The sequence below is a fragment of the Maricaulis sp. genome (assembly GCF_048268525.1).
Lineage (GTDB): Bacteria > Pseudomonadota > Alphaproteobacteria > Caulobacterales > Maricaulaceae > Maricaulis.
On the sequence record NZ_JBLWVH010000004.1, the window covers coordinates 112,524 to 159,948 of the forward strand.

General features: G+C 63.7%; 48 protein-coding genes (1 of these 48 running past the window's edge). 19 read left to right on the forward strand and 29 right to left on the reverse strand.

Annotated elements, in window-relative coordinates:
* On the forward strand, positions 1 to 16 hold the 3' end of the coding sequence (locus ACN0X9_RS03675; RefSeq protein WP_417486283.1) for a COQ9 family protein. The gene continues 698 nt to the left of window position 1, outside the view; 16 of the gene's 714 nt are visible here — the last part of the coding sequence; the start codon falls outside the window, past its left edge; its stop codon occupies positions 14 to 16.
* Here ACN0X9_RS03675 and ACN0X9_RS03680 read toward each other — a convergent pair.
* Genes ACN0X9_RS03680 through purE form a run of 3 tightly spaced genes read right to left on the reverse strand, consistent with a single transcriptional unit; the run spans position 13 to position 2,450 of the window.
* Positions 13 to 792, reverse strand: a complete 780-nt coding sequence (locus ACN0X9_RS03680) for a metallophosphoesterase (protein ID WP_417486284.1) — start codon at positions 790 to 792, stop codon at positions 13 to 15. The genes ACN0X9_RS03675 and ACN0X9_RS03680 overlap by 4 nt on opposite strands.
* A 40-nt stretch (positions 793 to 832) precedes the next feature.
* Complete coding sequence (locus ACN0X9_RS03685; protein WP_417486285.1) at positions 833 to 1,912, reverse strand: 5-(carboxyamino)imidazole ribonucleotide synthase; 1,080 nt, start codon at positions 1,910 to 1,912, stop codon at positions 833 to 835.
* 4 nt (positions 1,913 to 1,916) lie between these two features.
* The gene (gene purE, locus ACN0X9_RS03690) at positions 1,917 to 2,450 is read right to left on the reverse strand and encodes a 5-(carboxyamino)imidazole ribonucleotide mutase (RefSeq protein WP_417486286.1); all 534 of its coding nucleotides are present in this window, start codon (positions 2,448 to 2,450) and stop codon (positions 1,917 to 1,919) included.
* 143 nt (positions 2,451 to 2,593) lie between these two features.
* Between purE and ACN0X9_RS03695 the strand changes: the two genes are divergently transcribed.
* The gene (locus tag ACN0X9_RS03695; RefSeq protein ID WP_417486287.1) at positions 2,594 to 3,358 is read left to right on the forward strand and encodes a GGDEF domain-containing protein; all 765 of its coding nucleotides are present in this window, start codon (positions 2,594 to 2,596) and stop codon (positions 3,356 to 3,358) included.
* 27 nt (positions 3,359 to 3,385) lie between these two features.
* Here the strand turns inward: ACN0X9_RS03695 and ACN0X9_RS03700 are convergent, their stop codons facing one another.
* Positions 3,386 to 3,598: a YdcH family protein gene (locus ACN0X9_RS03700; RefSeq protein WP_417486288.1), complete on the reverse strand. Its 213-nt coding sequence runs from the start codon at positions 3,596 to 3,598 to the stop codon at positions 3,386 to 3,388.
* A gap of 354 nt (positions 3,599 to 3,952) precedes the next feature.
* Here ACN0X9_RS03700 and ACN0X9_RS03705 point away from each other — a divergent pair, with 354 nt between their 5' ends.
* The 4 genes from ACN0X9_RS03705 to ACN0X9_RS03720 are packed head-to-tail and all read left to right on the forward strand — an operon-like array spanning position 3,953 to position 7,740.
* The gene (locus tag ACN0X9_RS03705; protein ID WP_417486289.1) at positions 3,953 to 4,441 is read left to right on the forward strand and encodes a hypothetical protein; all 489 of its coding nucleotides are present in this window, start codon (positions 3,953 to 3,955) and stop codon (positions 4,439 to 4,441) included.
* 9 nt (positions 4,442 to 4,450) lie between these two features.
* Positions 4,451 to 4,849: a hypothetical protein gene (locus ACN0X9_RS03710; protein ID WP_417486290.1), complete on the forward strand. Its 399-nt coding sequence runs from the start codon at positions 4,451 to 4,453 to the stop codon at positions 4,847 to 4,849.
* Positions 4,846 to 5,850, forward strand: a complete 1,005-nt coding sequence (locus ACN0X9_RS03715; RefSeq protein ID WP_417486291.1) for a hypothetical protein — start codon at positions 4,846 to 4,848, stop codon at positions 5,848 to 5,850. Before ACN0X9_RS03710 ends, ACN0X9_RS03715 begins: the two co-directional genes overlap by 4 nt.
* Positions 5,851 to 5,859: 9 nt before the next feature.
* Complete coding sequence (locus ACN0X9_RS03720; protein ID WP_417486292.1) at positions 5,860 to 7,740, forward strand: vWA domain-containing protein; 1,881 nt, start codon at positions 5,860 to 5,862, stop codon at positions 7,738 to 7,740.
* A gap of 6 nt (positions 7,741 to 7,746) precedes the next feature.
* On the opposite strand, the gene ACN0X9_RS03725 is transcribed toward ACN0X9_RS03720, so the two are convergent.
* Entirely contained in the window at positions 7,747 to 8,334 is a 588-nt protein-coding gene (locus ACN0X9_RS03725) for a UbiX family flavin prenyltransferase (RefSeq protein ID WP_417486293.1), read from the reverse strand.
* A gap of 88 nt (positions 8,335 to 8,422) precedes the next feature.
* On the opposite strand from ACN0X9_RS03725, the gene ACN0X9_RS03730 reads away from it, so the two are divergent.
* The 3 genes from ACN0X9_RS03730 to ACN0X9_RS03740 all read left to right on the forward strand — a co-directional run bounded on the left by ACN0X9_RS03730 (position 8,423) and on the right by ACN0X9_RS03740 (position 10,508).
* On the forward strand, positions 8,423 to 8,611 hold the full coding sequence (locus ACN0X9_RS03730; RefSeq protein WP_011644501.1) for a YdcH family protein: 189 nt from the start codon (positions 8,423 to 8,425) through the stop codon (positions 8,609 to 8,611).
* Between the two features lie 118 nt (positions 8,612 to 8,729).
* Positions 8,730 to 9,596 carry a tetratricopeptide repeat protein gene (locus ACN0X9_RS03735; RefSeq protein WP_417486294.1) on the forward strand — a complete coding sequence of 289 codons (867 nt, stop codon included), beginning with the start codon at positions 8,730 to 8,732 and terminating at the stop codon, positions 9,594 to 9,596.
* Between the two features lie 108 nt (positions 9,597 to 9,704).
* Positions 9,705 to 10,508: an SDR family NAD(P)-dependent oxidoreductase gene (locus ACN0X9_RS03740; RefSeq protein ID WP_417486295.1), complete on the forward strand. Its 804-nt coding sequence runs from the start codon at positions 9,705 to 9,707 to the stop codon at positions 10,506 to 10,508.
* 79 nt (positions 10,509 to 10,587) lie between these two features.
* Here the strand turns inward: ACN0X9_RS03740 and ACN0X9_RS03745 are convergent, their stop codons facing one another.
* Complete coding sequence (locus ACN0X9_RS03745) at positions 10,588 to 11,256, reverse strand: DUF1013 domain-containing protein (protein ID WP_417486296.1); 669 nt, start codon at positions 11,254 to 11,256, stop codon at positions 10,588 to 10,590.
* Positions 11,257 to 11,423: 167 nt separating this feature from the next.
* The gene (locus tag ACN0X9_RS03750) at positions 11,424 to 12,422 is read right to left on the reverse strand and encodes an NAD(P)H-quinone oxidoreductase (protein ID WP_417486297.1); all 999 of its coding nucleotides are present in this window, start codon (positions 12,420 to 12,422) and stop codon (positions 11,424 to 11,426) included.
* 61 nt (positions 12,423 to 12,483) lie between these two features.
* Between ACN0X9_RS03750 and ACN0X9_RS03755 the strand changes: the two genes are divergently transcribed.
* Together ACN0X9_RS03755 and ACN0X9_RS03760 are read left to right on the forward strand one after the other, a co-directional pair.
* On the forward strand, positions 12,484 to 12,681 hold the full coding sequence (locus ACN0X9_RS03755; protein WP_011644506.1) for a DUF1192 domain-containing protein: 198 nt from the start codon (positions 12,484 to 12,486) through the stop codon (positions 12,679 to 12,681).
* A gap of 81 nt (positions 12,682 to 12,762) precedes the next feature.
* Positions 12,763 to 13,290 carry a DUF1465 family protein gene (locus ACN0X9_RS03760; RefSeq protein WP_417486298.1) on the forward strand — a complete coding sequence of 176 codons (528 nt, stop codon included), beginning with the start codon at positions 12,763 to 12,765 and terminating at the stop codon, positions 13,288 to 13,290.
* 95 nt (positions 13,291 to 13,385) lie between these two features.
* Here ACN0X9_RS03760 and rpmE read toward each other — a convergent pair whose 3' ends face one another.
* Complete coding sequence (gene rpmE / locus ACN0X9_RS03765) at positions 13,386 to 13,604, reverse strand: 50S ribosomal protein L31 (RefSeq protein ID WP_011644511.1); 219 nt, start codon at positions 13,602 to 13,604, stop codon at positions 13,386 to 13,388.
* A 196-nt stretch (positions 13,605 to 13,800) separates the two neighbouring features.
* Here rpmE and ACN0X9_RS03770 point away from each other — a divergent pair, with 196 nt between their 5' ends.
* Positions 13,801 to 14,064, forward strand: coding sequence for a type II toxin-antitoxin system CcdA family antitoxin (locus ACN0X9_RS03770; protein WP_417486299.1), 264 nt, complete (start codon positions 13,801 to 13,803; stop codon positions 14,062 to 14,064).
* Positions 14,065 to 14,370, forward strand: coding sequence for a CcdB family protein (locus ACN0X9_RS03775; protein ID WP_417486300.1), 306 nt, complete (start codon positions 14,065 to 14,067; stop codon positions 14,368 to 14,370).
* Positions 14,371 to 14,571: 201 nt separating this feature from the next.
* Here the strand turns inward: ACN0X9_RS03775 and ACN0X9_RS03780 are convergent, their stop codons facing one another.
* The 3 genes from ACN0X9_RS03780 to ACN0X9_RS03790 are packed head-to-tail and all read right to left on the reverse strand — an operon-like array spanning position 14,572 to position 17,179.
* Complete coding sequence (locus ACN0X9_RS03780) at positions 14,572 to 15,183, reverse strand: hypothetical protein (RefSeq protein ID WP_417486301.1); 612 nt, start codon at positions 15,181 to 15,183, stop codon at positions 14,572 to 14,574.
* Between the two features lie 10 nt (positions 15,184 to 15,193).
* The gene (locus tag ACN0X9_RS03785; protein ID WP_417486302.1) at positions 15,194 to 16,183 is read right to left on the reverse strand and encodes a peptidoglycan -binding protein; all 990 of its coding nucleotides are present in this window, start codon (positions 16,181 to 16,183) and stop codon (positions 15,194 to 15,196) included.
* 3 nt (positions 16,184 to 16,186) lie between these two features.
* Positions 16,187 to 17,179, reverse strand: coding sequence for a hypothetical protein (locus tag ACN0X9_RS03790; protein WP_417486303.1), 993 nt, complete (start codon positions 17,177 to 17,179; stop codon positions 16,187 to 16,189).
* A 250-nt stretch (positions 17,180 to 17,429) separates the two neighbouring features.
* Here ACN0X9_RS03790 and ACN0X9_RS03795 point away from each other — a divergent pair, with 250 nt between their 5' ends.
* A complete protein-coding gene (locus ACN0X9_RS03795) occupies positions 17,430 to 18,038 on the forward strand; it encodes an FMN-dependent NADH-azoreductase (RefSeq protein ID WP_417486304.1) in 609 nt (202 codons plus the stop codon).
* Positions 18,039 to 18,053: 15 nt separating this feature from the next.
* On the opposite strand, the gene mddA is transcribed toward ACN0X9_RS03795, so the two are convergent.
* The 5 genes from mddA to thiE all read right to left on the reverse strand — a co-directional run bounded on the left by mddA (position 18,054) and on the right by thiE (position 22,390).
* On the reverse strand, positions 18,054 to 18,812 hold the full coding sequence (gene mddA, locus ACN0X9_RS03800; RefSeq protein ID WP_417486305.1) for a methanethiol S-methyltransferase: 759 nt from the start codon (positions 18,810 to 18,812) through the stop codon (positions 18,054 to 18,056).
* Positions 18,813 to 19,008: 196 nt separating this feature from the next.
* Complete coding sequence (locus ACN0X9_RS03805) at positions 19,009 to 19,806, reverse strand: inositol monophosphatase family protein (protein WP_417486306.1); 798 nt, start codon at positions 19,804 to 19,806, stop codon at positions 19,009 to 19,011.
* Between the two features lie 4 nt (positions 19,807 to 19,810).
* Positions 19,811 to 20,377, reverse strand: a complete 567-nt coding sequence (gene efp, locus ACN0X9_RS03810) for an elongation factor P (RefSeq protein ID WP_417486307.1) — start codon at positions 20,375 to 20,377, stop codon at positions 19,811 to 19,813.
* 117 nt (positions 20,378 to 20,494) lie between these two features.
* Complete coding sequence (locus ACN0X9_RS03815; protein ID WP_417486308.1) at positions 20,495 to 21,700, reverse strand: tetratricopeptide repeat protein; 1,206 nt, start codon at positions 21,698 to 21,700, stop codon at positions 20,495 to 20,497.
* A gap of 72 nt (positions 21,701 to 21,772) precedes the next feature.
* Complete coding sequence (gene thiE / locus ACN0X9_RS03820; RefSeq protein ID WP_417486309.1) at positions 21,773 to 22,390, reverse strand: thiamine phosphate synthase; 618 nt, start codon at positions 22,388 to 22,390, stop codon at positions 21,773 to 21,775.
* A gap of 168 nt (positions 22,391 to 22,558) precedes the next feature.
* Between thiE and ACN0X9_RS03825 the strand changes: the two genes are divergently transcribed.
* On the forward strand, positions 22,559 to 23,023 hold the full coding sequence (locus ACN0X9_RS03825) for a peptidase S1 (protein WP_417486310.1): 465 nt from the start codon (positions 22,559 to 22,561) through the stop codon (positions 23,021 to 23,023).
* Between the two features lie 79 nt (positions 23,024 to 23,102).
* On the opposite strand, the gene ACN0X9_RS03830 is transcribed toward ACN0X9_RS03825, so the two are convergent.
* The 5 genes from ACN0X9_RS03830 to gap all read right to left on the reverse strand — a co-directional run bounded on the left by ACN0X9_RS03830 (position 23,103) and on the right by gap (position 28,144).
* Positions 23,103 to 23,933 (reverse strand): AAA family ATPase, encoded by an 831-nt coding sequence (locus ACN0X9_RS03830; protein ID WP_417486311.1) that lies wholly within the window; start codon positions 23,931 to 23,933, stop codon positions 23,103 to 23,105.
* 152 nt (positions 23,934 to 24,085) lie between these two features.
* Positions 24,086 to 24,667 (reverse strand): nicotinamide riboside transporter PnuC, encoded by a 582-nt coding sequence (gene pnuC / locus ACN0X9_RS03835; RefSeq protein WP_417486312.1) that lies wholly within the window; start codon positions 24,665 to 24,667, stop codon positions 24,086 to 24,088.
* 14 nt (positions 24,668 to 24,681) lie between these two features.
* Positions 24,682 to 25,719: a class I fructose-bisphosphate aldolase gene (locus tag ACN0X9_RS03840; protein WP_417486313.1), complete on the reverse strand. Its 1,038-nt coding sequence runs from the start codon at positions 25,717 to 25,719 to the stop codon at positions 24,682 to 24,684.
* A gap of 177 nt (positions 25,720 to 25,896) precedes the next feature.
* Positions 25,897 to 27,108: a phosphoglycerate kinase gene (locus ACN0X9_RS03845; RefSeq protein WP_417486314.1), complete on the reverse strand. Its 1,212-nt coding sequence runs from the start codon at positions 27,106 to 27,108 to the stop codon at positions 25,897 to 25,899.
* 25 nt (positions 27,109 to 27,133) lie between these two features.
* The gene (gene gap, locus ACN0X9_RS03850; RefSeq protein WP_417486327.1) at positions 27,134 to 28,144 is read right to left on the reverse strand and encodes a type I glyceraldehyde-3-phosphate dehydrogenase; all 1,011 of its coding nucleotides are present in this window, start codon (positions 28,142 to 28,144) and stop codon (positions 27,134 to 27,136) included.
* A 384-nt stretch (positions 28,145 to 28,528) separates the two neighbouring features.
* Here gap and ACN0X9_RS03855 point away from each other — a divergent pair, with 384 nt between their 5' ends.
* Entirely contained in the window at positions 28,529 to 29,737 is a 1,209-nt protein-coding gene (locus tag ACN0X9_RS03855; protein ID WP_417486315.1) for an NAD-dependent epimerase/dehydratase family protein, read from the forward strand.
* Positions 29,738 to 29,899: 162 nt separating this feature from the next.
* On the opposite strand, the gene ACN0X9_RS03860 is transcribed toward ACN0X9_RS03855, so the two are convergent.
* Positions 29,900 to 30,304: a hypothetical protein gene (locus tag ACN0X9_RS03860; protein ID WP_417486316.1), complete on the reverse strand. Its 405-nt coding sequence runs from the start codon at positions 30,302 to 30,304 to the stop codon at positions 29,900 to 29,902.
* A gap of 20 nt (positions 30,305 to 30,324) precedes the next feature.
* Positions 30,325 to 31,494, reverse strand: coding sequence for an acetylornithine deacetylase (gene argE / locus ACN0X9_RS03865; protein WP_417486317.1), 1,170 nt, complete (start codon positions 31,492 to 31,494; stop codon positions 30,325 to 30,327).
* 126 nt (positions 31,495 to 31,620) lie between these two features.
* Here argE and ACN0X9_RS03870 point away from each other — a divergent pair, with 126 nt between their 5' ends.
* Both ACN0X9_RS03870 and ACN0X9_RS03875 read left to right on the forward strand, forming a co-directional pair.
* Positions 31,621 to 33,123, forward strand: a complete 1,503-nt coding sequence (locus tag ACN0X9_RS03870; protein WP_417486318.1) for a pilus assembly protein TadG-related protein — start codon at positions 31,621 to 31,623, stop codon at positions 33,121 to 33,123.
* A 91-nt stretch (positions 33,124 to 33,214) separates the two neighbouring features.
* Entirely contained in the window at positions 33,215 to 34,774 is a 1,560-nt protein-coding gene (locus ACN0X9_RS03875) for a pilus assembly protein TadG-related protein (RefSeq protein ID WP_417486319.1), read from the forward strand.
* 42 nt (positions 34,775 to 34,816) lie between these two features.
* On the opposite strand, the gene ACN0X9_RS03880 is transcribed toward ACN0X9_RS03875, so the two are convergent.
* The 3 genes from ACN0X9_RS03880 to ACN0X9_RS03890 form a co-directional block, all read right to left on the reverse strand.
* Positions 34,817 to 35,521 (reverse strand): FKBP-type peptidyl-prolyl cis-trans isomerase, encoded by a 705-nt coding sequence (locus ACN0X9_RS03880; RefSeq protein WP_417486320.1) that lies wholly within the window; start codon positions 35,519 to 35,521, stop codon positions 34,817 to 34,819.
* A gap of 23 nt (positions 35,522 to 35,544) precedes the next feature.
* Positions 35,545 to 38,421 (reverse strand): M16 family metallopeptidase, encoded by a 2,877-nt coding sequence (locus ACN0X9_RS03885; protein WP_417486321.1) that lies wholly within the window; start codon positions 38,419 to 38,421, stop codon positions 35,545 to 35,547.
* Positions 38,422 to 38,505: 84 nt separating this feature from the next.
* A complete protein-coding gene (locus tag ACN0X9_RS03890) occupies positions 38,506 to 40,365 on the reverse strand; it encodes a dipeptide ABC transporter ATP-binding protein (protein WP_417486322.1) in 1,860 nt (619 codons plus the stop codon).
* Between the two features lie 240 nt (positions 40,366 to 40,605).
* On the opposite strand from ACN0X9_RS03890, the gene ACN0X9_RS03895 reads away from it, so the two are divergent.
* The gene (locus ACN0X9_RS03895; RefSeq protein ID WP_417486323.1) at positions 40,606 to 44,040 is read left to right on the forward strand and encodes a PAS domain-containing protein; all 3,435 of its coding nucleotides are present in this window, start codon (positions 40,606 to 40,608) and stop codon (positions 44,038 to 44,040) included.
* Between the two features lie 18 nt (positions 44,041 to 44,058).
* Here ACN0X9_RS03895 and ACN0X9_RS03900 read toward each other — a convergent pair whose 3' ends face one another.
* The 3 genes from ACN0X9_RS03900 to ACN0X9_RS03910 all read right to left on the reverse strand — a co-directional run.
* Positions 44,059 to 45,294: an ABC transporter permease gene (locus ACN0X9_RS03900; protein WP_417486324.1), complete on the reverse strand. Its 1,236-nt coding sequence runs from the start codon at positions 45,292 to 45,294 to the stop codon at positions 44,059 to 44,061.
* A complete protein-coding gene (locus ACN0X9_RS03905) occupies positions 45,291 to 45,971 on the reverse strand; it encodes an ABC transporter ATP-binding protein (RefSeq protein WP_417486325.1) in 681 nt (226 codons plus the stop codon). The genes ACN0X9_RS03900 and ACN0X9_RS03905 overlap by 4 nt, the downstream gene beginning before the upstream one ends.
* A partial coding sequence (locus tag ACN0X9_RS03910) for an efflux RND transporter periplasmic adaptor subunit (RefSeq protein ID WP_417486326.1) occupies positions 45,971 to 47,425 on the reverse strand: 1,455 nt, incomplete at its 5' end. The genes ACN0X9_RS03910 and ACN0X9_RS03905, both read right to left, overlap by 1 nt.

Genomic DNA, 47,425 nt, shown 5'->3' on the forward strand with positions numbered 1-47,425 from the left:
GGGCCCGCGGGTCTAGCGATCGTCCTGCGACCAGCGCGGTGAGTGGAACCAGGTGTCGTGTGCCGGGACCTGGACATAGTCCCGCTCGGGCCAGCGCAGGGCTGTGAGGTGGCCGCCAAAGACACAGCCGGTATCGATGCAGAGCACATTGTTTCGCTCGCGCACCTGCGGCTCGGCGACATGGCCATGCACGACCGTCGGCTCACCGGCATAATTGCGCGCCCAGTCACGGCGGATCGGCAGGCCATGCTCGTCACGATCACCCGTCACCTCGCCATACATGGCAAAGGCGCGCACGCGGCGACTGTCCTCGCCATGCATGTCCGAGGGAACACCGGCATGGGCGACTATCAGAGCACCACCATCGAGGATCAGATGATGCGGTAATGACTCGATGAAACCCGCCATCTCACGGTGAAACGCGTCCGGCTCGGCAGACATCTGTTCGATGGTCTCTTCGATCCCGTGCGTGATCTTCACATCACGGCCCGCCAGCCAGCGCCGGAATTTGTCGTCATGATTGCCGACCACGCAATAACCGCGACCGCCAGTGACGGTCGCGTGCACGGTCCGCAGCACGCCGGGACTGTCGGGCCCGCGATCAACGAGATCACCGAGAAAGACCGGCCGGCGGCCTTCGGGATGGTGCCAGTCATGCACATCGCGCCGGTCATAGCCCAGCTGTTCGAGCAAGCTCACCAGCTCGCCGAAACAACCATGAACATCGCCAATCAGGTCGAACGGGCCGCGGTCATGGATAAAGGCGCGCGGGTCGGGGGGCGTCCGGATCATGCCCTTAACATAAGGGGTCCGTCGGCCATTGGAAGCGCGCTCAGAGCGGGGAGAGCCGGTTTACATGCCCCATCTTGCGACCGGCGCGGGTCTCGCGCTTGCCATAGAGATGAAGGCGCGCCTGCGGATCAGCCGCGAGATCAGCCCAGACATCGGCGTCATGGCCGATCAGATTGGTCATCACGCAGGCCGAGTGGGCCGACGGGTCGCCCAGCGGCCAACCGGCGACGGCGCGCATGTGCTGTTCGAACTGGTCGCAGCCACAGCCATCCATGGTCCAGTGACCGGTATTGTGCACGCGCGGGGCGATCTCATTGACGATCAGCTCGCCCTCGCCAAGGTCGAACAGCTCGACTGCAAATACGCCGACATGATCCAGCCCGTCACCCAGGGCGCGGGCAATCTGCAGGGCGCGGTCCTGGGTGGCGCTGTCGAGCCGTGGAGCCGGGGCGGTGGTGGTCTTGAGGATGCCGTCTCCATGGACATTCTCGGTCAGCGGATAGGCCAGAACCTCGCCGCTCACCGAGCGGGCGGCCACGACCGAGAGTTCACGCCGGAACGCCGCCGCGCCCTCGAGGATGGCCGGCTGCTGGCCGATCGCCTCCCAGGCGATGCGGGCATCGCTCTCGCTGCGGATCCAGGCCTGGCCCTTGCCGTCATACCCAAAGCGCCGCGTCTTCAGCAGGGCGGGCAGGCCGATATCCTCGATCGCCGCTTCGAGGCCGTCGATATCGTCAACCTGGGCGAAGGGGACCGTCTTCACGCCCTGCTGGTTGATGAAATGCTTCTCGATGAAACGGTCCTGGGTCAGCTCCAGAGACCTGGCGCCCGGACGCAGGGGGGCGGCCGCCGCAGCGATGGCCACGGTTTCGACCGGGACATTCTCGAACTCATAGGTGATCGCGTCGCAGCGATTGGCGAAATTCGCCACCGCACCGGCATCATCCCAGGGCGCACAATAGCTGCGCGCGGCGACACGGCTGGCCGGGCAATCGGGCTCGGGATCATAGATATGGACGTCAAAGCCCAGCGCCGCGCCGGCCGTGGCCAGCATGCGGCCCAGCTGACCGCCGCCGAGGATTCCGATCACACTGCCCAGGGCCAGTGGCGCATCGCTCATGATGTCAGTCCTCGACCGTCACCGGAACGCTGTCGGTCTGGGCCTGGCGCCAGGCGTCGAGACGTTCGGCGACACCGGCATCCATCAGCGACAGGATGGAGGCGGCCAGAAGTCCGGCATTCTTGGCACCGGCATCGCCGATGGCCAGCGTGCCGACCGGCACGCCGCCCGGCATCTGCACGATGGAAAGCAGGCTGTCCTGACCGTTCAGGGTCTTGGATTTCACCGGCACACCGAGCACCGGCAGGCTGGTCATCGAGGCAACCATGCCCGGCAGGTGCGCCGCACCGCCGGCACCGGCGATCACCACCTTGATGCCACGACCACGCGCGGCCTTGGAAAACTCGACCAGACGGTCCGGCGTCCGGTGAGCGGATACGACCTGTGTCTCGTAAGCGATCCCCAGATCATCCAGAACATGGGCCGCCTTCTTCATCGTCGGCCAGTCCGAGCGCGAGCCCATGATGATGGCGACGTCGACGATGGCTGCGGACGGGGCTGCGGGAGAATTCGGGGACTGGGGCGATACTTCGCTCATGACGCTTCCTGCGCGGGAATAAGGAAGCGCGCGACCATAACTCTGACCGCGTGAAGGTCAAGATGATCCCGCAAAACCGGGGCAATCGGGCGCAAATCGGGACCTGTTTGACCGTTTCTTAACCACACTTGGCGAGCCTGAGCGTGAACAGAATCGAATTGGAACGTGCCATGCGCATCGGACCGACCTCCCCGACCGGGAACATTTCCCGCCCCGGCAAGACCGACAAAGCCCGCCGTGGCAGCGAGACGAGCGCGACCGCCGCGCCGTCGGATGCCGCCTCCATCATGGGCGTGCCGGAAGCCGAACTGACCCCGAATGTCCAGCGCGCCCTGTTATCGCTGATGGGTGAAGTCGATCAGCTCCGCAAGGAAACCGAACGCCTGCGCGGACGGGTCCGTGAACTGGAATCCCTGGCCGATCACGATGTCATGTTGCCGGTCCTGAACCGCCGCGCCTTCCTGCGCGAAGTCAGCCGCGCCCTGGCCCTGGCCGAGCGCCACAATGCGCCATCTGCCCTGGTCTATTTCGACCTCAACGGCTTCAAGGCGATCAACGACCAGTACGGGCACGCTGCCGGTGACGCCGCCCTGCACCATGTCTCCAACCTCCTCACCGCCCACATTCGCGAAACCGACGCTGTCGGCCGGCTCGGCGGCGATGAATTTGCGGTGGTGCTGACGCTGACCGGCGCCGAGGGCGCACAAGTAAAGGCCCAGGAATTGGCCGACCGGATATCGACAACGCCGTTCGATTATGCCGGACGGAAACTGACCGTCGGCACGGCCTGGGGCTGTCAGCCCCTGCAGGCCGGCAGCAAGGCCGAAGAGGTCATGGCCAGCGCCGATGCGGCAATGTATGCCTGCAAGCAAGCGCAGAAGTCCGACGCCGAGCGCAAACAGGCCTGACGGCAGTCAGGGCCGAGCCGTCGCCGGTCAGGCGATGATGTCGGGTGTCAGCTGGTCTTCCAGGTGCGAGATCGCATCCTTGATCCGCAGCTTTTCCTTTTTCAGACGCGCGTATTTGAGCTGGTCGATCACCCCGTTTTCGGTCAGCGCGTCAACCTCGTGATTGAGGGCGATGTGCTGTTCACGCAAACCCTCGATCTTCTCGGTCAGCGTCTGCTGGTCCAGGAATTCTCCGTCCATTCCTCAGCCGTCTCTTTCTGATCTGGTCCTGATCCGGTCGCAGCCCTCGTCGAACCGGCATCCCGTGGATTGTCATGCCGCGGACTGTCACCCCGCACGAAACCGGTTCGGCATCACGAGCCGTTTGTGCGCGCACATCTGCGTGGCGCTGCGCATAGGGTACCGGCATTCGTCGGTCAAATAAATTGCCGATCACGCTGCACATGCGAATAGCGGTCCTCGATCGCGCCTCCACCCACCCTGTGATCACGCGCGCCGCGAAACCGGTTTCATCAAAATACTGTCCATTTCCCTCCAGAGGTGTAGCGTGGAGCCCGACACGTCAGCCGACCTGGCACGAAGGGGGACCCTGCCATGACACGATCCTTGAAATCCGCGCTTGTCCTGATGACCGCAATGCTACCTCTGGCGGCCTGCGGTGGCGGTACAAACGAAGCCGGGACAGACGGCATCGGCAACGACAGCCCGGGCGGTTCTGAATCCGGGGAAACCATTGTGGCGATGGAACAGGACCTGGGCGGCATCCAGTCCCAGACCGGTGCCAATCTCGACCTGCCGGACGGCTTTCCCGACGATGTGGCGCATTATCCGGGCCTCAACATCTACGGGGCCAATGCGATTGCGGGCATGGGATTTTCTCTCGCTGCCCTGGCCGACGGCACGCCGGACGAAGTCGCGAACTTCTATTCCCGCGAGATGGTGGCATTGGGATGGACCGAAGCCGCCAACGCGCCCAGCGGCCCCGGCCATATGTTGCGGTTCGAGAAGGGTAGTCGCACCTTCACTGTCAATCTCATTCCCAATGGCGACACCACAACGCTGTCGGCAACAGCGCTCAACTAGGGTGCCGCCATGTCGCGACCCTTGGCCCGTTTCGGACTGAGCCTGCCCGTCATCCTCGCGGCCGTGCTCCTCGCTTTCGCCCTTGGCACCTATCTGGGCGGCCGATTTCTTGTGCCGCCCGGGCAGGGGCTGGCCGCGCCGGCCGAGGCGATGGGCTATGGCCTGCTCGCCGCCCTGATCGGCCTCGCGATCTCGGTTTTGGCGGCGATCAGGCTGCCGTTGAAAGCGCTTGGTATCTGCGCCCTGGCCGGGATTGTGGGCCTTGCCGGACTGGCAGCGTTCGTCGCCATCAAACTGATGGCGACCGAGCCGGCAGACCAGGACGGGACCAACGAGCTGCCTCCTCCCCGCACGACGGCCGTGCCGGAAGCAGCACCTGACACCCCCGGCGACGGGAGGCGGCCATGAGTATTGCGACAATCGCCGAACGTGCCCTCATACTGCTCGCCATCGGCATGCTCGCCCTGACCGGGGCGAATGCCGACGCCGACAACTGCCAGTCGGGCCCGATGCATCATGCCGTCCCGGTCAGCGGCGAGGTGTCCGGAGCGCGCCAGTTTGCCAGCGACCTTGGTTTTGGCTGGACCTTCCAGCTCGCGCCCGCACCGCATGGCTGGGACATCAATGTGCTGGATGAAAGCGGCTATAATCTCGCGCTTGCCACCTTGCCCGTCCATGGCGATACCAATCCGCGCTTCCTGTATGGCTGGCATTTCCGCAATTCAGCCAATACCGGCCCCAATGAGGGCGACGTCAACGCGCCCCAGCGCGAGCGTCGGTTCACCCTCAATGATCCGCGCGGCGGCGCATTCCGCGAGAACGGGCTGGGCTGGCTGGACATTGTCGATTTCGGACTGGCCGACCTCCAGCCCGGCGAGCGGGCCCGCATGGTCTACCTCCGGTTCAACGCCTGTGTGGTTGTCCCCAAGACCGACGAGGAGCGTGCCCGTGAACTGGACGCGCTCAGCCCGGTCTATATCGACGACGAGTTGGAGCTGATCCGCACCTGCGGCCTGGATCTCGCCTATCGTCCTGAGGCCTGGGTGATGCCGCGCCTGCTGAATGGTGATTTCGACGCCGATGGCGCCCATGATTTCGCCGTGCCGATCGTGCGCGAGGCGGATGGCCAGCACGGCATCGCGATCTGCCGCGCCGGAACATGGACTTCCATTCACGGCATCGACGACGCCCCGCCCGGCAGCGATCTTGTCCCCGGCTACTTCAACCAGGTCGAGGCTTGGAGCCTCGGCCCGCGCGACGCTTTGCCCGCATATGTCGGTGATCCGGGACTACCCGCCGGGGCCGGTGACGCCCTCACGATCGAGCGGATCGAGAAGTCCGCCTACAGCCTTTATTGGGACGGCACCGCCTTTCGCAGCCATCACCATTACACACTGGTTGAACCCTAGGAGACCGCCATGCGCTTTCTGATCGGGCTAAGCGCCCTCATCCTGCTGGCGATCAGCCCGGCATTCGCCCAGGACTGGCAGATCAGTGCACCTTCACAGGCGCATATCCGGCAGGATATCGAGGTCGACTGGATCGCCCCTGAAGCTCGTGGAGACATCCTCGAAATTCGCCCCGCCGACGGGGAAGGGCGCCGGCTCTCCTACGCCTACACCCAGAACAATCCCCAAGTGATCATGGCACCGGAGCCACCGGGTGAGTATTTGCTCGTCTATGTGTCCGGCGGCGAGGTCCGCGCCAGCCAGCCGCTGAGCGTGACCTTGCCCGATGCGTCAATCTCGGCGCCCGCAGCGGTCAGCGCCGGTGAAGCGGTCAGTGTCGACTGGACCGGGCCGGTGAGCCGCAGTGACCGGCTGACCTTCGCCGAACGCGATGGCGAACCGATACGCGGCACCAGCTATGCCTATGTCGGCAATCTGCGCGGCGGGCCGGCCTCGATGCGCGCACCGGCAGACGCGGGACGCTACGACCTTGTCTATGTAAGTGGTTCGACCATCCTCGCGCGCACCCCGATCGAGGTCGGCGGTATCGAGGCGACCCTGTCCGCCCCGGCGGAAGTTTTCCAGGGCGGCGCGGTCCGGGTGAGCTGGATCGGACCGGAAAACAGCCAGGACCGCATCACCTTTGCCGAGCGCGACGGCGAACCCCTGCCCGCTGCCAGCTATACCTATGTCGGCAATGCCGGCGCCGATGACAGCGCCATCCTGACCGCCTCGGAGACGCTGGGCGCCTATGACATCGTCTATGTCTCCAGCGGCCGGGTCATCGGTCGCACGCCCATCGATGTGGTCGCCGCCCATATCGATCTCGAAGCCCCTGACCAGACCCGGGCCTATGTGCTGTTCACCGCCACATGGACTGGAGCCGGCAATCAGGGCGACCGGGTCGATATGCGCGATGCCGACGGCGCGCTGGCCAGCTTTCGCTATATCGATCCCAATTCTCCGGACGTGCTGATTGGCGCGCCGGCCGAGCCGGGCGATTACACGCTCATCTATCTCAGCCGGGGCGGTCGCGAGATGGCGCGGCGGGCGATCTCCATCCTGCCCCCACCGGCGGAGCCGGGACAATTGCTGGTCGAACATGGCCGCGCCGCGCTCGGTCCCGAGGATGCAGTCGGCGTGATCCTCGATGCGTCCGGATCAATGCTCCAACGGGTCGGTCCGGAACGCCGCATCGCCATCGCGCGCGACACGCTGACCGGTCTGGTCAATGAGGCGATCCCCGCCGGGACCGGCTTTGCCCTTCGGGTCTTCGGCCATCGCGAAGCCGACAGCTGCCGCACCGATCTGGAACTCCCCCTAGCGCCGCTCGACCCGGCAGCTGCCAGCGGTGTGATCGCCGGTATCAACGCCATGAATCTCGCCCGCACACCGCTGGGTCGTTCAATCGAGTTGACCGCCAGTGACCTCGCCGACGTGACCGGTAAACGCGTGCTGATCGTGCTGACCGATGGCGAGGAAACCTGCGACGGTGACGCCGCGGCAGCGATCCAGGGCCTGCGCGATCGCGGCTGGGACATTCGCGTCAACATCGTCGGCTTCGCCATTGATGACGACACGCTGGAAGCCGAATTCGGCGCCTGGGCCGCCAGTGGCGGCGGCGAGTATTTCGGCGCTGCTGACGGCGCCGAACTGGCCGACGCGCTGACCCGCGCTGTCACCGGTCCTTATGAAGTGGTTGATCCGGAGAGCGGTGAAGCCATTGCCACAGGTCGCTCCGGCGAGCTGCTGACGCTGGCCGCCGGCAGCTATGTCATCCGATGGGGCAATGATGGCGAAACCCGGATTGAAGTCGTGGCCGGTGATGTCACCCGCATCACGCTGGAATAGCCGGCGTCAGCGCCGTCCGCCTTCCAGGTCCTCGCCCCAGCGGCGGGTGCCGTCCCAGTCCAGGCCGAACAGGTCGAGCGCCCGCCCGACCGACTGGTCAACCAGGTCGTCAATGGATTTCGGCTTGGCGTAGAAGGCCGGCAGGGGCGGACAGATGACCGCGCCCATTTCGGTCAGGGCTTCCATGGTTCGCAGATGGCCCAGGTGGAACGGTGTCTCGCGCACCATCAGCACCAGCCGACGGCGCTCCTTGAGCACCACATCCGCGGCCCGGGTAAGGAGGCTGGAAGTCACACCGGTGGCGATTTCAGACATCGTCTTCACCGAGCACGGCGCGATCAGCATGCCGCGGGTGGCAAAGGAGCCGGACGCGATCGGGGCGCCGACATCGGGCATTTTGTAGACATGGTCGGCCCGGGCCCGGAAATCCCTGATCGAGACGTCGGTTTCATATCCCAGCGTCATCTCCGCCGCCTTCGAGGCGACCAGATGGGTCTCGATGCCAAGCGCCTTCAGCGCCTCCATCGCCCGTATCCCGTAGATGATCCCGGAAGCGCCCGAAACACCGACAATCATCCGGTCCGGTTTCATCATATCTTATCCTCGAAACGTTTCGTGAGTAGACATAATGCGGGAACCTGTTTCAATCGAGTGTTCCACTTCACAAGAGGGAGACGTCTCCATGCCCATCGAAGCCCGCATCCGTGAGCTCGACGCCAAACATACGCGTCTGGATACACAAATCGACGAGGTCAAGAAGCACCCGTCGGCGGATTCCCTGGAACTGGCGCGCCTCAAAAAGCAGAAACTCCGAATCAAGGAACAGATAGAGGATCTGCGACTATCGGCGCACGTCACACTCACGGGTTAGCTGGTTACAACAGCGCAATCATCATCGGGGCGGCTTTCGGGCCGCCCTTTTTGCGCGCTACACTAGGCCCTGCGTTCAATAGACCCCATATTGAAGACGAGACCTTCCGGAGTACCTGATGCGTTTATCTGCCCTGCTTGCCGCCAGCCTCCTGCTCCTGCCCGCCGCACCCGCCTTCGGCCAGGCCGCGGCGACCAGCGAGCCCTCCGAATGCGCCGCCGGGCGGGCCGCGCTGGAACTTGGCAATACGTCGGAGGCGATCGATTTTTTCCGGACCTGTCTCGACCGGGCCGAACTCGACATGAATGCCGAGATCGGCATCTACGCGGCCATGGGAGCGGCGCACCTGTCGGAACAGGACTTCCAGGCCGCCCTGGACGCCTACAATTTTGCCTTCGCCATCGTTGAAACCAATGGTGGACGCGTCGTCGAGCCGACCCTGTACCGCAATCGCGGCATCGCGCGGTCGGAACTGGGCCAGCTGGATGGCGCGCTCGAGGACCTGCTGCAGGCTGCCGCCGCGGCTCCCGACGACACACTGACCCAGATCAATCTGGGTGTGGTCTATCAAGGGCTGGGACGCGAAGCCGAGGCCGTGGTCGCCTTTGATACAGTGGTCCGCCTCGAACCGGACTGGATCGGCGCCTGGATCAATCGCGCCGGCGCCCTGCTGGATGTCGGCATGACCGGTGCTGCCGTCGAGGACGCCCGCCGCGCTGTCGAACTGGCTCCGGAGGACGGTTCGGCCCTGAACATGTTGTGCTGGACCCTGATCCAGGATGATCGTGCTGAAACCGCCCTGCCCCTGTGCGAGATGGCGGTAGCGGCGGAGCCGGATGTCGGCGCCATCGTGCACTCGCACGCCGCCGCACTGGAGGCCGTCGGCCGCGCCGATGAGGCCCGCTCCCTGTATCGACGCGCCTGGCGCCTGTCCCCGGAAGACCCGGAAATCACCCAGGATTACGAGCGCACGCACAATCCCTGATCCGGCAGCCCCGTGTCGGGGAGGTGGCGATGGATTGCCAGCGCGCTCTGCCTGTGCAAGGTCAGCGGACTTGGAAAACGCCATTGGCGTTGGCTGTGAGGACTGAATATGGGTGACCGTGTCGCAATCATCACCGGTGGTGCCAATGGCATCGGCAAGGCCTGTGCCCGTCGCCTGTCCGAAGACGGCTGCCATGTCGTGATCGCGGATGTCGACGTTTCGGCCGGCCAGGCGCTGGCCGAGGAGCTTGGGGGCGACAAGGGCAAGGCATTGTTCGTGTCCTGCAATGTCGCTGACCGCCTTGCGGTCAACAATCTCCTGTCCGAAACCCGCTCGACCTTCGAGCGCCTGGACGTGCTCGTCAACAATGCCGGCATCGTCGCGGGCGGCGATATTCTCAGCCTGTCTGAATCCGATTTCGACAAGGTGATGGGCGTCAATCTGCGCGGCGCATTCCTGGTCGCCCGTGAGGCCGCCCGGCAGATGGTTGAACAGATCGAGGAAGATGGCGAACGGGCCGAGGATGTCCGCCGCCGATACGCCATCATCAACATGTCCTCGGTCAATGGCGTCATGGCGATCCCCGATCAGCTGGCCTACTGCGCCACCAAGGGCGCGATCAACCAGATGACCAAGTCGATGGCCCTGTCGCTGGCCAAATACGGCATCCGCGTCAACGCGATCGGACCGGGCAGCATCAATACCGACGTGCTCAAGGCGGTAAACGACAATCCAGAAGCGATGGACAAGATCATGTCACGCACCCCGCTGCAGCGGATCGGAGACCCCGATGAGATCGCCTCGGTCGCGTCCTTCCTGGCCTCAAGGGACGCCAGCTACATCACCGGCACCACCATCTACGCCGACGGGGGCCGCATGGCGATGAACTACACGGTCCCCAAGGGCGGTTAGCCCCGTCCGGGCAAACTGACAAAAAAGGCCTGGAACCGGCGGGTTCCAGGCCTTTTGTCTTTATCGGGAGTAGCCCGGCCTATTCGGCCTTGGGACCACCGAACAGGGTTTCCAGGTCGATCTCCGCCTCCTCGGCCGGCTTTTCTTCCGACTGGTGCAGGTCTTCCTGGGCTTTCAGCGTGTCGGTCAGCAGCTCGGGATTTTCTTCCTCGAGCTTGCGGCGACGGGCCGAGGCCTTCTTGACCTGCTCGTCGAGATCGATCTGCGTACACAGACCCAGCGAAACCGGGTCGGTCGGCTTGATGTTGGACGAGTTCCAGTGACTGCGCTCGCGCACGGCCTGGATCGTCGTCTTGGTCGTGCCGATCAGCTTGGAGATCTGGGCATCGGCCAGTTCCGGGTGATTGCGGACCAGCCAGGCAATGGCGTCCGGGCGGTTCTGGCGGCGCGACAGCGGCGTATAGCGCGGGCCACGACGCTTGGCCGGCTGGTGGAGGCCGGAGTATTTCGGCTTCACCACCGTCATCCGGTACTTGTCGCTGTTCTCGGCTTTCTCGATCTCTTCACGCGTCAGCTGACCGTTGGAGATCGGGTCGGCGCCGCGGACACCGACAGCAACGTCGCCATCAGCAATGCCCTTCACTTCGAGCGGATGCAGGCCGCAGAAATCGGCGATCTGGTCGAAGGTCAGCGAGGTGTTGTCGACGAGCCAGACGGCCGTCGCTTTCGGCATCAGGATCTCGGTCATGATCTCAGCTCCCAAGGGAAAAATTTTAAGGGCACAAAAACAAGAAAAGCCCGACGCGGCGGCCGGGCTTGGGCTTCCGACGCTGGAGGCAGGTCTGCACCATCCAGCGATTTGATGCATTTATAACGCAGACCGGGGCCGCTGCAAAGCCGGGCCGCCTGCACAATTCAGCAAAGCAGAAGTATTTTTCCAGCATGCTCGCCGGAATCGAGCCGTTCGTGTGCGGAGCGTACATCGTCAAGATCAAAGCGGCTGTCGATGAGCGGCCGCATCTTCCCGTCCGCGATCCAGGGCCAGACCGTCTCGCGAACAGCGGCGGCCAGACGGGCCTTCTCCTCGACCGGGCGGGCCCGCAGGGTCGAGCCGGTCAGGGTGATCCGCTTGAGCATGACCCGCATCAGGTCGACCTCGACCCGGCTGCCGGCCAGAAAGGCGATCGAGACGATCCGCGCCCCGACCCGGGCGCAATTGATATTCTTCTGGACATAGCCGCCACCGACCATGTCGAGAATGACATCGGCCCCGCCCGCTTCGGTCACCACCGTCTCGAAATCGGTGTCGCGGTAGTTGATGGCGATATCGGCGCCAAGCTGACGGCATTGCGTGACCTTCTCGGGGGTACCAGCTGTCGCGATCACCCGCGCCCCGGCCGCCTTGGCCAGCTGGATCGCGGTCGAGCCGATGCCGCTTGTGCCGCCATGGACCAGAAGTGTTTCGTCTCGCGACAAGGCGCCAGTCTCAAACACATTCGTCCAGACCGTGAAGACCGTTTCCGGCAAACCGGCCGCATCCTCCACCGGCAGCCCGTCCGGCACAGGCAGCACCGACCCGGCAGGCGCCACGGAATACGCCGCATATCCGCCGCCGGCGACCAGGGCACAGACAGCCTCACCGACCTTGTACCCGGTCACGCCCTCACCCAGCGCCTCGACATGGCCGGCGACTTCCAGGCCCAGCCCCTCCGGCGCGCCGGGCGGGGCTGGATAGAAGCCCAGACGTTCGACCTGGTCGGGCCGGTTGACCCCGCAGGCGGTGTTGCGGATCAGGATTTCACCGGCAGTTGGCGTCGGCACGGGGCGCGCGACCACGTCCAGCACGTCAGGCCCGCCGGGCTCGCGCGCGATTACGATACGGTTCACTTCGGGCTTCATCTCAGTCTCGGTCATGGGACTTTGGCCTCCATCGCGCTATTATCTACCTGCACAAAGCTCATGTGGAGGCCAGACCATGTTTCACGACGAGGAAAGCATCGCAAGCCAGCGCGCCAAACAAGGCATCATTCCGGGCGAGGATCTGAGCGCCCTGTCGCTGGACGATCTGGCCGAACGGCGCACCGTGCTGGAGGCCGAAATCGCACGGATCGACGAGATCACTGACAAAAAGAAGGCCGGTTTGAACGCAGCCGACGCCGTGTTTAAGTTTTGATCAAACTCTTTGGGCACTGTGTGGCCCAAGCCTTGCTACGATTCGCCCATCATCCGTGATCGACGCACAAATGGACTCGCAATGACCGATAGTCAGACACCGACCCTCTTCCCCGCCGGCGGCGCGCCTGCCGCCCGGGCCCAGGACTTCGCCGCTTCGGAAATGTTCCAGAAGCTGTTCCGCGAAGGCATGGACATGGTGGAAGAGACGGCCAGCTATCTGGACGGGCCAGGGCGCGATGATTCCAAGTCGCTGGATCGCGCCGGGGCGCTCTCCTATGCGACCGAGAGCATGAAGCTGACCACGCGCCTGATGCAGGCTGCCTCCTGGCTGCTGGCCCAGCGGGCTGTCGCCGAAGGCGAAATGTCGGCCGAGGCGGCAACGGATGGCAAATACCGGCTCACCGCCGATCGTCCGGGCGAAAACCTGTGGCCGGAAGGCGAAACCCCGCCGGCCGTGCTGGGCGACCTGGTACGCCGCTCACGCTCGCTCTATGCCCGCCTCAAGCGGATTGATGACAATCTCTATGTCGATGGCGTGATCGAAGCGGAAGCCAATCCGGTCGCCGACCAGATGGCCATGCTGCGCGGGGCCTTCGGCCAGCGCTGACGATTGCAGCGACGCCCAAGCGTCACAGCGAACAGAAAAAAGGCCCGCTCCAATTGGAACGGGCCTTTTTCTTGTCGCGAAGGACGTCGATAAGCTTACGCGAAGCCCTTGAACTTGTCCTTGAAGCGCGAAACGCGGCCGCCACGGTCCAGCAGGTGCTGGTTGCCGCCGGTCCAGGCCGGGTGCGACGTCGGATCGATGTCGAGATTGATCGTGTCGCCTTCCTTGCCCCAGGTGGATTTGGTCTGGAAGGTGGTCCCGTTGGTCATCACGACATTGATGACGTGATAATCGGGATGAAGGTCCTTTTTCATCGGTCCGGCTCTCTCTTGTCCGCCGCGCCACGGGATTACGTTGCCCCGTACGCAGCTTATAAACTCAGGAGCGGGGCTAGTACCCGATGATCACCGCCAAGGCAAGCGGGCTCTGGAGTCGCGCGCCCGGCTCACAATTCGTGACTTGGGGATAATGCCTGGGTGTGTATGTTTAAACACACATCGGAGCACCGACATGACCGAGCGCAAATACCCATCAGCCGAACGCCGCAAGCGCACCAACCTCACCGTCCGCGAAGACGTGATGGCCGAAGCCAAGGCCCTTGGCCTCAACACCTCCCGCGCTGCCGAGGCCGGCATCGAGGCCGCCATCCGCGAGGAGAAGGGACGCCGCTGGCTGGAAGAGAACCGTGAGGGGATCAAGGCGCATAACGAGCGGATCGCGCGGGACGGCATGCTGCTGCCGCCACCGTGGTGGGCCCAGCCGGAAGAGGACTGAGTGGCCCGCTTCGACCTCTACCGGATCAAGGCCTGGCGCATCCCCTTGGTGGTCTCCGTGCAATCCGATCTGCTCGACGAGATAGACAGCCGCGTGGTCATTCCGCTCCGCGCGGCCGGGCCAACAGAAATGCCAGCCCTGCCGCGCCTCAACCCGGTTCTCGATATCGATGGCCATCGACATGTGCTGGAAACCACCGACCTCGGCGCGCAACCGCTATATTGGCTGGGCGCACCCATCGGCAATATCAAGGAACATCGCGACACCATCACGGCAGCAATGGATTTTCTGTTTCAGGGGTATTGAGGGAGCGGCGCGGTCGGGCTTTTGAATAGCTGCGCGCCGGCGCACTCTTGGCCATACATCCCTTGCCGAGAAAAAAGCCGTATCCGGTTCTTGAGCTCAAGGGTGAAACCGCGAAGCGGCGCTGCGCGCCCTTGACCTCAAGAACCGGATACGGCCCGCTGGCTGACAAGGGCTGTGTGGAGGAGTATGCGCCTGGCTCGATCACCGTGGCAAAATAAGGCGTTGCGCCTCGTTGACCACCCCCATGTTCCCGCCCCCTATCTTGAAATCCATCATTAGCAACAAGGCCGTCAGGTCCGCATATTCGATGTGCTGCGCGTTCTGCCGAAACGCCACATCACATGATTGACGCGCCTGGACGCCAATGCCCCAGTTTTCACTCAGCGCGCTGCTGGAATTGCTCGCTCGGGATGCCGGCGTGATCCGGACGAACTCGAAGCCGCGCATGATAGCGAGGCGTCGATTCATCGCATGGCTCAGTACCAAACCGTCGAACCTGTCTTCGGGGAATGCGCGTTTGTAAGCAGCGCGGTACGCCGAGTATCTGACATGAACCCAGACCTGATGCGGTTGGTGCAGTATCGCCGATGCCGGATTGTCCCAAATAGGCAGATCCCTGTCCGGCCGGACCTCACATTCCCGAGCGACAAGGAATGCCTTGAACGGTGTTCTGCCACTCAATCGCGTCACGATCCGTCCGACATGCGTTGAAATCGCGGTCTCATCCCGCGCTGCGATCGGCACATGCAGACACTCGGGTATAACATACTTTTTCAGGGCCTTCTCACGCGCGACGAGGTCGATCTCAAGCACGAGCCAGCCCCTACCGAGCCGTCAGCTTCAGCTCGATCCGCCTGTTCCGCGCATTCGCTTCCGCGCTGCGACCCTCAACCATCGGATAGTGCTCGCCGAAGCCGGCGGCCACCAGGCGATCCGACGGGACACCGAGATCTTCCATCCAGTTGACCACCGAGATGGCACGGGCCGCCGAGAGGTGCCAGTTGGAAGGGTAGGTGGTGCGGATCGGGACCGGGTCTGTGTGACCGTCAATGCGGATCACCCATTCCAGGTCGGAGGGGATTTCGTCGGTCAGCTGGATGATCGCATCTGCAATCGGGCGCAGGCTTTCACGGCCCTCGTTTGACAGGGCAGCCGATCCAGACGGGAAAAGCACATCCGTTTCGAACACGAAACGATCGCCGACAATGCGTACACCGGTGCGGTTTCCGAGGATGGCGCGCAGGCGGCCAAAGAAGGCGGAGCGGTAGACGGCCAGCTCGGCGGCGCGCTCGGCCAGGGCCGCATTGAGGCGTTCGCCGAGATTGATGACCTGGGCCTCGGCCTCCTCGGCGCGCTGTTCGGCAGCATCGAGGGCGGCGTTCAAGGTGGCGATCTGGTCGCGCAGGGCCTGGATCTGCAGATTGAGCATCATCAGGGCGCGCTGGCTCTCCTCGGACAGTTCACGCTCGGCATCGAGCTCGGCCTGCAGGGCAGCGGTTTGTGTGCCGGCCATCACCAATGCATCGCTCAGCGCATCGCGTTCAGTCTCCAGTCCGGAGACGCGTAGTTCGAGCTCGGAGTTTTCCGCCTGGGTCAGGGCCAGCTCGTCGGCCAGCTGGGCGAGCTGGGCATTGAGCGCAGCGAGCTGCTCGTCACGTCCGGTGAGGGCACGCGACAGGGCGAACTGGCCGGCCACAAAGATCGACAACAGAAAGACAATGACCAGCAACAACGTGGCCAGGGCGTCGACAAAGCCCGGCCAGTGATCGCCATTATCGGCTTCCTGGAAACGCGCGAAACGCGGCGAGGCCATGGCCTATTCCCCTCCCCGCTCCCGCGATTGCAGGGCCCGGATCAGCACCCGGATCTCGTCACGCAGCGCGCGCATGGCTTCTTCCTGGGTCGCCCGACTGTCCTCGGCGAAGCGCTGCAGCGTGGTGTCCATCTGCCGCGAATTGCGTTCGAGCGTGTGTGAGAGCCGATCCAGTGTCTCAGCCGTCTGCTGCAGCAGGGCACCGACATAGGCGGTCGACACCTCGCCATCATCGCCGGTCGTGGGACCGGCGGCGGCAAGGCGCGAGATCGAGGACAGCCATTCCTCGATCTCGTTGTAGAAACGGTTTTGCGCCCGGCTGGCCTGCAGGTCGAGAAAACCGATGACCAGCGACCCGGCCAGACCAAAGAGCGAGGAAGCAAAGGCGGTGCCCATGCCCTGGATCGGCTCTTCAATGGCCGACATAAGCCGCATCACATCTGCCTCGCCACCAGTCGAGCTTTCGGTGACGGCGCTGACGGCTGCGCCCACGGCGCCCACCACATCGAGCAGTCCCCAGAAAGTGCCGAGCAGGCCGAGGAAGATCAAAAGGCGGCCGAAATAGCGGGTGAAGGCACCGGCTTCCGACATCCGCGCGCCGACCGAGTCGAGCACGGTGCGGACCGAGCCGGCCGACAGCGAGACCCGTCCATCGGCGGAGGAGATCATCGAGGCCATCGGCGCGATCAGGGCCGGCGGCTTGGGCAGGGAGGCGCGTTCCTCGGCCGAGCGGAAGCGGACCAGCCAGCGGGCTGCCGGGCCGATCCCCAGCGCCTGAGCATAGGTGTAAAGCACGCCGATCACCAGCACGCCCAGAATGAGACCATTGATCGCCGGATTGGCCAGGAAGGCGGCTTCCAGTGGTTCGAACAGGAATAGCCCCAAGGCCGCCACCACAGCCGTGAACAGCGCCATCCAGATGATGTAGCGCCACGGACCGGTGAAACTCACGCTCGGTGCCTGTGTCATGTCCTGACCGGAGTTGAGAACGGGCATGCTGACCCCTCGTTAAAGCCGCCGTCTTTCCTACCCTCCCGATTGGGACAATTTGGAGGCGAGGTCAAAGGGTGGCTGCGAACTATATACGCCCGAGCACGGGAAAGCGTTCAGGCCGGACAGCGATTTATATCCAATTCGGAAACAATGAGCCGCCATTTCTCCGGTTACTCCCGCGGACCGCCATAGCCATCTTCCCCCCATCAGATTCAGGGCCAGAGCGCCCCATAGCCCGATGATGGAGACCGTCATGACCCAATCCGCCCCCCGCCATATCCTGCGTGTCGATGCCAGCATGCGCCGCGACGGTTCGGTGACCCGCCGACTGGCCGACGCCCTCACCGAGCGCCTGACCACCAGCCAGCCGGATGCGACGCACACCCGTCGCGACCTCGCCGACAATGCGCCCGCCTTCATCGACGAGAGCTGGATAGGGGCCAATTTTACCCCGGCAGACGCCCGCAGCGACGACCAGCGCGCCGCCCTGGCCCGCTCCGACGCCCTGGTCGCCGAACTGCAGGCCGCCGATATGCTGGTGATCGCCACACCGATCTATAATTTCGGGATCCCGGCGGCGCTGAAAGCCTGGATCGATCTGATCGCCCGCGCTGGCGTGACCTTCAAATACACCGAAAACGGCCCGGTCGGCCTGCTGACAGGCAAGCGCGCCATAATCGTGCTCGCCTCGGGCGGTACCCAGTCCGGCAGCGAGATCGACTTCGCCACGCCCTATCTCAAGCATGTGCTCGGATTTATCGGCATTCACGACGTCGAGGTCATCGCCGCTGACCAGCTCGGCCAGGGCGCTGAGGAAAAGCTCGCTGCCGCGAGCGATGCGATCGAGCGTCTGGCGGCGTGATCCGCGCTGGAACGCCTACTCCCCGGGCTGGCTGGCGGCTTCCCGCCGACGCAGCTTGGGGAGGAAAGCGCCAGCCTCCTTGCGGTATTCCAGATACTCATCGCCGATCTCGGCGATCAGGTCCTTCTCCTCGAAGCGATAGACGGCAATGATCATGTAGGCCGTTGTCACAACCGCAAACAGGAGATGCCCCACCGTCATCACCGGAGCCGCCCAGAAGGCGATCATGAAGCCGGTCATCATCGGATGACGGACCAGGCGATAGAAGAGATGCTTGCGGAACGACGCACCCTTGAAGGGACGCTGGCGCAGATTGGCGAAGATCTGGCTCAGACCGAACAGATCGAAATGGCTGATCAGGAAAGTCGAGACCAGCACGATCAGCCAGCCGGCCCAGAACAGGGCCAGGAGGATATAGGTCGCCAGCCCGTCCGGAACCGACCAGACAACCGTCGGCATGGGCTGCCAGAAGGCATAGATCACGGCCAGCACGGCTGACGACAGCAAGACGTAGATCGTGCGCTCGAGATAGGCCGGAATGAGACGCGTCCAGGCCCGCTTGAAGGCCGGGCGCGCCATGACGCTGTGCTGGACCGCGAACAGGCTCAACAGTGCCAGATTGACGATGATGGCCATCGCGAGCGGCCCGGCCGCGCCGGAATCGATGGTTTTCGGCACCAGTAGATTGCCGACAAACCCGATCGAATAAAGAAAGACGGCGAAGAAAAACGCGTAGACGGCAATGCCGAATACAAACCCGATAGCCCGGCCCATGGCGAGCCCCCCTGCCTTGCTGACGACCGAAGCGGCACGTCGTGATTGCAGGCTAGGCCACATCTCTCAGGAAAGATGCCCCGAAACGCGCGCGATTTTATGACTGGAGATGGGGTCAGGCAGAATTAATGAGTCGGGGCGAGAGCCGACTCTATCGACAAACGCCACGCGTAATGTCTGCCTGCCCCCGAATTCGCTAGGCCGCAGCCTTCTTCAGCCGCTCGACAACCTCGGCCAGCATCGGCTCGTTGCCGGCGGCGATATTGCCGGTTTCCAGCAGGTTCTCGGCGCCATCAGCTTCGGCGACGAAACCGCCGGCTTCGCGGACCAGGATGATGCCGGCAGCGATGTCCCAGGACTTCAGATTGCGTTCCCAGAAGCCGTCATAGCGGCCCGCGGCGACCCAGGCGAGGTCGAGCGCAGCGGAACCCATGCGGCGGATTCCGGCGCAATGTGGCATTATCTGGTGGAGTTCCTTGAGGAAGCGAGCTTGCCCCGGCTTGCCGATATAGGGCGTGCCGGTCGAAATCACGGCTTCGTCGAAATGCTTGCGTTCGGCGACGCGGAGGCGGCGGTCGGCCAGCCAGGCACCACGGCCCTTTTCGGCGTGGAACATCTCGTCGGTGGCCGGGTTGTAGACCACACCGGCGACCAGCTCACCCTCACGCTCGAGCGCGATGGAAACGGCAAAGTGCGGCATGCCGTGCAGGAAGTTCAGCGTGCCGTCGAGCGGATCAACGATCCATCGGTGCGAACGGTCACTGCCCTCGACGATGCCACGTTCCTCCATCAGGAAGCCATAACCCGGACGGGCCTGGCTCAGACGGTCATAGATGATGTCCTCGGCCTTGTGATCGGCCACCGACACGAAGTCGGCCGGCCCTTTGCGCGAAACCTGCAGATGCTCGATGTCGCGGAAATCGCGATTGAGCGAGCGGCCGGCGCGCGCGGCGACATCGGTCATGACGGTGAGGAGCGGAGAGAGCGTACCCATGGTGTCAGTCCGCCCGCTTCACGTAGGAGCCGTCTTCGGTGGCGACGATGACCTTTTCGCCGACGCCGACAAAGGGCGGTACTGATGAGCGGACGCCATTGGACAGGATGGCCGGCTTGTAGGAATTGGCAGCGGTCTGCCCCTTCACCACCGGCTCGGTATCGGCCACTTCCAGGGTCACGTGCTGCGGCAGGGAAATGCCGATCGGACGCTCCTCGTGGAATTCAACCACGACATTCATGCCATCGGTGAGGTAGGCGGCACGCTCTTCGCCGACGAAATCCGCCTGGAGCTCGATCTGCTCATAGCTTTCGGCGTCCATGAAGGTCAGCATGTCATCGCTGGCGAACAGGAAGGTATGGTCCTTCTGCTCCAGGCGGACCTTCTCGACCTTGTCAGCGGCGCGGAAGCGCTCGTTCAGCTTGCGACCGTCGATGAGGTTTTTCAGCTCGACCTGGGCGAAGGCGCCGCCCTTGCCCGGCTTGACGTGGTCCGTCTTGACCGCGACCCACAGCGTGTCCTGGTGCATCAGCACATTGCCGGGGCGGATTTCGTTACCGTTGATTTTCATGCTTCACCTGTTGCCGCACTCAAGCGGATGACCTGTCGCGCCGCCGCGCGCGCGCGGCAAAGTGGCGCTCTCCTATCAGCGGGCATGGCGAACGGCAAGCGGCGCGGCCTTTCCGGCTCAGCGCAGCGCCTCGAACTCGGCCCGGATCCGTTGCCTGACATCCGGCGCCAGGGCGCCTTCCAGGCCCGCTTCGAGACGCTCCCGGTCGCGGTCATGGACCGGCGCGCCCAAGTGGTCGATCGAGGCCAGAAGGGTCCAACGATAGGCCATTTCAAGATCCTGCGGCACACCCTCGCCGCGCGCCAGCATGAAGGCGTAGAGGAACTGGCTCTCGGCATCGCCGCCACGGGCGCCACGGGAGAACCAGTAGGCGGCCATTTCCACGTCCGTGGCGCCGCCGCGGCCCTGATACATCATCAGACCGTACTGACCCTGGGCCGGCGCATAGCCACTCTCGGCGGCGATCCGCAGCCATTCGCGCGCGGTTTCGTCGTCCTGCTCGCCGCCCTCGCCATCGGCCCACATCATGCCCGCCTGAAACGCGGCCTCGGCCAAGCGGTCATTGGCGGCGCGCTCATACCAGACCCTTGCTCCGGCCGCGTCGCGGGGGCCGCCCTGTCCGGCATCGAGCAATTGGGCGAGCTGATACATGCCTTCGGCCGAGCCTTGTTGCGCTGCCCGTCCGGCCCATTCCCGTGCCGTAATCGCATCCTGGGGGACCGGCGAGGCGCGCAGCGTGATCGCGTGTTCGACCATGGCCGGGATATGTCCGGCACGGGCGGCCCGCTCGAACCAGGGCTCGGCCGACCCGAGGCCCAGCGAGGCATCGCCCAGGCGGGCCAGCTGACCCAGATTGTAGAGGGCGACCGGGTCGTCACGATCCGCGGCCCGGTTGAACCAGCGCGCCGCGGCTGACAAGTCGACCGGACCACCGGCGCCATTGCGGGCCATGATGCCCGACAGCAGGGCCGCATCGACGATGCCGCCTACAGCTGCCGTTTCGGCGAAATTGCGAGCCGAGGCCCAGTCCTCACCGACATAGGCGACCTGGGCGCGATACCAGGCTTCATCCGCGCCGCTGACGCCAACAGGCACGTCCGCCGCATCCGCGGCGAGTCCCTCCGCGGCGGCGCTCTGCACGTCTTCCGGCAACAGGATCAGCTCCTGCGGGAAGGCCGGAGCCAGGGTGCCGCTTGTCACATCGCCGGAGGTTTGATCTTCAAGGTCCGACATGACCTGCGCCGAGGCGGGTGGCGTTGGCACAAGAAAGAGGGCAGCGCCGGCGAGGGCGGCGAAAAGGGGAGCAGTCGGTCGCGTGATCATGCCTATCCTAGAGCGTGACGAATGCGGCACCGTCAAGGCCGGACTGCGCAAGCTGGGTGAATTGTAATCCGGTCAGGCTTCGCTGGTCAGCGCCGCAAAAGCCTGCACCGCCGCCGCCGGACCGTCGGCATGCTGCCAGACACCACCACACACGGCGAGGAAGTCAGCGCCGGCCTCGACCAGCGGGGCGGCGTTGCCGGGCGTGATGCCGCCAATGGCGACACACGGCAGCTCGAACAGCTCCACCCACCAGGTCAGAAGATCGGTCGTGGCGACATGATCGGTCGGCTTGGTCTGCGTCGGATGGAAAGCTCCGAAAGCGACATAGTCGGCACCGGCCTCGCCGGCCACCATGGCCAGGTGTCGGCTGGCATGACAGGTGACGCCGATGGTGCACTCCTTGCCCATGATGGCGCGGGCATCCTTCACGCGGCCATCGGACTGGCCGATATGGACGCCATCGCAGCCGAGCCGGTCAGCCAGCTGCGGACTGTCATTGAGGATGGCCGCCACACCGCGCGACTGGGCTGCCTTGATCAGGGCAGGCGCCAGCTCCAGCAGTTCGGCCTCGGTGTGATCCTTCAGGCGGATTTGCAGCGCCGAAACCGGACCGGCGTCCAGAGCGCTCTCCAGCGTGGCGAGGAAATCGGCAGTGATGCGGGGCGGGGTGATCAGGTAAAGCTGGCTCATGCGCCATCTTTTGGCAGGACTGGCCAATTCACACAATGGCGCCGCGTCGCTCGAAGATGAACATCACCCATTCGGGTCATTCATCTTCCTTTCATCCAGTTTATACAAGGGTGTCGCGCAACACGGGTAGGCCTGCTGCCTGCGCGTCTTAAAAAAGGGGAATTCCATATGTCATTCAAAACCATTCTCGCCGCCGGCATTGCAGCCGCTTCCTTCGCCGGCCTCGCCGCCGCCCAGGACTGGTCGCTCCAGCCGACCTTCGGCACCGTCAACCTGAATTCGGGCTTCACGCCGGATCCGTACACCGTCGCCATCACCGCTGGCGGCACGATCGAAGCGTCGAACCTGTCCTCGTCCTGCCGCGGCATGATCGCCAACGCACCGGACTTCCGCCTGAACTTCTCGGCCGGTTCGCTGCCGCTCTACATCAGCGCCTACTCCAATGCCGACACCACCCTCGTGGTCAACGGTCCGGACGGTTCCTGGTACTGCAATGACGACACCAATGGTCTCGACCCGTCGCTCAGCTGGGGAAGCCCGCAATCCGGCCAGTACGACATCTGGATCGGCACCTATGGCTCCAACAGCGACCTGGCCTCCTCGACCCTGCACATCTCCGAGCTGCACGACTAAGCTCCGGCGATCACGCCCAAATGAAGAACCCCCGGCTTTGCGGCCGGGGGTTTTTTGTGGTCGGTCTGGAGAGTGGAATTCAGACGCGACCGATCATGTCCGCAAAGCGGGCTTCGATCGCCTGCACCGCAGTTTCCAACCGCTTGTTCCTGTCGCCCGATACAACGACATAGCGCAGATCGCGCCGGACCAGTTCGGCTTCACAGCGTGCGTAGAAATCATTTCGCGTGTCGCGATCGGCAAAGTATCGGGTCCCGTCATCAACCCAATCAAATTCCACTCCTGTCAGGATATAGAGGTCGCAAGGCTTTACGCCTTCGTCGAACCAGGCATTACGCCCTGCGGTGAGCATGTCGGACCAAACTGCTGACATGACCGCATCCGTATCGCTGACCAGTAGCCCGCGCGCTTGTCGGCGGGCGGCCTGGATTGCCGCTTGTTGGCCACGGGCAATCTTGACGATATCGTCGGCATCACAGTCGGTGCCGAACAACTCGGTATAGGTTCGGCCAAACTCCGGGACCACACAGGTCCCAAAATGCGTACCGATCTGTTCTGCCAGCGTTGTCTTGCCTGAACTCTCTGGCCCATGAACGCTAACGGTACGCACGAACCAGGGGCGCGCCGGCGCGGATATCCGGTCCCAGCAGGCCCAGGGCGCAGCCCTCACCTGTGTTCCTGACACCGGCTGAACGGTGCGAGCCAAGTCAACCGGAACGAAGCTGGCCCCAAGCTCCTCTGCCAGACGGACTCCATAGGCTTCCGACGCAAAGACCTCATCTATCGGTTCGGGATGGTAGCGGCGGACCAGATCACGCCAGATCGACCAAAAATCAGGATGATCCTCCGGCGCCTGCGGCACCTCCTCCGCGCAGTGCAACACACGCGCATCGGGGAAGCGTTCGCTCATCCAGGCATGTCTCAACGCGCCGGGGATCGGTTCGCCTCCAATGCTGCAAACCAGAATGGTCAGTCGATCACAATGGGCGGCGGCGAAATCACAGAGGTATTCGTGACCCGAATGCGGCGGCAAGAATTTGCCCAACACAAAGCCCGATCGACTCATGACAGCTTGGGCGACGTTTGAACGGAATAGGCGCGTCGCCAGGCCAGAAAACCCCAGACCGCCATACCCAAGAAGACCGCGTAGAGGCCAGTCGTCACATACAACCCCTTGGCCGCATAGACGCCGATGGAGACCACATCGACCCCGATCCACACCAGCCAGTTTTCCAGGTATTTTCTGGCCAGCAGGGTTTGGGCGACGAGGCTGAAACAGGTTGTCCCCGCGTCCCAGTACGGCAGGGCCGCGTCGGTGTGCCGCGCCATGACAGTCCCAAGCGCCAGCAAGGCCAGTGCCCCGCCGATGAGCCACATGACGCGCGCTCGAGATGACAACAACCGGATCGGTGCCGCGTTACGCGCAAGGGCCTCATCGCGCTTGGCCAGCCAGAACCACCAGCCGTAAAATTGCAGCCCGACATAGATCAGTTGCAATCCGAAATCAGAATACAGCTGCACATCAAGGAAGACCCAAGCGTACAGGCCGGTCATGGCAATGCCGACCGGCCAGCACCACAGGCTCTGACGAATGATCAAGTAGACGCTGGCAATGCCGAGCGCTGCCGCAATCCACTCAATCATTGCCTCTGACCGACCTAGACCGTCTCTTTTTCCATCTCCGGCGTGTACTCGCCCAGCGAGGCCAGGCCGTTCATGCGGGCGCGGTGGTTGAAGGCGGCTTGGGCGGCGTCGTAGTTCGTTGCCTTGCCGGCCCAGGCTTTCAGCGGGGCGGCCTGCAGGGCGCGGCCGTAGGAGAAGGTCATCGGCCAGGGCAGGTCATAGGCCTCGTTCATGATCGAGAGGTGGTCAGTGGCTTCCTCGTCGGACTGGCCGCCGGACAGGAAGGCGATGCCGGGCACGGCTGCCGGGACACAATTGGCCAGGCACTGGACCGTCATGTCGGCGACTTCCTCGCGGGTCGCGCGATCGTCGTTCTTGGTGCCGGAGATGACCATGTTCGGTTTCAGGATCGTACCTTCCAGCACCACGCCCTGGTCGAACAGCTCGCGATAGAGGGTCTTCAACGCAAACTCGGTAACCTCGTAGCAGCGCTCGATCGAGTGATCGCCATCCATGATGACTTCCGGCTCGACGATCGGAACGATATTGGCTTCCTGGCACAGCGCCGCATAGCGGGCCAGGGCGTGCATGTTGGTGTTGATGCAATACTGGCTCGGCACGCTCTCATCGCTGCCACCGCCGATATTGACCACCGCGCGCCATTTGGCGAAGCGGGCGCCCAGCTCATAGTAATCGGCCAGGCGATCGCGCAGGCCGTCGAGACCCTCGGTGATGGTTTCGCCCTCGGCACCGGCGAGCGGCTTGGCACCCATGTCGACCTTGATGCCCGGGATCGAGCCAGCATCGGTGATCAGCTTGGTCAGGGCGGTGCCGTCCTTGGCGCTCTGGCGGATGGTCTCGTCATAGAGGATGACGCCGGAGATGTGCTTGCTCATGGCCGGCTCGGTGCGGAACAGCATGTCGCGCCAATCGCGGCGATTGTCCGGCGTATTGTCCAGACCGATTGAGGCAAAGCGCTTGCCGATCGTGCCGGTCGACTCGTCAGCGGCCAGAATACCCTTGCCCGGGGCCACCATGGCGCAGGCGATTTCGTTGAGTTGATCGAGATCCATCAGGATACCCCCAGCTGTTCAAGCATGTTGCGACAGGCGCCCGCCTGCCCGTTCCGATTGTCGCCCTTTTAGCGCGGGGCGACCGAAATTCCCACCGGTCAGGCGCGGATTTTCGCGCCTCGCCCGACTTTTCATGTTACCGATACCATTCGATATGCGGCAAGTCATCCCGCCGCGTCACGCGACCAGTTCGGGCGTCCCCATGACGGCGGCAACGCCGGGCAAGGTCTTGCCTTCCATCCATTCCAGGAATGCGCCACCGGCCGTCGAGATGAAGGTGAAATCACCCGACACACCGGCCTGGTTGAGCGCAGCAACCGTGTCGCCACCACCAGCAACCGCGATCAGCTCGCCCTCGGCGGCAGCGCGCGCAGCGTGGCGGGCGGCCTCGACCGTGGCGGTATCAAACGGCGGCGTCTCGAACGCGCCGAGCGGACCATTCCAGATCAGCGTCGCCGACTTGTCGATCGCCTGACCGAGCGCGACCACGGTGGCCGGCCCGCAATCGAGGATCATTTCGTCGTCCTGGACGTCGGTGACCGCCGCGAGGCGGGTTTCCGGATTGGGCTTGAATTCCTTTGCCAGCACCACATCGCTCGGCAGCATCAGCTTGCAGCCGCTTTCCTCGGCCGCCGCCAGGATGGCGCGAGCGGTGTCGACGAGGTCTTTTTCGCACAGGCTGGCACCAACCTTGAAACCTTGGGCGTGCAGCAGCGTGTTGGCCATTCCGCCACCGACGAAGAGCGTGTCGACCTTCTTCACCAGGTTCTGCAGCAGGTCGATCTTGGTCGAGACCTTGGCACCGCCCACCAGGGCAATGACCGGACGCTTGGGGCTTTCCAGCGCCGCGACCAGATGGTCGATCTCGCGCTGCAGGGCCAGACCGGCATAGGACGGCAGGTGATGGGTCACGCCCTCGGTCGAGGCATGGGCGCGGTGCGCGGCCGAGAAGGCGTCATTGACATAGAGATCGCCCAGCTCGGCCAGGGCCTTGGCAAAACCGGCCTCATTCTTCTCTTCGCCCGGCTCATAGCGCGTATTCTGCAACAGCAGGACATCGCCATCGGCCATGCTGGCCACGGCAGCCGCAGCATCCTCGCCCGCGACGTCATCGACGAAGCTGAGCTCGACACCCATCAGATCCGCCAGCGGCTGGCAGACCGGCTCCAGCGACATCTCCGCAACGCGCTGCCCCTTGGGGCGACCGAAATGGGCCATCAGGACGACTTTCGCGCCACGCTCGACAAGGTGGTCAATGGTCGGAAGGGCCGATTCCAGACGCGTTGCGTCGGTGACCTGCCCGTCCTTCATCGGCACGTTGAAATCAACGCGGACAAGCACGCGCTTGCCGGCAACATCGGCATCCTGGATGCGACGGATCGTGGTCATGGCTCGGTCCTTCGGACTGTTGGACTTACAGGAATTTGCCCATGGCGACGGTGGTGTCGACCATGCGGCAGGCAAAGCCCCACTCATTGTCATACCAGGTCATGACCCGGGCCAGCCGCTCGTCGATGACCTTGATCTTGTCGAGGGCGACGATGGAGGAGCGGCTGTCGTGATTATAGTCGATCGAGACCAGCGGCAGGCTGTCATAACCCAACACGCCCTTCATCGGACCGTCAGCGGCGGCGCGGACGGCGGCGGCCAGTTCTTCCGCCGTGGTGGCGCGGCCCGGCGTGAAGACCAGATCGATCAGCGAGACATTCGGGGTCGGGACGCGGACGGCGGCGCCGTCGAGCTTGCCGACCAGTTCCGGCAGGACCAGGCCGACAGCCTTTGCGGCACCGGTCGAGGTCGGGACCATCGACATGCCGGCGGCGCGGGCGCGGTGCAGATCCTTGTGATTGCGGTCCAGCGTCGGCTGGTCGCCGGTATAGGCGTGAATGGTGGTCATGTGGCCGCGCTCGATGCCGACGGCGTCATTGAGCACCTTGGCGACCGGGGCCAGGCCATTGGTCGTGCACGAGGCGTTGGACACGATGATGTCTTCGGCCGTCAGCTGGTCGTGATTGACGCCATAGACGATGGTCTTGTCGGCATTCTTGGCCGGGGCCGAGCACAGCACGCGTTTGGCGCCTGCCTCGATGTGGGCCATCGAAGCCTCTTTCGAGTTGAAGGCACCGGTGCATTCCATGACGATGTCGACGCCCATATCACCCCAGGGCAGCTGCGCCGGATTGCGGTTGGAGACTTTCTGGATCTTGCCGAAACCGGCATCGATCCAGTCATCACCGACCTTGATCTCGCCGGGATAACGACCGTGCACACTGTCATAGGTCAGGAGGTGGGCATTGGTTTCGGGGGTCGAGCTGTCATTGATCGCCACGATCTCGACTTCGTCCCAGCGCTTGCTCTCAAGAACCGCGCGCAACGCCAGACGGCCGATACGACCAAAACCGGTAATCGCAACCCGAAGGGCCATACTCATCTCTCCATGTCAGAACACCGGACCGGGGGACGTCCGGAGGAAGTTGGCGCGGATTTAGCGACCTTTGAGGTGCTAGTCCACCAATGCTGTGCGGGAATCGGCCGGAGACGGAATTTTTCCCATATCAGGGCGCACCAGCTCATTCACCCAAGCATGCGCCAAATATCGCAAATTTCATGCCGAATCAGAGAAATTTGCGCATCCATCCTCAATGATACCGTTATCGGCTGCACCATGCCGCTTTGGCGCCAAGGGGCGGACAACGGCCTCAATTGCGTTTGGCGGCAACAGTGCCCAAAGCAGGCCACCTCTTGCCATGCCCGCGCACCGCTGCGAGAACAAAATGTCTAGGGATTTAACGTCAAGGGCAGACGTCGCATGAAAGTTATTGTTCTGGGCGGAGACGGCTTCTGTGGCTGGCCGACCGCACTCCACCTCTCCAATCTCGGCCACGACGTCGTGATCGTCGACAACCTGTCGCGCCGCAAGATCGATATCGAGCTTGAGGTCGAGAGCCTGACTCCGATCCGGCCGATGTCGGAACGCCTGGCCGCGTGGAAAGAGGTGTCCGGTCGCGACATCGCCTTCGTGAACATGAATATCGGCAAGGACTATCAGGAATTGGTCGACCTGATCGAGGCTGAACAGCCCGACACGATCGTCCACTTCGCCGAACAGCGCGCCGCGCCCTATTCGATGAAATCGGCCCGTCACAAGCGCTATACGGTCGACAACAATCTCAACGCCACCAATGACGTGCTCGCCGCCATCGTCGAGAGCGGCCGTGACATCCATCTCGTCCACCTCGGCACGATGGGCGTCTATGGCTATGGCACGGCCGGGATGAAGATTCCCGAGGGCTATCTCAAGGTGAAGATCGAAACGGATGAAGGGCTGAAGGATCAGGAAATCCTCTACCCGGCCAATCCGGGCTCAATCTACCACATGACCAAGACCCAGGATCAGCTCTTCTTCCATTTCTACAACAAGAACGACCAGGTGAAGATCACCGATCTCCACCAGGGCATCGTCTGGGGTACGCAGACGGAAGACACCAAGCGCGACGAACGCCTGATCAACCGCTTCGACTATGACGGCGATTACGGCACCGTGCTGAACCGCTTCCTGATGCAGGCCGCCGTCAACTATCCGATGACCGTGCACGGCACCGGTGGCCAGACGCGCGCCTTCATCCACATCCAGGACACGGTGCGCTGCATCCAGCTGGCGGTCGAAAACCCGCCCAAGCCGGGCGACAAGGTCCACATCCTCAACCAGATGACCGAGACCCACCGGGTCCGCGACCTGGCCAAGATGATTGCCGACCTGGCCGGCGCCGAGCTGCAACTCGTCCCCAATCCGCGCAATGAGGCGGACGAAAACGACCTGCATGTCGAGAACAACACCTTCCTCCAGCTGGGCCTGAACCCGACCACGCTCGCCGACGGTCTGATGGAAGAAGTCACCGACATCGCCCGCAAATATGCGGACCGCTGCGACCACTCCAAAATCCCCTGCATCTCATACTGGGGCAAGTGTCGCGAAGATGCGGCAGCGACAGCACCGGCGGAGACGGCCGCAGAGTAGGCTTTGCACCTTCCACACAACAGGGCGCCCGCTGCGGCGCCCTTTTTTGTGCCCGGAACCCAGCCCAACCGCCCGTTTGGGTCCTGACGTGCGTCCGGATGACGATTGTGGAATGGGTGCCAAGACCCTCGCCTCGTCGCGAGGCGCCCTTTTCCTGCAAACCTATCCGCCGCCCGGCGCCGATTGCAGCAGCCAGTCCAGCGCTTCCGGTTCGGTCTCGAACACCGCGAAGGCATGGTGCTCGTCCTTGTGGGGCAATTGCTCCCAGACGTGGATAATGGGCGAATTCCAGCGCGCCGGGATGACCCAGGCTTCGCGCGTGCCATCACCGCGAACATCCCGCGTCGCATCCATATAGGGCATGGCAACGTCAAGATATTGCCGAATGGTCAGGGCACTCAGATCAGCATCACGATCAAGCAAGGTCAGAATCCGGCGCGAGCCAGCCCATTCCGGCTCGTGGATGATATCCCGGTCCGAGCGCAGGATCTCCTCCATGTCGACCGCCCCCTCGAAGCGGATCCGGAACGCATTGATCCCGGCATCATATGCATAGCGATAAGTCATGCCTGTCCCCGGCCGCGATGTCAGGCCTCCGATTTCCGCACCATTTTCTCAAGAAAATCACAACAGGCTGCGAGCTGGTCAATGGCCACGAACTCATCGGGCTGATGAGCCTGGTTGATCGAGCCGGGACCGCAGACAACAACGGACAAGCCCGCCGCCTGGAACTGGCCGGCTTCCGTGCCATAGCTGACCACGCGTGTGGAATTGTCGCCGGTGAGCTGGCGGGCGAGACGTTCGGCGGCGCCGTCGGTTTCCGGCGCAAAGGCGGGCACGTCGGATCGCACCTTGATCTCGATCGAGGCTTCCGGAGCGCTTTTGCGCATCTCGGTCTCGACCAATGCCGCCCGCTCGCGCAGTCCGTCGGCGATGGCGTGCGGATCATCCCAGGGGCAGGGCCGCATCAACGAGCCGAATTCACAGTCCAGGGCAAGGATATTGAGCGCCGTGCCGCCCTTGATCTCACCAATGGTCAGCGTGCCGTGCGGCGGGTTGAAGGGGCTGTCCGCCGGCGCGGCGAGTTCCATCTTCTTCGCCTCATCCACCAGATACTGCATCAGCGGGACGCTGTGGGTGATCGCACAGGCCCCATCCCTGACCAAGGAGGAATGGGCTTCGCGGCCGCGCACTGTCACGGTCAGCGAGAACAGGCCCTTGTGGGCGGTGACGACCTGCATGTCGGTCGGCTCGCCCACCACCACCATGGCCGGCCTGACCGGACCTTCCATGATCCGGTTGATCAGCGCCGGCGCCCCCAGACAGCCGACTTCCTCGTCGAAGGACAAGGCGATATGGATTGGTCGCTTCAGATCAGCCTTCGCGATATCCGGCGCCAACGCCAGAATGCAGGCGGAGAAGCCTTTCATGTCGCAGGTGCCGCGGCCATAAAGCCGGCCATCGCCCTTGTCGGTCAGCACCCAGGGGTCGGACGTCCAGGGCTGGCCGTCGACCGGCACGACATCGGTATGTCCGGACAGGACCACGCCGCCATCCACAGCCGGGCCGAAGCGGGCATGCAGGTTGGCCTTGCTGCCATCCTCACTGGGAATGCGCTCACACTCGGCACCCAGGGCGAGGAGTTTGGCCTCGACATGGTCGATCAGCGGCAGGTTTGAATTGCGCGAAGTGGTGTCAAACGCGACCAGGTCGCGCAATTCGGAAATGGCGGCGTCGAGATGTTTGGAGGCGGGCATGGCGACAATCTGATCCGTATTTGACTGTGGCTGTTATGGAGTCTTTCACAGCGATATCAAACAACGCTGCGCTTGTCGGCCCGGTGCGGGCATCCTGTCGATCGGCAAGGATGGGATCGGCTTCACATGTGGCGCAAGATTTTCGACCGTCTGGCAGACTTTCAGCGCAGTCGCGACGGCAATATCGCCCTGTTGTTCTCGCTGATGCTGGTTCCGATCACGGTGTTGTCGGGCGGTGCGGTCGACATCAACCAGGCGCTGAACGCCCGGGCCCGCCTGTCCGGCGCACTGGACGCGGCAGCGCTCGCTGTCGGCGTGCAGACTTCGGTCAGCGAAACGGAAGCGGCCAGCCTCGCGTCGGAATTCATCGCCGCCAATTATCCCGACCGCGAACTCGGCGTGGTCGGCAATATTGAGGTCCAGCTCGACCCCGACCAGGACCGGGTGACCGTGCGCGCCGAATCCCGGGTGCAGACCATCGTGCTCGGGCTGATCGGCATTGAATACCTCACCGTTCACTGGGAAAGCGAGGTCCAGCGCGCGCGCTCGTCGCTGGAGCTGGTCATGGTGCTCGACAATACCGGTTCGATGGGTGGATCGAAGATATCCAGCCTGCGCTCGGCCGGCCTCCTGCTGACCGATATCCTGTTTGACAGCTCCGATCCGAACCGGCTGAAAATCGGCCTCGTGCCGTTTTCGGCGACGGTCAATGTCGGCAGCCGGTACGAGCGGGCCTGGTGGCTGGATGCCAACGCGCAGTCACCGCTTCATGCCGAGAATTTCGATCCCGCCGCCAATCGCTGGGATGTGTATGACAATCTGCGCAATCGCGAGTGGGCGGGCTGTGTCGAAGCCCGCGCCATCCCCCATGATGTCGAGGACACGCCGCCGGATGCCGGCGACCCGGACACGCTTTTCCTGCCCTATTTCGCACCGGACGAGTCCAACTATGCGAACAATGCCAGCTACGCCAATTCCTACCTCAATGACGGCATGGGCGGGTCCGATGAACGTGCCCGGATGCGCAACACGCCCAAATACAACAATGCCTGGATCAATTCGAGCAGTCGCGGCCCGCAATGGGGCTGCACGGCCAGGCCGATCACCCCGCTGACCGATCAGCGCAACGTCATCGATGATGCGATCGGGGACATGATTGCCAATGGCACCACCAACATCCCGATCGGGGTCAGCTGGGGCGTCCGCGTCCTGTCGCCCGGCATGCCGTTCACCGAGGGCGTGCCCTTCGACCAGGAGGACACCATCAAGGCAATGGTCGTGCTGACCGATGGCGAGAACTATCTCGACGGCCGCAACAACCCCAACTACTCGCACTATTCCGGCTATGGTTACATGCGCGACGGGAGGCTGGGCATCCAGTCCTCCTCGGACAACACCATCCGCAATGCCCTCAACGCGCGCACGCTGGCGGCTTGCGAATACGCCCGCTCGCTGGGCATCCGGGTCTACACCATCACCTTCCAGGTCAATTCCAGCTCGACCCGCGACATGATGCGCGACTGTGCGACCCATCCGACGCTGTATCATGACAGCCCGTCGGAGGACGCGCTGCGGGCGGCATTCGAGTTGATCGCCGGCGACCTGACCAATCTCCGCCTGTCGAGATAGGCCTCGATTAACGCCCGGATAACCGCGACTTATAACCCCCCCTTAATGCCAGTCCGATACAATTTGACCAATTCTGTATTGGATCACAGCCATGCCGTTCAAAGGCCTGTTCATTCTTGGTGCCCGCTTCTGTCGCGAAACCCGCGGCAATGTCGCGACGATTTTCGCCCTCACACTGGTCCCCGTCGCGCTTTTGTCCGGCGGTGCTGTCGATCTGAGCCAGTCGATGAACGCCCGCTCGCGCCTGGCCCAGGCCCTCGACGCGGCTGCGCTCGCGGTCGGCGTCAATACCAGCCTGTCGAGCTCGGAAGCGACCGCAATCGCCAATAATTTCATCGATGCCAACTATCCCGGACGCGAGCTCGGTGTGGTGCAGAACGTCAATGTCTTTATCGATGACGAGACCGACACGGTTACCGTCCGTGGCGAGGCCCGTGTCCGTACCACCATGCTGGGCATGATCGGTCTCGACTACATCACGGTTCACTGGGAGAGCGAGGTCCAGCGAGCCCGCCAGCGGCTGGAACTGGTCATGGTGCTCGACAATACCGGCTCGATGGGCGGCTCGAAGATCCGCAATCTGCGTGACAGTGCCGAGCTGCTCACCGAAATCCTGTTTGACGCCGCCGACGACCCGGAAGACGTCAAGATCGGGCTGGTTCCGTTCGCGGCGACGGTGAATGTGGGCACGAATTATGAGCGCGCCTGGTGGCTCGATCCGCTGGCCGCCTCACCGCTCCACGCCGAATGGGCTGGCGGTAGCACCGTCGAGGTCGAGACCTGCACCGGTCGCGGCCGGCGGCGGCGTTGCACGACCGAGGAAATCACCATCAATCACTGGGACCTGTTTGACGATCTGCGCAATACGGAATGGGAGGGCTGTGTCGAAGCGCGCGCCATCCCGATGGACATTGACGACACCCCCCCATCGGCCGGCAATCCGCAGACGCTCTTCGTGCCGTACTTTGCGCCTGATGAACCCGACAATGACCGTGACTACTCCAATGACTATCTCAGCGACGGGCTGACCGGCGGCCTGCTCGGTCGCCTGCTGAACCTGCTCAAATACGACAATGGACGCCCCAGCGGTGGCAGCCCGAACATGGCTTGCACAACCGAACCGATCACGCCGCTGACCACCAATCGCACACGCCTGCTCAATGCCATCGACGACATGGACGCCAGCGGTACCACCAATATTCCGCAGGGCGTGGGCTGGGGCATACGCGTGCTGTCGCCGCAGGAGCCCTTCACCGAGGGGGCCGCCTATGATGATCGCGAGATCATCAAGGCGATGGTGATCCTGACCGATGGCGACAACGTCCTGACCGGCCGGTCGACCGACCTGCGCTCGGACTATTCGGCCTATGGATTTTCCGCCCATGGCCGGTTGGGAACGACATCATCCAGCAGCAATACGCTCGGCAACCGCCTTGATGACCGCCTGGAGGATGCTTGCGACTACGCCAAGGCACAGGGCATCCGCGTCTACACCATCACCTTCCAGGTCAATTCCAGCTCGACCCGCAGCCTGATGCAGGACTGCGCCAGCCATCCCAGCCTGTATTTCGACTCGCCCTCATCGGAAGCGCTGGAAGACGCCTTCGAGATGATCGCCGGTGACCTGACAAACCTGCGCCTGTCGCGGTAAGCGACAGGCGTCAGGCCGTTTCATTCGAATTCCAGAGCGGGGTCAGCCCGGCAGGTCGAGCAATTCCAGCTCGAAGACCAGCGCCATGTTGGGGCCGATCGGGCCACCCGGCCTGGGATTCATGCCGTAGGCCAGATTCGGGTGGATGAAGAGTTCCCAGCGTTCGCCGACCTGCATCAGGGGCAAGGCCTCAACCCAGCCCGCGATCAGCCGGTCGGACGGGAAGGTGGCGGGCTCGCCGCGCGTCCAGGAGCTGTCGAACTCCTCGCCATTGAGCAATTGGCCGCGATAATTGACCGTCACCATATCGCCCCGCATCGGGCTGGCACCCTCTTCCACCGCCGTGCGGATGCGGAACAGCAGACCGGACGGGAGGGCGAACACGCAGGGCTCGTCGAGCATGGCGGTCAGATAGGTATCGGCCTGGACGCCATTGGCGGCCGGATCATTGGCATCCTCGGGCAGATCAACCAGCGGGATGGTCACACTGTCATCGACGGAGCAGGTGCGGGCCTCATCGACAATCAGCTGACGGGCAATCAGTTGATCGAGATTGGGCACGACGCGATGGGCCAGTTCCAGGCGCGCGCGCAGGGCATCGGCATCGCCGGAAGCGATGGCGTCGGTGAGTGAGGTATTGGAGGTCATGGTCTCGGTTTCAGCTTCGGGTGTGGCCGTGTCGGCAGGTTGCGAACAAGCCGACAGCGCCAGGGCACAGCAGGTCGCGGCGAGGGCAAAACGGGTCATGGATCTATCCTGTAGACTGGAAGTTATTCGGCGTCGCGCGGCACGATGGTGACGCGCCAGCTGCGTTCGGGGGCGATATAGGTTGCGGCCAGGGCAACCAGGTCTTCGCGGGTGACACTTTCATAGTCCGAGCGCAGGGACCGGATCCGGTCGAGGCGGTCGGGGTGGGCCCAGGACTGCGACAGCCAGGACATCCAGGCACCATTGTTTTCCTGCGCATTCTCGATCCGCTCGAGCAGCGGGGTACGGGCCCGCAGGAATTCGTCATCGCTGATCGACCCGGCGGCCATGTCCGCGGCCAGCTCATTGATCGCGGCATAGGTCTGGTCGACCGTCTCGAGACGGACATCGGCGCCGACATAAAGATAGCCATAGTCGGGATAAACGTCGGATTCGCTGGCGGCATTCGAAGCGGAATAAGTCAGCCCTTCCCGTTCGCGCAGGCGCTCCGTCAGCTTGAGATCAAACACCGCATTCAACAGCGCCATCGCTCGCGTACGGGCCGGATCACTGTCGTCAAATGTCGGCCAGTAGACATTGGCACGGGCCTGGTTGGCCGGTCCGTTGTGCAGCAGCACAACCGGTTCGACGACCGGATCCGGGAAAACCACAGTGCGGGCCTCGGCATAATCCGGCCAGCTGTCGGCCCGGTCCGGCAGGGCTCCGAGTGTCGCTGCCAGAGCCTCGATCAGGGCCTCTTCGCTGACATCGCCGACAATCGTCAGCTCGATCGGCGCACTTTCCAGCGCCGGGGTCAGGAAGTCACGGATCGCAGCCATGTCGACACCGGCCACCTGTTCCGGATCGGGCAGGCCGTAGCGCTCATCCCCGGAGCGGATCAGGCGCGCCACTTCAGCCGACATCACACCGCCCGGGGTCGAGTAGGAGTTGCGGCGAATTTCAGGGATCACGGCGCGGAACTGCTCCATCCCCTCCTGGCGCCAGCCCGGATCGGTCAGGAAGGCCGTCAGCAGGTCCATCTGGATGCGCAGGTCACCCGGCGTGGTCGCCGTGTTGAAACTGAAACTGTCATCGCCGACATTGAAGCTGTAGCCGATATTGCGACCGGCCAGGACGCGGCCGAGCTCATCGGCGGAATGCTCACCCAGGCCCGAGGCGGTGAACACCGAACCGGCGATGATATCGACCGCCGGCATGGCCCGCGGCTCCAGCTCGCCGCGACCGAAATCGAGGCGGACACGCACGGTCCCGTCTTCGAAATCGGTCTGCTTGAACGTCACCGCGACACCGTTCGCAAAACGCAGTCGTACCAGGCCCAGATCGGCGATTTCCTCACGAGACGTTATCTCTCCGGCGGGACCGAAATCGGTGTAGGCGAAACTCAACTCGCCATGATCTTCCGGTGCCTCGACGGGCTGTTCCGCGCTGGCCTGCCAGGCTTCAATGAGCCGGGTCTGCGGGTCTTCCAGCTCGACCGATGTGGCCAGGAAGAGCAAGGGCTCGACACCGTCCCAGCGGGCCCGGAAGGCCGCCGAAACAGCTTCGGGCGTGACATCAGGCAAGGTCGCTTCAAAGCGCTCCAGCATCGATTGCGGGGTGGTCAGCACCTGGTCCGAGCGCCAGTTCGACCAGATCTGGTCGGCCAGGCCGGAGGTCGGGCGCGTGCCCGCCTGCTCGGCCCCGTCGCGCAGGGCGGTGTGAAGATTGGCGATCTGTTCGTCGAGTTCGGCCCGGGTGAAGCCATGCTCAAGCGCCCGGCGCAATTCCTGCTCGACCGCAGCCACACCCTCTTCCCAGCGATCCGGGCGGGCAATCGCCAGCACCGAAGCCCGGTCGGCAATGCCGAAATCGGTTCCGTGATTGGCGGCTGCCTGGATCAGCGGCGAGGTGCCCGAACTGGTCAGGGTGGCGAAGCGACGGCTGAGAATGGCATCGCCGATATTGGCCAGGTTGTTGTCAAACCGGGCCGCCGCACTGTCGAGGACCGGCGTGAAGGGCCGCACGGCGTCGACCGTGAAAATCGTATAGATTTCCGGGTCATGGAAATAGCCGGCCGAGATCGGTCGGTCTGCCGACACGGTGCCCAGATCCGGGTCCTCGCGGGGGGCCTCAAGGCCTTCCCAATCGGCGAAACTGGCTTCGATCCGGGCAATCACGGCCTGCGGGTCGACATCACCGACCACCACGACCATGCCGCGCTCGGGCGTGTAGAAATTCTCGTAATAATCGACGAAGCGCTCGCGCTGGGCATTTTCCAGCACCTCGGTGGTGCCGATGGCATCGCGATCCGGGACCAGCGTGTCGGGCAGGCGAAAGCGCCACACCGCATTGTTCCAGCGACGGATCGGGGTGTTGCGGACGCGTTCTTCGGACAGCACGACGCCGCGCTCGCGGTCGATCGCTTCGGGATCGAACAGGATTTCGCTGGCGGTCTGGCGCATCAGGAACAGCGCGGTCTCGACCGCCTCATCGCCGGCATCGGGCAGGTCGAGCTGGTAGCCGACCGTCTCATAGCCGGTGAAGGCATTGGTATCGGGTCCGAACTGCAGACCGTAGCGCTCCAGCAGGGGCACCATCTCGCCTTCGGGAACGTCGGTGGTGCCGTTGAAGGCCATGTGTTCGATGAAATGGGCAAGACCGCGCTGGTCGTCCGCCTCGCCGAGCGAGCCCATGTTGAACACCATCCGCACCGAAGCGACATTGGGCGGCGTTTCATTGGTCCGCACCGCATAACGCAAACCGTTTTCGAGCTGACCGTAGATGATGTCGGGATCGGCCGGGAGATCGGTGACCTCGTGGACAAAGGCATAATCGGTCGGGATCGCCACGTCCGCCTCGGGACGGTCACTGGCCGGTTGGCAGGCCGCCAGCGAGACCGCCAGGGCGAGGATCGCGGTCAGGCTTGTTGCGCCGGTTCCCGTTCCGATTTTCAAGGCCATTCAAGCACTCCCGGTCATGGTTTCAGGTTCGGAACCTAGTGGTGTCCGAACCGATGTCGAGTGAATAAGCTGCAAAGGGCCTTGTCAGCCCGACGTCCGTTCGAACGGGTCGTGCTCGGCGACCCAGTGGCCCTCGGCGACTTCCATCAATTGCGGACGGTACTGGTCGGCATCCGGATCATCGATCAGCTTGGACTTCATGAAGCGCAGCTGGGCGCGGCTGTCCATCGGAGAGGGAAGCTCGCCGTCCAGCTTGACGCGGACCCGGGCTTTCTCGACCACCGGGTCCGGCACCGGTACGGCGGAGATCAGGGCCTGGGTGTAAGGGTGGCGGGCGTCTTCATAGATATTGGTACGGTCCGCCAGTTCCACGATCCGGCCGAGATAGAGGACCATGACCCGATGCGAGATCTCACGCACGACCGAAAGGTCGTGAGAGATGAAGATCATCGACAGGTCCATCTCCTGCTGCAGCTTGATCAGGAGCTCGATGATCTGGGCCTGGATCGAAACGTCGAGTGCCGAGACGGCCTCGTCGCAGATCACCAGCTTGGGGCGCAGGATCATGGCGCGGGCAATGCCGACGCGCTGGTTCTGGCCGCCGGACAGCTCGTGCGGGTAGCGGTTGATCATGTTCGGGTCGAGGCCGACCTTTTCCATCATCTCCTTGACCACGACTTCACGTTCCGCGCGCTTCATCGATTTGCGGAAGGTCAGGAGCGGTTCCTCGATCGAGGCGCCAATGGTCATGCGCGGGTCAAGCGAGGCGAGCGGATCCTGGAAGACGATCTGGAATTCTTCGCGGGTCTTGCGCAGCTCATTGCGTTTGAGGCCGAGCAAGTCGCGACCGATCCATGACACGGCGCCCTCCTGGGCCGGAACCAGTCGCAGGACCGCACGGGCCAGGGTCGACTTGCCGCAGCCGGACTCGCCCACCACGCCCAGCGTCTCGCCCGGACGCAGATCAAAGCTGATGCCATCGACGGCGCGCAGCGTCTTGTAGGTCGGGCGCAGGCCGCCGGAGACCTGGATCGGGAACTGGACCTTGACGTTGTCGACGGCCAGCAGCGGTTCGGCATCGGCCGCGGCAGCAACCGGCTTCAGCGTTGTGTGTCCCGGACGATCGGGGCGATCAAGGCGCGGCATGGCTTCCAGCAGCATGCGCGTATAGTCGTGTTGCGGATTGGCGAAGATGTCCTCGATCGTGCCGCCTTCGACATAGACGCCGTGCTTCATCACCTGGGCCCGGTCGGCCATGCGGGCGACGACACCCATGTCGTGGGTGATCAGCGCCAGGGCCGCACCGGTCTCGCGCTTCAGCTCGTCCATGATGTCGAGCACTTCGGCCTGCACCGTCACGTCGAGCGCGGTGGTCGGCTCGTCGCAGATCAGCAGGTCGGGCTCGCACAGCATCGACATGGCAATCATGACACGCTGGCGCATGCCACCGGACAATTCGTGCGGATATTGCGCCAGTCGGCGCTTGGCCTCGGGAATGCGAACCCGGTTGAGCCAGTCCAGGGCGCGGGCATCAGCTGCCTTGCCGCGCATCTTCATGTGGATCCCGAGCACTTCGCGCATCTGGTCACCGACCGTCATGTGCGGTGTCAGCGAGGTCAGCGGGTCCTGGAAGATCATGGTCATCGAGCGACCACGCACCTGGTTCAGCTTGTTCGCGGACAGGCCGAGAATTTCCATGTCACGGTATTTGATCGAGCCGGTCGCCTTGCCGTTGGAGGCCAGCAGGCCCATCGCGGCAAGGAAGGTCTGGCTCTTGCCGGAACCGGACTCACCAACAATTGCCAGGCATTCGCCTGCATTGATCTCCAGGGACACACCCTTGACCGCCTCGACCTCACCGTCAGGGGTCTGGAAATTCACATTGAGGTCTGAGACCTGCAAAATCGGCGCCGTCGTCGACAGGCTGGAATGGGCCTTGGGCACAATAATACTCCCCAAATACTCGGTAGCGGGGGAGCATATCGACACATTGGCCCATGACCAGCCTCGTTCTCATTCCCAACTGCCCGACAGGCGGGATGTCTTTGCGTGGCGGACACAAAACGCCGCTGCTAAGTTTCCGGCGCATCAATCCTTTTCCTTCCGGGCGGGACTCAGTCACACTGTCACCCGAGGATATGCCAAGAGGTTGTGGATGACACACGCTGCGGGAGCATGGATGCGATGACCCCACGGTCCGCCGATACCCAACGCGCACTGTTCGCCAGTTCGCCCCTGGCCATTCTTTCGCTGGACGCCGGCGGCGCCATTACCGCCGTGAATGCGGCCGCTGCGGAGTTGTTGGGTTATGACCGGGCCGACCTCTCCGGCAAGCGGGCCCAGATCGTGTTTGCGGACCCGCGCGCCTATGACCAGCTTGAAGCGACACGGTTCAATATCCCTGACGGCATGGCGGAAGGTCGTTTCACGGCTCGCTATCGTACTCGCGCCAGTCGGGTATTTGACGGCGAGACGGTCGCAGCCCGCGCCACCAATGAAGGCAATTATGGCACGGGAACACTGCTGTTCATCCGTGATGTCTCGGCTGAGCTGAGCCTGAAGGCCAAGCTTGAAGCCAGCGACATCCAGCTGCGCGCGGCGCTGGCATCGGCCAATGAAGGCGCCTTCTCGCTCAACCTGGTGACCCGGCTGGGATCGACGCGCGGCTTCATCAACGAGTTCCTCGGCATTTCCAGCGCCGACGCCACCATCTCGCTGGAACGATGGCTGGAAATCACTGCCGAAGATGATCGCGAACGCCTGGCGGGCGCCTTCGAAACGCTACGCACTCAACCGACACGGCCGCTCGACATCGTGTTCCAGGCCACCCGCGCTGACGGCGAGATCCGCTGGCTTCACATGCGCGGCAAGGTCACCGAATTTTCCCGGGACGGCCAACCCTTGCGCGTATCTGGCGTGGTCGCCGACACCACCGAACGACACGATCTGGAAGCCAGGCTGGCGGCCCGTGAACGTCAGCTCGCCGAAGCCATCGAGTTCGGTTCGAGCGGCGTCTGGGAGGCGGATCCGACCACAATGGATGTAACGCTGATCGGACCCATCCGCGCCATACTCGGTGTTGCCGATGAGGATCCGGGAATCGACGGCACCCGCTGGCTTGAACGCACGCACGAGGATGATCGAGGCGAGGTCGCCCGGCAAATACAGACGCTGGCAGATGGAAACTCCAGCGTCCTCGATGTGGAATACCGCGTGCGCGATTCCCGCACCGGTGACTGGATCTGGCTTCGATCACGCGGCGGTGTGAAACCCGACACCGACCCGCCCATTGCCGTCGGCATGTTGGTCGACATTACCGAGCGCAAGAGGCTGGAACTCAAACTGGCCGAGACCGAGCGGCTCATGCGCGAAGGGCTGGAGGGAGCCAATGACGGCGCATGGAGCATGGATGTCCCTGCCGGACGCCTGCTTGTCTCGGGGCTCATCTCACGATTGCTGCAGATCGAGGATGGCGCGACCATCACCCTGGATGACTGGTTCGGCCTGATGCCCTCCGATTCGGAACCGGTGGCACGGGCCAGATTCCGCGACTTCACCGATCAGACCCGCGACCAGATTGACGCCGGAACCAGTCAGGACCTGGGTCGTTTCCGGGTCATCGGGCCGGACAGTTCGGAAGTTTGGCTGCGCTCGCGCGGACGCGTGGTTGAATGGACACCGGACGGACAGGCGGCCCGCGCCGCCGGGATCGTCAGCAACATCACCGAAGAGCAACGTCTTGAGCGGGCTCTGGCGGAAAGCGACAGACGACTGCGCGAAGCGCTGGTCGCAGCCGGAGAAGGCGCCTGGCGGGTCAATCTGAAAACCCGCGTCGGCGAGGTCAGTGCCGTCATCGCCGAGATGTTGGGGCTGCCACCCCAGGATGCCCGCATCACCTATGATGACTGGGAAACCCGAGTCCATCCAGACGATCTCGACACCGCGCGCGAGGCGTTTCGGGCGCTGCAATCGGGAGACCGCAACGCGATTGACATTATCGTGCGCTACCAGTCGGAGACCGGTGGATGGATACGCATCCACAATCGCGGACGGATTTCGGACCGCGATACCAATGGCGACCCGACTGTGGCGACCGGATTCATCGCCGACATCACTGAGCGGTTGGAGACCCAGGAAGCGCTCGCGGATCGCGAGCAGCAACTATTCCAGGCCGTGACGGCGGCCGCACTGGGAACCTGGCGCATCGACCTGGTGGCCCAGACCATCAATTTGCGCGGCACGATCGTGGCGCAATTGTTTGGCGACGACGATGCGCGAACCCTCCCCGTCTCCGAATGGCGTGAGCGCATCCATCCGGACGACCTGGTCGCGGTCGACGCCTCTGTTGCCCACATACTCACCGCCGAAGATGTCCAGGCCGACGACCAGTATCGGTTGCGGGACTGGACCGGTGACTTCGTCTGGCACCGCTCGACCGGTCGCATTGTCGAGCGCGACGAAAACGGGAGGCCGACGGCCGCCTCCGGCGTGCTGTGGAATATCGACGCCACGCGGCGGCTGGAAACGCTGATGGCGGACGAGCGTGCGCGCTTCGAACGCATCTACCGGGCCACGCCCGCCATGATGCACACGATCGATGCCGACGGCTTCATCGTCGAGGTCAGCGACTTCTGGCTGTCCCATCTGGGCTACAAGCGGTCCGAGGTGATCGGGCGGCGCTCCACCGATTTCCTCGACGCAGAATCGCGCGAGCGCGCCGTTCGGGTTGAATTGCCCAAGCTGTTCCAGATGGGTCAGAACACCCACACGGCCTACCGCTTCCTGCGCAAGAGCGGCGAGCCGGTCGATGTCCTGCTGTCCTCATTCCTCGAGCGCGACGCCGAGGGCAGGCCGCTGCGCAGCTATGCCACCCTTACTGACATCACCGAGCTGACAGCCGCCAATGAACAGCTCGAACGGACCAATCGCGAACTCGACCGTTTCGCCACCGTCGCCTCACACGACCTGCAAGAGCCGTTGCGCAAGGTCGCGGCCTTCTCTTCGCTGGTGCGACGCCGCTATGCCGACAAGCTGGATGAGGACGGTGTGCGCAGTCTCGACTTCCTGGCGGACGCGGCCCAGCGCATGCAGCGATTGATCAATGACCTGCTGTCCTATTCCAAACTCGCCAGCCAGCCGCTGAATCTTCGGGATGTCGACATGAATGCGCTGGTCGCCGACATCATCGATCAACTTGAAACACCGATCAGTGAGTGCAATGCCCGCATCACCGCGGTCGAGCTCCCGGTTATCCAGTCCGACCACGTCCTGCTGACCCAGATTGTGCAGAATCTGATCTCCAACGCGGTGAAGTATCGCGGCAATGCCGACCCCGTCGTGAAAATCGATGCCGTCGAGGATGAGGCCGGCTGGACCTTCTCCGTCACCGATAACGGTATCGGTCTCGAGACGCGGTTCTCCGAAAAGATTTTCGCGCCATTCCAACGCCTTCACACGCGCGAACAATATGAAGGCACCGGAATCGGGCTGGCCGTTGTCCGCCAGGCGGTCGAGCGGCTGGGCGGTCATATCCGTGTTGAATCAGAACCGGGACACGGCGCCAGCTTCATCTTCGACCTGCCTCGCACGCCGCCTTCGGCGCGACGCGAATCCGGCTGACAACCGGCGCCTGTCCACCTATTCGAAACGCAACGCTTCGATCGGATTGAGACGCGAGGCGCGGTGTGCCGGATAGAGTCCGAAGAACACACCCACGAAGGCCGAGGCGCCAATGGCGATGGCCACGATGACCGGGTCGATCAGGATATCCAGCTGTCCGACCTCGGCATAGATTAGCGTGCCGGTGACACCGACCACCAGTCCGGCCAGGCCGCCGATCACGCACAGCACGATGCTTTCGATCAGGAACTGGTTGCGCACATCGGCCCGCCGCGCGCCGACGGCGAGGCGCAGGCCGATTTCGCGCGTCCGCTCGGTGACCGAGACCAGCATGATGTTCATGATCCCGATCCCGCCGACCAGAAGCACGATGCCGGCACCAACGGCGAGCAACAGGCCGAGCTGGCTCTCGGTCTCATTGCGGGCACGCACAAATTCGGCCAGCGAGCCGACCGCGAAATCATCCTCGGCACCCGGTTGGATCTCACGGCGTATGCGCAGCAGGTCCTCGATATCGGCAATCACGCGCGAGGTGGATTCACCCGGCGCGATATCGGCGTAAATGGTTGAAACGCCATCCCGGACCGTCACCCGCATGCCGGCCCCGAAACGTTGGCGGACGGTCGACAGGGGCGCGAAAACAACATCGTCCTGGTCCTGCCCCCAGGAACTCTCCCCCTTGGGCTCCAGCGTGCCGATCACCTCGAATGGCTGGCCGCCGATACGGATCGACTGGCCCAGCGGGCTGGCACCGTCAAACAGTTCGCGGATGATCGTCTGGCCGACCACGACATAACGTCGGCCGCCGGTATCCTCGGCGCCGGAAAAGGCCCGTCCCTCGTCGATTACCCAGCCGCGGGCCGAGAAATAGTCCGGGTTCACACCCTGGATGCGCGAACTCCAGTTGATGCCGCCGAACACCAGCGTCGTCGACGCGGACACCTCGCCCGAGACCCCGGCCAGGCCGGCAATCTCGTCGCGGATCGCCACGACATCACCATCGGTCATCGGATCGGCAGACCCGGCGCCGCCACGTCGTCCGCCGAACATCGACGAACCCGGACGGATGATGAGGAGGTTGGCACCAAAGCTGGCAATCTGCGCCTCGACCGCCTGCTTGGTCCCCTCACTGATGGAGACCAGAACGATCACCGAGGCAACGCCGATGATGACACCGAGCATGGCGAGCGCACTGCGCAGCGCGTTGATGCGGAGCGCCGTCAGTGCGACCCGAAGCGAAGCAAAGGCATTCATGAGCGGTCCTCCACGATGACGCCATCGCGAAACACGATCTGGCGCCGGGCATGATCGGCGACTTCCTGCTCGTGCGTCACCAGGATGACGGTAATGCCCTCACGGTTGAGCTGGTCGAAGATTGCCATGATGTCGTCGGACGTCTTGGTGTCCAGCGCGCCGGTCGGCTCGTCGGCGAGCAGTATCTTGGGGTCGTTGACCAGGGAACGGGCAATGGCGACTCGCTGTTGCTGGCCGCCCGACAATTGCGACGGGTGGTGATCGGTGCGATCCCCGAGCCCGACCTGGGTCAATCGCTTCATGGCCCGGTCGACCCGCTCCCGATGCGGCATGCCCGAATAGATCAGCGGCAGGGCCGCGTTCTCGACCGCGCTGGTGCGCGGCAGCAGGTTGAACTGCTGGAAGACGAAGCCGATGGTCCGGTTGCGAAAGCGCGACACGGCGTCCGGCCCCAGCGCCCGGACATTCTCGCCGGCAATCCGCAGATCACCCGAGGTCGGCTGGTCGAGGGCACCCAGCAGGTTCATCAGGGTCGACTTGCCCGAGCCCGACGTGCCCATGATGGCGACATACTCACCGGCCTCGATATCGAGCGAGACGCCGTTGAGGGCGTGCACCGTCTGGTCGCCCATCGTGTAGGTCTTGACCAGATTGCGACACTCGATCAGCGCCGGCATTATTCACGCACCTCGCGGGCCCGTGTGATGACGGCTTCGCCGGCCTCAAGCTGGCCACCGACAACCTCGGTCTGCTGGGTGTCATTGATACCCACACGCACGCGGCGCTCGGCCAGGGTTCCGTCGGCCTCGAGCACCCAGAGGGAGACATTGCGGGTCTCACGCATTTCGCGCTGGATTTCGCGGTAGCGGGTCATCTGTTCCGGCGTCAGCACGGCCTGCAATTCCCGGGTGATTTCCGCCTGGGCCGCGGCACGATCCGGCGTTTCGCCGGACTGGGCGGCAGCGGCCATCCGGCCGAAGACCTGGCGGAAAATCGCACCGGCGCGTTCCTGCTGGTCCTGCGTGAGCTCGAGTTGCTCGGCCATCTGGGCCATCGGATTGCGTCCGCCACCCGGACCGCCACGACCGCCGCCCGGGCGTCCGCCACCGGAGCCACCCGCCTCGACAGGCTGCGACCGGCTTTCCAGCGACGGCGGCGGCCGGAAGCGCAGGGCGGAATTGGGCACAGTCAGCACGTCGGTCCGCTCGCCGGTGATGATGTCCATATTGGCCGTCATGCCCGGCAGCAGGCGCTGGCCCGGATTGGCCGCCGAAATCACCACGGTGTAGGTGACGACATTATTGAGGGTCTGCGGCGCCAGACGGATCTGCTCGACCACGCCTTCCAGTTCCAGCCCCTGATAGGCGTCAACGGTGAAGGAGACAGGCTGGCCCTCGGCGATCTGGCCGATATCGGCCTCGTCGACCTGGGCATCGATCTGCACCTGGCCGAGATCCTGGGCGATCGTAAACAGGGTCGGTGCCGACAGGCTGGCGGCAACGGTCTGCCCCTCATCCACGGCCCGGTCGACGACAATACCGTTGATCGGCGCCCGGATGGTGGTGCGTTCCAGATCGATCTGCACGCCTTCCAGCGTTGCGTCACGCTGGGCGAGTACGGCCTGGGCGTTGCGGATCTGGGCGTCGGAAACGGCCAGGTTGGCCTGTGCGGCCTCCTGGGCTGTCAGCGCATTGTCGAGCGCCGCCTGGGCCGAGATCCCCCGGTCGAACAGGGCGCGGACGCGATCATATTCCTGTTGGGCCGAGCGGGCATTGGCCTCAGCCGTCAGACGGTTGGCACGCTGAAGCGCAAGCGTGGCGGCGGCGGTGGCGCGATTGGCCTCGGCTTCACGGATGCGCGTCTCATAGGTCTCCGGATTGAGCTGGGCGATGACCTGGCCCGCCTCGACCGTGTCGTTGAAGTCGGCGTAGAGGCTTTCGATCTGCCCGGACAATTGCGAACCGACCTCGACCGTCACGAGGGCCCGCACGGCGCCCGAGGCTGCAACGATCCGGCGCACTTCACCGGGCGCCACGTCATGGGTCTCGATCACGATTTCGCCGGCACTGTCGGCGCCCTGTGACATCCACCACCAGCCGGCCGCAGCCAGCACCAAAAGACCGACCGCTCC

Excerpts from the sequence above, each read along its gene's own strand:
- ACN0X9_RS03680 (WP_417486284.1), bottom strand. The coding sequence starts at position 792 with ATGATCCGGACGCCCCCCGACCCGCGCGCCTTTATCCATGACCGCGGC.
- ACN0X9_RS03685 (WP_417486285.1), bottom strand. The coding sequence starts at position 1,912 with ATGAGCGATGCGCCACTGGCCCTGGGCAGTGTGATCGGAATCCTCGGC.
- purE (WP_417486286.1), bottom strand. The coding sequence starts at position 2,450 with ATGAGCGAAGTATCGCCCCAGTCCCCGAATTCTCCCGCAGCCCCGTCC.
- ACN0X9_RS03700 (WP_417486288.1), bottom strand. The coding sequence starts at position 3,598 with ATGGACGGAGAATTCCTGGACCAGCAGACGCTGACCGAGAAGATCGAG.
- ACN0X9_RS03705 (WP_417486289.1), top strand. The coding sequence starts at position 3,953 with ATGACACGATCCTTGAAATCCGCGCTTGTCCTGATGACCGCAATGCTA.
- ACN0X9_RS03710 (WP_417486290.1), top strand. The coding sequence starts at position 4,451 with ATGTCGCGACCCTTGGCCCGTTTCGGACTGAGCCTGCCCGTCATCCTC.
- ACN0X9_RS03715 (WP_417486291.1), top strand. The coding sequence starts at position 4,846 with ATGAGTATTGCGACAATCGCCGAACGTGCCCTCATACTGCTCGCCATC.
- ACN0X9_RS03720 (WP_417486292.1), top strand. The coding sequence starts at position 5,860 with ATGCGCTTTCTGATCGGGCTAAGCGCCCTCATCCTGCTGGCGATCAGC.
- ACN0X9_RS03725 (WP_417486293.1), bottom strand. The coding sequence starts at position 8,334 with ATGATGAAACCGGACCGGATGATTGTCGGTGTTTCGGGCGCTTCCGGG.
- ACN0X9_RS03730 (WP_011644501.1), top strand. The coding sequence starts at position 8,423 with ATGCCCATCGAAGCCCGCATCCGTGAGCTCGACGCCAAACATACGCGT.
- ACN0X9_RS03735 (WP_417486294.1), top strand. The coding sequence starts at position 8,730 with ATGCGTTTATCTGCCCTGCTTGCCGCCAGCCTCCTGCTCCTGCCCGCC.
- ACN0X9_RS03740 (WP_417486295.1), top strand. The coding sequence starts at position 9,705 with ATGGGTGACCGTGTCGCAATCATCACCGGTGGTGCCAATGGCATCGGC.
- ACN0X9_RS03745 (WP_417486296.1), bottom strand. The coding sequence starts at position 11,256 with ATGACCGAGATCCTGATGCCGAAAGCGACGGCCGTCTGGCTCGTCGAC.
- ACN0X9_RS03750 (WP_417486297.1), bottom strand. The coding sequence starts at position 12,422 with ATGACCGAGACTGAGATGAAGCCCGAAGTGAACCGTATCGTAATCGCG.
- ACN0X9_RS03755 (WP_011644506.1), top strand. The coding sequence starts at position 12,484 with ATGTTTCACGACGAGGAAAGCATCGCAAGCCAGCGCGCCAAACAAGGC.
- ACN0X9_RS03760 (WP_417486298.1), top strand. The coding sequence starts at position 12,763 with ATGACCGATAGTCAGACACCGACCCTCTTCCCCGCCGGCGGCGCGCCT.
- rpmE (WP_011644511.1), bottom strand. The coding sequence starts at position 13,604 with ATGAAAAAGGACCTTCATCCCGATTATCACGTCATCAATGTCGTGATG.
- ACN0X9_RS03770 (WP_417486299.1), top strand. The coding sequence starts at position 13,801 with ATGACCGAGCGCAAATACCCATCAGCCGAACGCCGCAAGCGCACCAAC.
- ACN0X9_RS03785 (WP_417486302.1), bottom strand. The coding sequence starts at position 16,183 with ATGGCCTCGCCGCGTTTCGCGCGTTTCCAGGAAGCCGATAATGGCGAT.
- ACN0X9_RS03790 (WP_417486303.1), bottom strand. The coding sequence starts at position 17,179 with ATGCCCGTTCTCAACTCCGGTCAGGACATGACACAGGCACCGAGCGTG.
- ACN0X9_RS03795 (WP_417486304.1), top strand. The coding sequence starts at position 17,430 with ATGACCCAATCCGCCCCCCGCCATATCCTGCGTGTCGATGCCAGCATG.
- mddA (WP_417486305.1), bottom strand. The coding sequence starts at position 18,812 with ATGGGCCGGGCTATCGGGTTTGTATTCGGCATTGCCGTCTACGCGTTT.
- ACN0X9_RS03805 (WP_417486306.1), bottom strand. The coding sequence starts at position 19,806 with ATGGGTACGCTCTCTCCGCTCCTCACCGTCATGACCGATGTCGCCGCG.
- efp (WP_417486307.1), bottom strand. The coding sequence starts at position 20,377 with ATGAAAATCAACGGTAACGAAATCCGCCCCGGCAATGTGCTGATGCAC.
- ACN0X9_RS03815 (WP_417486308.1), bottom strand. The coding sequence starts at position 21,700 with ATGATCACGCGACCGACTGCTCCCCTTTTCGCCGCCCTCGCCGGCGCT.
- thiE (WP_417486309.1), bottom strand. The coding sequence starts at position 22,390 with ATGAGCCAGCTTTACCTGATCACCCCGCCCCGCATCACTGCCGATTTC.
- ACN0X9_RS03825 (WP_417486310.1), top strand. The coding sequence starts at position 22,559 with ATGTCATTCAAAACCATTCTCGCCGCCGGCATTGCAGCCGCTTCCTTC.
- ACN0X9_RS03830 (WP_417486311.1), bottom strand. The coding sequence starts at position 23,933 with ATGAGCGAACGCTTCCCCGATGCGCGTGTGTTGCACTGCGCGGAGGAG.
- pnuC (WP_417486312.1), bottom strand. The coding sequence starts at position 24,667 with ATGATTGAGTGGATTGCGGCAGCGCTCGGCATTGCCAGCGTCTACTTG.
- ACN0X9_RS03840 (WP_417486313.1), bottom strand. The coding sequence starts at position 25,719 with ATGGATCTCGATCAACTCAACGAAATCGCCTGCGCCATGGTGGCCCCG.
- ACN0X9_RS03845 (WP_417486314.1), bottom strand. The coding sequence starts at position 27,108 with ATGACCACGATCCGTCGCATCCAGGATGCCGATGTTGCCGGCAAGCGC.
- gap (WP_417486327.1), bottom strand. The coding sequence starts at position 28,144 with ATGGCCCTTCGGGTTGCGATTACCGGTTTTGGTCGTATCGGCCGTCTG.
- ACN0X9_RS03855 (WP_417486315.1), top strand. The coding sequence starts at position 28,529 with ATGAAAGTTATTGTTCTGGGCGGAGACGGCTTCTGTGGCTGGCCGACC.
- ACN0X9_RS03860 (WP_417486316.1), bottom strand. The coding sequence starts at position 30,304 with ATGACTTATCGCTATGCATATGATGCCGGGATCAATGCGTTCCGGATC.
- argE (WP_417486317.1), bottom strand. The coding sequence starts at position 31,494 with ATGCCCGCCTCCAAACATCTCGACGCCGCCATTTCCGAATTGCGCGAC.
- ACN0X9_RS03870 (WP_417486318.1), top strand. The coding sequence starts at position 31,621 with ATGTGGCGCAAGATTTTCGACCGTCTGGCAGACTTTCAGCGCAGTCGC.
- ACN0X9_RS03875 (WP_417486319.1), top strand. The coding sequence starts at position 33,215 with ATGCCGTTCAAAGGCCTGTTCATTCTTGGTGCCCGCTTCTGTCGCGAA.
- ACN0X9_RS03880 (WP_417486320.1), bottom strand. The coding sequence starts at position 35,521 with ATGACCCGTTTTGCCCTCGCCGCGACCTGCTGTGCCCTGGCGCTGTCG.
- ACN0X9_RS03885 (WP_417486321.1), bottom strand. The coding sequence starts at position 38,421 with ATGGCCTTGAAAATCGGAACGGGAACCGGCGCAACAAGCCTGACCGCG.
- ACN0X9_RS03895 (WP_417486323.1), top strand. The coding sequence starts at position 40,606 with ATGACCCCACGGTCCGCCGATACCCAACGCGCACTGTTCGCCAGTTCG.
- ACN0X9_RS03900 (WP_417486324.1), bottom strand. The coding sequence starts at position 45,294 with ATGAATGCCTTTGCTTCGCTTCGGGTCGCACTGACGGCGCTCCGCATC.
- ACN0X9_RS03905 (WP_417486325.1), bottom strand. The coding sequence starts at position 45,971 with ATGCCGGCGCTGATCGAGTGTCGCAATCTGGTCAAGACCTACACGATG.